This window comes from Pseudoalteromonas luteoviolacea (assembly GCF_000814765.1).
GTDB lineage: Bacteria > Pseudomonadota > Gammaproteobacteria > Enterobacterales > Alteromonadaceae > Pseudoalteromonas > Pseudoalteromonas luteoviolacea_H.
The window spans coordinates 576,715-634,385 of sequence record NZ_JWIC01000005.1 but is presented as its reverse complement, the minus strand read 5'-3'; the positions used below and the strand labels follow the sequence as shown (position 1 = coordinate 634,385).

The following is a 57,671-nucleotide window of genomic DNA, read 5'->3' as shown; positions in this document are numbered from 1 at the left end:
GACAAACTTTTATCAGTATTGAGACGCTAAGATGACATTTTCTGCAAAGGTAGCCGGTAAAAACAAAAAACGCGCCATGTAGGCGCGTTTTTAAAGTAGGGGAGAGTTAAGCCATGAGCTTAGTGATTTCAGCAACTGCTGAATCAATGTCTAACATGACTTTTTCACCAGTACGGCGGTTTTTCAGCTCAACCTGATTGTTATCAAGGTTACGCTCACCAATGACTAAGGTGAATGGTACACCCACGAGTTCCATATCGTTGAACATGACACCTGGGCGCTCTTTACGATCGTCAAACAATACTTCAAGACCTGCTGCTTTTAAATCCGCATAGAACTTTTCTGCGATATCAGGAATACGGTGAGACTTATGCATGTTCATCGGAACGATTGCGATGTCGAATGGTGCTAGGGCTTGTGGCCACTTAATACCAAACTTATCGTGGTTTTGTTCAATCGCCGCAGCCACGATACGTGATACACCAATACCGTAACAACCCATGGTCATGACTTGGTTTTTACCACTTTCGCCGAGTACACCTGCATTCATTGCTTCTGAATACTTGCTACCAAGTTGGAAGATATGACCAACTTCAATACCGCGTTTGATTTGCAAAGTACCTTGTCCACAAGGGCTTGGATCGCCTTCAACCACGTTGCGAATGTCAGCAGTGGTGAACTCAGCGACATCGCGGCCCCAGTTAATACCACTGTAGTGCACACCGTCTTTATTTGCACCGGCAACAAAGTCAGACATAACAGCAGCGCTGTGGTCAACAATCACTGGTATATCAAGGCCTACTGGGCCAAGTGAACCAGGTTTTGCACCAATTGCAGCAACGATGTCTTCTTCTTTTGCCATTTCAAGCGGAGAGTCAACAAGCGGCAGCTTTTCAGCTTTTAGCTCGTTTAATTCGTGATCGCCACGAACGATTAATGCAACCAGACCACGCTCACCGTCTTCGTTTTCAGCGCCGTATACAATCAGTGTTTTAACGCCTTTGCGCGCTTTAACACCGTGTTGTTCAGCAAGCTCTGCGATGGTTTTTGCGTTTGGTGTATCGAATGTATTCAGTTCTTTGCTTGGCTCTGCGCGCTCAGTTGCAGGCGCTAGGGCTTCAGCTTTTTCGATGTTTGCCGCGTAATCACTTTCTGTGCTAAATGCGATTGCATCTTCACCAGACTCAGCAAGTACGTGGAATTCGTGTGATACGCTACCACCAATTGAACCTGTGTCAGCAATAACTGGACGGTAATCTAGACCTAGGCGCTCAAAAATATTGCAGTATGCTTGGTGCATCACTTGATATGTTTTTTCAAGGCAAGCGTCATCTAGGTGGAAAGAGTAAGCATCTTTCATGGTGAATTCACGTGCACGCATTACACCAAAACGCGGACGCACTTCATCACGTACTTTAGTTTGTACTTGATAAAGTGTTAAAGGCAATTGCTTATAGCTGCTTACTTCTTTACGTACAAAGTCAGTGATCACTTCTTCGTGCGTTGGGCCAAGTGCAAATGGACGATTGTGGCGATCGGTAATTCTTAGTAGTTCAGGACCAAACTGTTCCCAGCGGCCAGACTCTTCCCACAGATCAGCAGGCTGAATGACAGGCATCAACATTTCGATTGCGCCAGCTTTTTCCATTTCCTCGCGTACAATAGTTTCTACGTTACGAAGTACTTTTAAACCTGACGGCAACCAAGTGTATAAACCTGAAGCGAGTTTGCGGATCATACCCGCACGTAGCATTAGCTGGTGGCTGACCACCTCGGCATCAGAAGGCGTCTCTTTAAGAGTCGCTAAAATATATTGACTGGTACGCATGCTTGTTCCGTTCAATGTTATGTGTTTTTAATTAGGCACGTAGTTTAACAGTGCCTAAGGTGCTAAAAAAGAGTTATTTTCGCTGTAAAGATATTTAATCTTGTGGTTTTTTGGCAGTTTGCGGTTTCTCAGCGCTCACTTCGATGACATGGTTATGCTCATCTTCAACTTGCCAGCGAATATTGAATTCGTACAGACTCATGCCATAGCTTTGTGTTTGCTGTTTTTTCTTTTTATAGGCAGGTCTTGGATCTTGTTTTAAGACGTTGCTGATAAAGCTCATTAGCTCGGGATATTGTCGCTGCTTTTCGATAAAGTCTTGGGCTTGCTCACTAAATGACACCGTCATTTCGGTTTCAGGGCGCGTATCGGCAAATCCCGCCGAGGCATTTTGCAGTGCATCTGAATAGGGCAGATAAGGTTTGATATCCACAATTGGCGTGCCGTCGAGTAAATCTATGCCAGAGAGCAACAGTGCCAATTGGCCATTTTTATATTCAACACCTTCTAGCTTGACTGCGCTCATGCCAATGCCATTTGGCCTAAAAGTTGCGCGGGTAGCAAATACGCCTTTGCGCTCATTACCGCCCAGCCTTGGTGGGCGTACCAGCGCCGAATAGCCTTTGTCAGCGGTTTCGTGGAATCTAAATAGCAGCCAAAGATGGGTGAACTCTTCAATGCCTCGTACAAATTCTTCACGGTTAAATGCATCGCTGAATATCAGCTTTGCGGTGGCCTCTGGTACCAGTCTTGGTTGTCTTGGAATGGCAAATTTTTGCTTATAAGGAGATTCTATATGGCCAATGGCTTCAACTTCAAATTGCACGATAGCAGGCTCTGTGGATTAAAAGCCGTATTGTATCGCTTTGTATATGGCGCAACAAATTTAAATTTTATAACAGGGCGTGTAATAAAGTGTAATGTACACTCGAAAAATTACCCGCATAATTATCCTAAAAAACGAAACGGATAAAGCGATGTACTTTGCGCGATTTGGCGAGCTGATGTTGACGAGTGATGAAATGGAACTAATTGGTGAAAGAGCCCTTGGTTTTAAAAACAGCATTACCCCTATCTCGAGTGAACGGGGTAAGCGTACAAGCTTAAATAAGCCAACTCACAGTAATGAAGAAATTTCTGCGTTTATGGAAATAGCAATCCGCGCATGCAAAAAGCACCTGTGCCAAAATAGCCCGATCCGCAGCGCGGTCATTTTGGAGCTACAAAAAAACAGGCAAGTCTTGATGAGCACCTTTAGCGGTATCAAAGAAGGCAGTATAAGCCCATGTAAACTTAGCCCTGTATTGCAATCCTACACAGAGTCTATTTCTGCCAAGCTGCTTCCTGACACCTTGTTGCCAGCCAGTGATTTAAAGACTGCGATCAGTACAATCTTATTTGAAGTAGCCAGAGAGAGTGTGTAACACGCTCTCTGTTTTTACTTTTTATAGTTTTATTTGACACGGCTTTTCGCAAGCTATTTTTTACTTAACTGATCGGCATTACGTTTAATTAAAGCGCTCTTTTTGTTTTTAGTCTCGTAACTGGTTTAATTCGCGTGTTTCAAAAAGTCGTAGATAAAGCGCTGGGCGTTGCTGGCGCTTAAGTCTTCGCTGTATTGGTTGCCGCGTTTGCCAAATAGGTAAACTACTGGCCAGAAGGCGACGGTGGCGGTAACGTCGTATTCGTAGTCAAAACTTTTACGTCTACCGTCGGGGTAGGTAACGTCGAAGCTAAGGCGATAGGTGCTTGAGGTAAAACCTGGGACTATGCCTAAAGTAAGGCCAGTGATAAAATAACTAAAGGTGCCACTGCTGTCGATTTTGCGACCATAAATTTTGATGGTGGTGTTGGCGTTGTCGTTTTGATTAAAGTAACCTGTGCCTAATAGATCTCGTTTGGTACCATCTAAGTCGGTGACTATATTGACGTCGGTGGCCAGTACATTACTGTATGCTTGCAGTTGCTGGGAGTCTATCTGGTCATAGTCGGCTGAGAAGTCGCGGGCGACACAGCCTGTGCCTACTATTACTGAAAGTGCTAGTAAAATGAGTAAACGCATTGATTTTCCTCGTGTTTATTTTAACTATTTAAAGTGTATTGTTACTGGGCGCAAACCTTCCAGCCTGTGGTGTCTATGTCTAATAAATGGGCGCAATGGCAAGAGTTTAACTTGACGACATCTATTTTTCGGCACGCTTGTCGCTGCTTTTCCAGCATGGCTTCACGTTTGGCGATACGCTCGGCGGCTTCGCGTTTACGCTGCTCTGCTATCTGCTTTTGTTTGGCGGTCACTTCGGCCTGATAGTGGCGCTTTTGTTCGGCACGTTTGGCTGCTTCCATGGCTTTTTTTTCCTGTTTTTTTTGCCTACGCTCCTGGTTTATTTTATCTACTTTTTGCTGGTCGGATTTGGCCTGTTTGGCGATGGCAACTACGTCACTATACTCTGAGTTACTAAAGCTTTTGCCTTCGCTTTCTAATTTGCGCATGGCGCGGTTTAAGCAGTATTCCCAGTCGCCTTTTTTACTGTAATAGGGTTGATAGCAGGCGGTGCTTTTGCCTGACGGGCTGTCGCGCTCTATTTCTTTTAAGTCTTGCTCGCTGGTTCTGTCATTCACAAACATTTGACCAATGATACCAAGCTCGACAAATTGCCAGCACAGAGGATATTGTGGGGTGTCCCATTGGGTCAGGCAATAACCACCATAACCGCCGTCGTTATTAGCGCGGCACTCATGGCAGCGGCGACCGAGCAGCTCTTTGTAATGGCTTAACTGTCCCATGGCGGAGGCGTTACCGGTTACTTTTTGTTGTTCCTGTTCCAGTGTTTGTATTTGCTGATCGATATTGCGGGTGATTTGTGCTAACTGTTGCTGTTGCTGTTGCCTGACCAGACGTTTTGCTCTGTTGTGATCGTCACTCCAGCTGGTGTCTTTGCCATAGCTGTAGTTGGTCAAGGAACTTTGGCCTGAGGCGTTTAACTGGTAGCTCTCGCCATGACGCTGGCCACTTTTATACTGGCTGATGGTGAGTTGATTATTGCCGCTACGAGTGCTCATTTCGCCGTCGGGCTTGCCATTGCTCCAGCTGCCATAAGCGCTGGCGTAATCGTTAAAGCTTAAGCCTTTACCGTGGAGTTTGCCATTTTGGAACTGGCCTACAAAGTAGCTGCCGTCGGTGTTGTCGAGCCGCCCTTGCCCTGTCATTTCGCCGTGCTTAAACTCGCCTTCGTAGCGAAAACCTGCTCCTTGTAATATACCTTTGCCGTGTGGCTTGCCATTGTGTACCTGCCCCTTATATTTACTGCCGTCAAGCTGGGTATAAAAGCCCTGAGCGTCGGCCTGAGTCTGGCGCTTGCCTTGCAATATTGAAGTGTCGGGGTTTTTAAAGGCACAGCCTGAGTGTAGGGTCAGGCTTAGTAGCAAGCAGAGAATACGACACATAGTGAGCAAAGCTTCGTTGAGTTTTTAAGCAAATAATTATAGTTGAATTTTCCTACTAGTGTGAATGGCTGTTAAGTATAGTGATGATAGTGCTTAGCTATGCTATTAATTTACACGTTTGTTCAAATTTTATTTATGTTAATGAACTTCTGTTAAATTTATCCCCTAACCCTGGGTACAGAAAACCGCAAGTTTGTCACTTGCTTCGTCTATTCTTTTTAAAATTACCAGAGTAGTAGGTGATTTAGCCGTCCGCTTATTGTGTTTATTGCCTTGCTTTGGGGAGGTTGTGGGATGCGTATAAATTTTAATCATATCAGCGAGTTAAAAGGCTTCTCTGCTAAGAATAAATCAGCTGTAACAGGCACCATGGTGCTGTCTGTATCTTTCCCAAAGCCTGCCAAGTTATACATCCTCCTCATGCCCACTCACTAAATTACTCATAAATTTCACGCTTAATACAGTACAAAGCGCATTCCATGCATAATCCAGTTTGGGATAAATTTTTAATTAGCCCTACGATAGCTCTGCCATATGGCATTTATTCAAATTAAATAGTGAGGTGTTGTTTGAAAAAAACAATAACGATTGAAACAATCTTAGTGATAATAACTGGCGTACTACTGACACTGATGCGATACAGTGAAGGTGGTATTAATTCTATAAATAAAATGGCCGAAGGCATAGAAACAAACCCTACGGTTATTTATATGCTTTTCGCGCTTCTTGGGCTTGCTATTATCAGTCGGTTGCTAAGAAAATTTTATGGTATCAATACCTATAATTATAATGCAAAAATGCAGTTTGTAGAGGAGGTATGTGAAGGTGTTGGGTCGGGCCTTTTGGGTATATATCGCTTAATAAGCGGCATGGCGATCACAGTTCCTTTTATCTGGTATTTCACCGATAGAGATGCATTTTTGTGGCAAAAAGGCTTAGGCATATTATTGATTGGTATAATATTTTTTGCTGGTCTGCTTATGTTTTCGTGGGCTAATAACAAGTCTAAAGGCGATTAAAAGTCATTCATGCAATGTTGCAAAGCTCCGTGTTTACGGGGCTTTTTTCATGCTCGGGTTGTGATAGCAATAATAAGTTGAATAAGTTGGGACATGAATAAGTTGGGACAGGCACTTTTTAAACATCAAAACTAAATAAAGGACAGGCACTTTTTAATCAGCCAATATCATCATAGGCATGAGTTTAGAAAGTACATCTTCTAGGGTTAGGTGACCTAGTCACATTGAGGTTTGTTGAAAGCAACTCATTTGAATAGGAATATTTTCATTTTTATAAACAAGCAATGCTTAAAATGGCAGACGTAAAATCGCGTTAAATACTATCCAACACCTTTGTACCAGTTCGCATCATTTTTGGCTGCATGCGCTTGCAGCGCAGTTTTAGAACCAACAAAATTCCCATACTGTGTCCCATAATTTTGTATTTTATCTAACCAAGCTTTCTCATCAATATTGAGTAAAGTAAGTATTTTGGGAGTATTTTTTGGGATGTAACCTTTCTTTTTGGGGTGAACATGTCGGCCTGTCCAGTCAACTAGGTCAAAGTAATCCAATAATGAAAATGGCAATGTGTGCGCTTGCTCCCTTGTACCAAAAGGTTGTAGTGATATAGGTTGCACAGAACCTTGTAATTTTTCATTTTGTTTTGACTCTTTTGATTTTGCGTTTTGGAACTGTTTCAATCGCTCTTGAATCGAAGTAAAGTCACTGTCTTCTAGCTGATTTGCCATATTCGCACGTATAGGGTTTAAATCCACATATGCCATGCAGTTTAGTAGAGCATTTTCATCTAACAACGCTTGAGATTTATATCTTCCTTCCCAGTACTTTCCTGTGCAGCTATCCTCTTTGTTTGCTTCTTTTGCGATAAACTCATTAAGGTTTTTCATATACCAACTAATGTCATAAAGTCTTGTTCGCCATTTTGCGATCAGTTCAGATACTAGTAGTTGCTCCGTCTCGCTCAGGATTTCTCCTTGTAAATATCTATCAATGATAGGGCGACCTTTATAAAGCTGATACCACCTCGAAATTACTTCATCATCTGACCATTCGAGTGCCTGAAGTCGATTCACTTTAACAACGAGATGATAATGGTTGCTCATGATGGCATAAGCCGCGACTTCAATAGCAAATATACTGCTTAATAGCTTTACGCGCTCCACTAACCAAGTACGTCTATGGTCAAAGTTTTTACCAGAATATTTATCATCACCACATAAAAATGCGCGGCGAACGCAGCGTGCAATTAGGTGATAATATGGTGTAGCCGACAAGTCTATCAACGCCTTCCTTGCTCTTGTCATTTTTGAACCCTTCTTTTTTACTGGATATGTAAACAGTAGTTGAGATGCGTAATTTAAGCAAAGAATTTATGTCTGTCCCAAACTTATCCAAAAGTTGGGACAGGCATTTTTTAATCCCCACAAATTTGTGCCTGTCCAAAACTTATTCCATCAGTCAGGATTTAATTATATGTATTAATACCTGTATGGGGTACAATGTGCTTTATAAGGACAATTAATTATTTTGAAAAGCAAATTAATGAAAAAAAATATCTTCCTGTTGGTCTCGCTAGCTATGTCTAGTGGTGCCATTGCTGCATCAAGTGTTGAGCAACTAGAGGTGTATGGTGATACGGTCACATTTACTTTATCAGCGCCTAAACAGCATACACCGCCAAGCTGTGTGAGTGTTGACAATCACAACAAATGGGCAATCAACTTAAACTCCTTACAGGGACAAGCTATGTATAGCTTACTGGCGTCTGCTGTCTCCAAAGGGCAGTTAGTGTCGGTACGTTCTGCAAATCGCTGTGAGTCTTCCCCAGATATAGAGCAAGCTGCGGGGGTGTCATTGTCGACTAATTACCAAAGCCCACTTACAACCCAACAGCCCTCTATTTATAAAGGGGACGGAGTAACAAAGTTAGGTACAGTGATAGGTTTTGACGGCGGGAGAGCTTACTTCATCCCCAACGGTGGCTCAAATAAAGTTTGGTCATACATAAAGTATCAAACGAATAATGCTAACCCAATATTTTTAAACCCGCAGTGCAATGGGGATGCGTATCATGATTGGATCCCAGGGACTCCAAGCTATATTCCGGAACTTGATAAATATGTGGCAAAGTCAAACAACAACCTTGCTGAAAACCGTTTGAATACAAAAGGTAATACACCTGTTTATGCTTTAGTGTATAAAGATAAATGGCAAAATCTCGAGTATAAATATGAGTGTGTAGCTCAAAACAAGGTAGCCAGTGAATACAGTAGCTCATATTCAAAACTTGAACCTATGCCTCACCCACTATGTGGTGACAGTGCCTGTTTTCTTAAATAATAAAAAATATCTATGAAATATACATGCTTAACTTTGCTGGCGGCAATTATGTCGGCCAGTACAATTGCTGCGTCTTCTATTAGCCATCTTGAGGTGGCTGGACAGACGGCTATTTTTACTCTTTCTAACCCTAAAACCCATCAGATTCCAAATTGCGTTAGTGCGCAAAATCATGAAAAGTGGGCCGTTAATCTTAACTCTTTACAAGGGCAAGCGACTTATAGTTTGTTAGTGACAGCCCTATCAAAAGGGCAATTTGTTACGGTTACCTCAGCCAATTATTGTGATACTGATTTAGCAATTGAGATAGCAAATGGTGTCTCACTTACTGCGAATACTGATCGTGATGTAACCCATGCATTAGCGCTTTATAAAGGCGATGGTACAACAAAAATAGGTAAGGTGATTGGGTGGAGTGATAAACATCATGGGTATTTATATACTCCCCTCACAGGTAGTATTAAACCGGATTCATATTGGCATTATTCTAAAAGACTTCCAGACTATGCTGTATTTATTACACCTGATTGCTCAGGTGATATGTATAAGAGGTACTACGAAAACAACCATTACCCTCTTCATTTTTACGAGGCTGTAAATTCATACTTAACGTATGCAGATGGAACTCAACACGGAGATAAGCTTTCTGATCATGGGGAGTCACGAATGTACCATCTGCTTGATGGTATCACCTGTCAGGTTATTACAGAAAATTTTGCCCACATTTATTCGCAGTACCGCAAAATGGTAAAAACTACCCACCCTCTGTGCGGTGAAAAGCCGTGCGTTATCAAATAAACTCATTGGAAGAACCTTGTTAGTATGAAATACCTATTTTTGCCCATGTTCGCTTTGAGCATTAACAGCGCCGTGGCTGCATCATCCATCAAACAACTCGATGTATTGGGCCAAACTGTGACATTCACATTGGCTGAGCCCAAGTCACATCAAGTCCCAAATTGTGTTAGTGCGCAAAATCATGAAAAGTGGGCTGTTAATTTAAACTCATTGCAAGGCCAGGCTATGTATAGCTTGTTGGTCACTGCGGTATCTAAAGAGCAGTTGGTCTCTGTACAGTCTGCACAATCCTGTGAGTCAATTTCGGATATTGAGCAAGCAAAAGCGCTCTCATTAATGGTTAATAGCACGATTGCCTCTGGTGAACATGCGGCTTTGTACGATGGCACTGGGGTAAAGAAAGTCGGTAAAATCATCCTCACAAATGGCAATAATACATTTTATTATGTGCCTGTATCTGGCGCTACAGAAGGTAAAACCTATACAAAGTTCAATGAAATCGATATGTATTTCATCGACAGTGCATGCCAAGGTGATGCATTCCTGTCAATAAGGTATCACAGTCAAGTTTACTATTCAGAGCGTCTTGCTACACACCTTGTAATTCCTGAGGGCGATAACCGGGAAAACTCTCTCTCATCTCAAGGGGCAAAGCCAGTTTACCTATATTCAGTATCTCAAGGTAAATGCATCGATCAAAACAGAATTGCCAGTAGCTATACACGTTGGGGGGAAACGAAACTGCAACGGGTTGCACACCCTGTATGCGGCGACAAACCCTGCATTATTAAATAACTCAAGCACAAATAAGAGAATAAGGAGCGCCAGTGAAAAAGGCTGTATCAATTATAATTACGTGCTGGGTCTGTTTATTGAGTATGACGGCAGGTGCATCGGGATTAGAGTTTCCGATCCATTTGCAATTTACACTTAAAAACTTGCATGACCAAGCCAGTAAAAATACAAAACCCGTGGTCACAAGCGACTATGTGACGTTACAAGAAGATGGCACAGGAGAGTTTGATTTTCTCAGTAATGACTCTGATAAAGATAAGGATCTGCTTAAAATTGTCGCGGCATCGGCATTACATGGTGAAGTCCGCCTATTACCTAACGGGCGTGTGCAATATATTCCTGCCGCGCATTTTAATGGCCAAGATGAAATAACCTATTTATTGTCAGATGGGCGTTCAGTGCCTATCGAAGGTACCGCCTTTATTACCGTTAATTCGGTGAATGATGCGCCTTTGACGACAAATGATGAGGTGACCCTAATCGCCAACACACAAGTGAATATTGATGTGTTGGCAAATGACAGTGATATAGACGGCGATGCATTAACGCTCTCAGAGGTATCTGCTAAGCAAGGGTACGTATTGATTTCAAATAATTTGGTGCAATATACCCCTTACTTTGATTATGACGGTCCTGATGTGATCACCTATTCGGTTAGCGATTCTAATGGTGGTGTTTCAGTGGGCTCAGTTAGCGTCACCGTGTTGAAAGAGAACAAGCTTCCGCCTATTATCACAGCTCAGCAAGCATTGCATATGGACGAAGACACTCAATTTGAATTGAAGTTGTCTCATTTTGTTTATAGTGATGTGGACTCATTGCCAAAAGACATTCGCCTAGAAGTTGGCAGTGGAACAAATTATCAAGTCAAAGACTTAACGGTGATACCTAATAAACACTACTATGGTGAATTGAGCGTGCCAGTCACTTTATTTGATGGAAAGCATCGCTCAGAGGTATTCAACGCGACACTGACGGTAGCGCCGATTAATGATCATCCAGACGCAGGCAGGATCATTTTGGATATTGTAAAGGGCGAGAAACTAACTTTGCATATGTCAGGTATGATGCATGATCCTGATATTAACTACCGTCATGAGAGCGGTCTCGACCCGAGGCTTGAGCAATTTAGGTATATTTTTAACAAAGATGCAACAGGGGCTGATGACAAGGGCTGGACAAGGCAAGGCGGGCGCTTTTTGCAGATACCCGGTGAGCGTAATGGACATGTTGAGTATATCCCTCCAAGCGACCCGAGTATAACTAGAGATAGTGTTTTCTTTTTTGTATACGACGATATGGGAGCTCGCTCTGGGCGAGGAGATATTGTCATAGAAATAAAAGAGTCAAAGTCATCTCCGGTGATAAGGTCCCATTACAATATTCCTGCTGTTTTAGAGGATCAGCCGTTTAGCCTAGATATGAATGCATTTAGAATTCTTTATCAAGGTTCTTTGAGCAACAATCATCAACTCAATTGGGTGATACCAAATGAGCTGGGTCGTTATACCTATGATGCAGCGACCAACTTGATCACCATTGATCCGTTGTTTGAAGGCACGGACCTTAACGTATTTGTTCAAGTCAGTGATGGTGCATCCAACTCAAATAAATATCGTGTGCCAGTGCGACTTATTCAAGTGAACGAGGCCCCTATAGTATTTGATGCTGAGTTTACACTCATAGGGCAACAGTCCGGTGAAATTCATTTTAGGACGGGCATGTTAATTGATCCTGAAGCGCAAGCCGCGCCCGGATTGCTCGACCGCTTTACTTATCAATTTATGACCCCGTCAGGCAGTGCCGATAACAAAACTAAGCTTGGCAAAATTGTGCGTGTCCCAGGTCAGCCTCATGGGGTATTTAGATATGTTGCCGACTCGGGTAGTACAGGCAAAGAAGTAGTACCCTATTGGGTCACTGATGAGCAGGGTTTGCAATCACAGAAAGGGTTTATACTTTTTAATCTGGAAAATAACGAACCAGATCCTGGATTGGAAGAATTTGCGCTAAACATTGACAAAGCGACTGCCAAAGCGGGTGATTCGGTAACATTAAGTTGGCCAGTGCAAGCACATGCGACAACCTATCGAGTATGGCATAAAGTCGATGCTGGCCAGTGGCAAGTGCTGAAATCAAACGCACAGGCTGGGCAACATCAATTTGTATTGGGTCAATTTAATGTCAGTACATATTATGTTGAGGCTTGTACCGCCACAAATCAGTGCTGGCGCTCTAAATCGACCTCGCTAACTCAAACCAAAGGCAAAGGAGGTAAAAAGCAGGTGATTTTTATCCACACCGATTTGCTTGGTAGCCCAGTAGCTGAGTCAACTAATTGATAAAATAGGGCCTTGCAGCTGCAAGGCCAATAAAAATAGAAGTGAATACATGAGAGCATTTGTTTTTTTAAGTGCACTATTGCTGAGTTTTAAGGGTCTTACCGCAGAGCAGCAGTATTTAGTGACACAAGTGGACATTCAAGGTGAAGTCGTTTTGTTTAAGACGCACCCACAAAAGCAGGTAACGCAATTAAGCTGTGTTGAGCCAAGTTTACAAGCGCATTGGGGAGTGGACTTAAATGTCCCGGGAAATGTAAACATTTATAGCTTGGTACTTGGCGCATTTGATAGTCAAACACCCGTGACAATTACAAGTAAACAAGCTTGCATTGCAGGCGTGGAAGCTGTTAAGGCCATTGGTGTAATTAAGTAAATTCCTGTCAACGCGCGCAAGCACAGTATGACCTGTGCTTGTGTGCGTTTATGTTATCAATCGTGACAGGCAGAAAATTAGGACAGGCACAACCCATTCCTTTACACTGTTTGGTACCCCTCAAAGTTAACTTAGTAAGATGACATCAGAACATACACCGGTTTTAAAAACCTTGCGCTACAACGCTCAAGTCGTGATGGGATTGAGGCAGTTTTCTGCGCCTTTGACTTATCAAGATGGCTTAGTCAATGAAGCTCGGTTGATCCATATCTTCAAAGGGCAATCATCTTTAATTTGCGCCGGTAAAACCATCTCTTTAGAGCCGGGAGATACGTTACTGATGAAGGCGGATAACTTCATTAATCGCTGGTTGGACAGCCCACAAGGTAACGCAGTGGAATTTGTGGGAGTGAGGTTAACGCAGTCATTAATTCAATCAATATACGAGAAATCATTACCTGAAAAGTTTGTAAGTAATTACTCATACATGGGTGGTTCACGATGTGATTCAGCCGCGGTGATCCCAAAACACACGTTACTTAATGGATATTTTACACTGCTAAAACAGTACATTGCTCAGCCAGATGGCATCACAGACACTTTAATCGCATTAAAGATACAAGAACTGATAGAACTCATTATACAAGTTGATGTTAACGGTCAATTCACGCCATTATTGAGCGAACTCTTTTTACCTAAACAACCTAAGTTACAGAAGGTTGTACAGGCACATTTATATTCTCCGTTAAAGGTCGAAGAGATGGCATTTTTATGCCATATGAGCACATCGACATTTAATCGAAAATTCAAACAAGTGTATGGTACGAGTGCCAATAAGTACCTTGTATTAAAGCGTTTAGAAAAAGCGGAGCAATTAATTAACACCACCAATGAGCGTGTCACTGATATCGCGCTTGAGTGTGGCTTTGAAGAACTGAGTTACTTTTCAAGGGCGTTTAAAAAGCACTTTAATATCACGCCTAGTGAACTGAGAAAAACACGGTCTGACTGAATAGTGCAAATCAGTGACCGAATAGTGCAAGTTACACTGAATCAGCTCAAATAATATGTTTGCTATTAATTCGCAGATATATAGGCATATTATTATGATCAAATTCGCACAATTGCTATGTGGCATATTTGTACTTATTTTAGGCTCAGCGGCATTAACGGCGATGTTGTTTCCTTCCGTGATTAATGAACCCAGTGGTTTTAACGCTGTGACAGAGTATGGGTTTACTAATCTACGTACACTGGGGGCGCCCACGTTAAGTTTGGCGATAATTACTGCCATAGGCATTTATAAAAAATCATGGTTACTGATTTTACCCGCATCGATGTACTTCTTTTTTAACTTTTCAGCGAGAGTCATTTCAACGATGGTTGAAGGGTATGAACCTGTGATGCTCTTTGGGCTTGTATTTACATTTTCACTCTTTATCACTTCACAAGTTGCGTTACACCTATTTAGAAAAGCCAATTAGCTTAAGTTGCTTGCATTGCTTTATTTTTATAAAAGAGTGGTTTTTTCAGCTGCTTAGCGTGTTATTGCATCATCATCTTACGGTGAGTTATCGGTATTATCGGTGGGCCAACCGCTGGGTTAGTCTTGATTTAACGGATAAAATAAAGCCGAAGTACAATGACTTCGGCTTTGGCGTTAAGACTTAATCTAGGCCTCTGTTACGCAGTAGTGCGTCAGTGGTTGGCTTTCTGCCTCTGAAGCCTTCATATGCTTCGAAGTAGTCCAACGTATCACCACGGCTGTAGATGAACTGGTATAGACGTTCAGCAGTTTCTTTGTCGAAGATGTCTTTCTTCTCAAGGAAAGCGTCAAAACCATCGGCATCTAAGATTTCAGACCACATGTATGCGTAGTATGCTGAAGAGTAACCACCTGCGAAGATGTGACCGAAGTGTGTACTGCGGTGACGCATAATGATTTCTTCAGGCTTGCCATAGCCAGTTAGGATCTTGTTTTCAAATGCGCGAACATCTAGATCTTTGACATCAGTTAGCTGGTGGTATGCCATATCAACCAGTGCAGATGCTGTAAATTCAACAGTTGCAAACCCTTGGTTGAATGTACCTGCTTGCTTGATTTTCTCAAGTAATTCTTCAGGCATAGGCTTGTTCGTTTTGTAATGCAATGCGAATTTCTTCAGCATTTCAGGCTGAGCAATGAAGTGCTCAAATAACTGTGCAGGGAACTCAACCCAGTCGCGAGGTACGCTAGTACCTGCAAGTGTTGGGTAAGTTACGTTAGACAGTAAGCCGTGAAGCGCGTGGCCAAATTCGTGGAACAGTGTCACTGCGTCTGAGTAACTCATTAACGTTGGCTCGCCCTCAGCAGGCTTGTTAAGGTTCATGTTATTAAGAATAAGCGGCTTAACGTCGCCAGCAAGCTTTTGCTGAGAACGGAATGAACTCATCCAAGCACCAGAACGCTTAGTTGAACGTGCGTAGTAGTCACCATAGAATAGGCCAATTGCTTTACCTGCTTTGTCTTGCACTTCCCAAACACGCACAACTGGGTTGTATACAGGAATGTCAGTACGCTCAACGAACTTAAGACCGAATAAGCGCTCAGCTGTATAGAACTGTGCTTCGATCATGTTGTTTAATTCGAAGTATTCAGCGATTTGACCTTGGTCTAGGTCAAATTTTGCTTTACGTACTTTCTCTGCGTAGTAGCGCCAATCCCATGCTTCAAGCTCATGAGTTACGCCTTCAGCTGCCATTAGCTCTTTGATCCACTGACGCTCTTGTTCTGCTTTTTCAACCGCAGGTTCCCATACTTTTAATAGTAGGTCCATTGCCGTCTCTGGCTTGCTCGCCATTGAATTAGTTAGTACATACTCTGAGTGATGTTTGTAACCTAATAGCTGAGCACGTTTTGCACGAAGTTCAACGATTTCTGCAATGATGGCTTTGTTATCAAATTCATTGTCGTTGTCACCACGGTTCGCCCAACCTTTAAACGCTTTTTCACGTAGGTCACGTCGGTCAGAAAACTGTAGGAAAGGCTGAACGCTAGAGCGGTTAAGGGTAATGACATATTTGCCTGGTAAGTCTCTTGCCGCTGCTGCCGCTGCTGCTGCATCACGTTGTGCCTGAGGTAAGCCTGCTAAATCAGACTCTTCTAGTACTAGAGTGAAAGCACGTGAGTCATTAAGAGAGTTTTGGCCAAACTCAGTGGTTAGCGCTGAAAGACGTTCATTGATCTTTGCAAATTCTGCGCGCTCTTCACCTGTTAGCTTTGCGCCTGAACGTACAAAACTATTGTAAATACGCTCAAGTAGACGTGTTTGTTCCGCATTTAATAGTGCAGCTTTGCGGTTGTCATAGACCGTTGCTACACGTTTGAAAAGTGCTTCATTCATACGAATGTCACTATAGTGACGTGTTAGCATTGGTGAGATTTCACGCTGTAGAGACTGCATTTCATCGTTTGATTCAGTATTGGCAAGGTTACCAAATACCATTGAAACGCGGTTTAGTGTAGAGCCTGCTAACTCCATTGCTGCGATGGTGTTATCAAAATCAGCAGGGCGCTCGTTTTCAGTGATCGCATCAATCTCTTTTTTGTGCTCAACAATTGCTTGATTAAACGCAGGTAAGAAATGCTCAGTTTTGATGTCACCCAGTGGCGGTGCACCAAATGGTGTGTTCCACTCTTGGAAGAATGGGTTTTGTGCAATATTGCTTGCAGCGGCTTTTGCAGAAGCTGTATCAGTTGCTTCTACTTGTGCAGTTTGCTGCTCTGGTGCGTCTGAACAACCGTTCAGTAACATGGCTGCTGATATAGCTAGCGCCAAATGAGTTTTTCTTAACACTGGATTTCCCCTAGTAAAGGTAGTGAAATTTAATATTTTTAGTTGTTCCTAGATGATACATAATAACAATACCGCATTGTTGGACTTTATCGCATAAAACGAACAGTTGAACCGAAAATACACTTATAAGGTACAATTTGTACTGATTGTTGCGAATTTTCGGTCATTAAAACGGACGAATAACGATGCAATTTTCTTTGCCTAGCATTGCTATTTTTGCTCCTAAAGCCAATTATTTGACTAATTTGGTCTCGTTATTGAGCAAATGTTTTTATCTGTCTCGGACACAATTGAAAAATACTTGTTGTCAATTCAAGTGGATTATAATGTTATTTTATAACATAACGCAATTCAGCTGCTTTGTTGTACAGCTGGTCGCATGTTTCTTACAACGGTAATTTAGCGTTGGTATATTTTTGCGGCCATTAATTTATTGAACGAACAGATCAAAATGCAAAAACGCTTTAAGCTAACTCTCATCGCGGCCATGCTGCTATCAACCTCCTGCACCATATTGCCAGATCCAACCTCAAAGGTTACGCAACCCAGTGGCCCTAAGAATATTATTTTGATGGTGTCTGATGGTATTGGGTTTAATGGTTGGCTTGCCGCGGATTATTATCAAGGACTTGCCGGTCAGCAAACATATCAAGTTCGACGTCCAGATGGCACCAAGCCACTGGTATTTGGCCTTGCGCACAGTGCGTTAAATTTAATCGATGAAAATGGCAATACTTTGGCCAGAGGCACCGATTTATCAAAAGCCGCTGGGGCAGTGGACCAAGGTTATGACCCACAAACACGTTGGGATCGATTTGAAAATGCCATGCTCAATGATTATTTAGACTCGGGCAGCTATACCTCCTACACGGATAGTGCCGCAGCAGGTACTGCGTTGATGAGTGGCCGAAAAACTGCTGTAGGTCGCATTAATATGGATTGGAGCAATAGCGAGCAGTTTGACACGATTGCACAAATTGCGATGAAACAGGGCTTATCAGCTGGCACTGTGACATCTGTGATGGTGTCGCATGCGACGCCTGCAGCGGCGGTTGCACACAATGTGTCTCGCAACAACTACGTCGAAATATTTAATGAAATGCATGACTCAGGTCTGTCGGTCATAATGGGGGCGGGCCATCCTATGTATGACTCAAGTGGCGCGTTGAAAGTGACAGAAAAGCAGACTTTTAAATACGTTGGTGGGGAGCAAACTTATAATGCAATCCGCGCAGGCTCTAATGAAAAAAACGCTCTGTATATCGACTCTAAATCTGAGTTTGAAGCGCTGGCGCAAGGTGAAGTGCTGCCTGAGCGTGTAATAGGGATTGTGCGTTCAGGATCAACTTTACAAGCGAGTCGAACAGGTTTAAATGACGCAGACACCCCTTCAGGTATGGCGTTTAATACCAGTGTACCAAGTTTGGCGACCATGAGCGTCGGCGCATTGAATGTACTAAATCAAGATCAAGATGGCTTTTTTGCGATGATTGAAGGGGGCGCTGTTGATTGGATGGGACACGCCAATAACATGCCGCGCTTTATTGAAGAGCAAATTGATTTTAACCAAGCGGTTGATGCAGTAGTCAAATGGGTTGAAACCAATTCAAATTGGGACGAAACCTTGCTGATTATCACCTCAGATCATGAGTGCGGTGGCATATGGGGAGAGGGCACTTGGACAAACGGTCAAGGTGGTGCAGTTGCAATCGACCGAAATAAAGATTCTTTGGAAGCAGCGCGATTTAACCCTGCTGAAGATCAGTTTAATGCTTTTTTAGCGGTACAAAATCGTGGTAAAGGCAACATACCGGGATACCAATGGGCATCACGAAATCATACCAATGAGTTAGTACCACTTTGGGTAATTGGTAAAGGCGCTGACCGTTTTAATGAGTTCACACGCACAGATCCAAAAGCTGCGCAGCTTTGGGGGGAGCATTATAAATGGAATGGAAGCTATGTGGATAACACCAGTGTGTTTCAAGTAATGGAGGCAGCATTATTACGATCGTCTAATTAATAATAGCCCCATTCAGAACGACAGCATCCTGTGCTTGGATGCTCACGTTCTGTGTATTATGACAGTCTAACTGTTTGCTTTTTTTTATAATTCATTATTTAACTGTTTAAATATACAGTGCTTGTGGTATGGTGTATCAAAATTAAAAACAAACAACAAGGAAAAGCCATGCTTCAAGTACTCGAGCACAATGAACCAAAGGATTTTGATTTTATTATCGGCGATTGGCAGGTAAAACACCGTCGTTTAAAAGATATTCTCAGTGGCGCACAAGAGTGGATTGAATTTGAAGGGCAATCATCGACAGTAAAAACGCTTGGTGGGTTTGGTAATGTAGAAGATAACCATTTACATATGCCCAATGAGTCTGTGAGAGCAAAAGCGATCCGCTCTTATAACAGTCAGACAAAAGAGTGGTCAATTTGGTGGCTTGATGGGCGAAATCCAACGGCAATGGATACACCGGTCGTTGGTCAGTTTTCTGGTGGCGTCGGGCGTTTTTATGCTGATGAGGTATATAACGGTGTGCCAATTAAAGTCAGATTTGTATGGGACTCAACTAACCCAGATATGCCAACTTGGCAACAAGCATTTTCTAAAGATAATGGCGAAACATGGGAAGTGAATTGGAAGATGGAGTTTACCAGAGCACAGTAACGTATATATCATTGCGCTAGCCATATACAAAATAGCTGAAAAAGGGAAATAGTCGCGAATCTATTTCCCGATTTTTTTGACGAGTGGCGGCTAGCCAAACGTCATTCTAATCCCTGCATTGACGGTGAATCCATCATTTCGAGACCAAATATCAGTTGTCCAGCGTCCACTTTTTGCCTGTTGCGGCAGCAAGAGTGAGTAGTCTTTGGTTTGACGGATATTCAGTAAGTTTTCAGCGTTTAAAAACCAACTGACGTTGCCCAGTGTGATTTGGCCTAACAGTCCAAGGTGCCAATATGGGTCGCTGTTGTCCAGATAGGGATTGTTTTCTAGCTTTTGCGTGCCAGTATAATAGGCTTCAAATCCAACTAAATGACTACCATGTTCTTCCCACATGATCACTGCACCAGCGGAGTGTCTTGGTGTCAAAGCAAGAGGTTCGCGTCCAAAACCTGTCGATGTTGCTTTACTGGCATCTGTATATAAGTAGCTGGCGGTCAATTTAATGTCATGCCAACGATAACGCAGTAGCAATTCAGTGCCGCGAATTTCACTTTGCCCAGATGCATTGACGATACGTACTGTTTTATCTGAGCGCGTATCTGCACCATCTAGCATTTCAAGCTCTGTGACGTTATCCACATCAGAAGCAAATAAGGTCATGCTGGCTTCAATGCCATTGAACGTATAGCCAATATCAATGGATGCGGTCGTTGCGCGCTCAGCGTCTAAATCTGTCAGAGGTGCGAGTCGTGAAAGGCCTGTATCATCAATATCTTCGATAAAGGGCGTGGGTGCATAGAATCCTTTGCCGTATGAGCCACGTACCGTCCAATCACTTGGGTTGTAGAGTACAGAAATGCGTGGACTGAATTGCGTGCCATATTCACTGTGCCAATCCGCTCGGGCACTGAGTGACATCGCGACATCTTGGGTGATGTCGTAGTCTAATTGTGAAAATAAGCCCGGAACTTCAAATGTATAGTTAAACTCAGGGTTACTTTCTGATGAAAACTCATCGCTTTGATGCGCTATACCCACAAGCCATGCTGCATCGTCCGTATAGCCAGATAAACTCGTTTCAAGCAGGTAGCTTTCATGCGTGTCGTTTTCTAGTACTTGGCCATATTGATGGTCGTGATCTTGATGCATTACAGAGCCTCGGACATTGAGGTTGAGCACGTCGTCTAGTGGTTGCTCAAAGATAAAACCGCCGTCGAGCCTCGTCGTGTCTTGTGCTTGGACATAAGGTTGCCCATCAGGCATAACGGCCCCTTCCAGTGTCCCCGCTGAACGTTGCTCTGTCATGGCACCAAAGGTGGCATACAAATTTGCTCCGCTGTCACTGGACCAATATATACGAGGTCGCATAGTTGCTCTGTTATATGCTGCCATGTCTATCCAGCCATCATTATCCAGATCTTTCGCTGCTTGATGATGGGCACCGGCGGTAATGGAGGTGCTTATATTATCTGTTATGGGTGAGGCAAGATAGGCGGTAATATCTTGACCATCTTTAGATGTGGTATTAAACAGGGCTTCTCCTTCAAACTCGTCAGAAGGCGTTCGCGATATCAAATTGATAACCCCGCCCAGTGCCGAGCCGCCATATAACGATGATGCAGAGCCTTTAATGATTTCAACATTAGCCAGATCGGTAGGAGGGATCTGAAGTAATCCGATAGAGGCGGTTTGACCACCGTACAAAGGTAAACCGTCACTTAAGAGCTGTGTATAGCGACCGTATAATCCTTGCAATCTAATATTTGCACTGCCCAGCGCAGGGGAGGTATTTTGTACTCTAACGCCGCCAGTTTCGGCGACCAACATCGAGATATTACCCGGCCTCATCAGTGCTTTTTCTTGCACCTCTTCAGCGTTGATGACTTCGGTTCGTGTGGCTGACTCTGTCACGATACGGCCAAGCCTAGATGCAGTAACTTGGATTTTTTCAACTTGTTTATTGTTATGTTCGTGGTGATGATCACCATGGTTTTCTTCATGATGGTGATGTTCACCCGCATAAGAAGCATAGGGTAGCAGCATCGCCGAGATGGCGATTGTAGAATAGGTGTTTAGCATTTTTACCTCTAAGCATGCGAAAATTGCTCGCATATTAAGCATAAATATTTAAAAGTGATTTAAATGTGTGAATTGCGGGCGCACTAACCCTTAAGAGGCAAAAATAGGGGGACGAAAAAGTGAATCTTGTACTTTGATTGGGTGTTCACGGGAGATATTGAACAACATGTGGTGATATTTAGAGAACGATACAGAGTGATTGTCTGGTTTTACATAGGCAAAAGTCATACACGCATTGGATGGACAGATGCACTCGTCCTCACAACAATCGACCTCACAGCAATCGTCTTGATTTTGAGTGGCGCTTTCTAACGTGTGTTGCGCGTCTGACGCCGTAAGGTGAAGATCCACGACAAGTGTTGAGCCTTGCTCAAAGGACATGGCAAAGTTATATGCAAGCGACTGGCCGATAAAGGCGACTAACACAGCAGTAATAATCAATACGTGTGATAAGGGCTTAAGCATAGGGCTCTCAATAACTAAGTTGCGCGTACTGTAAAATATTTTATCTAACTTGTGAATAGGTATGCGATTAATGGATTTTAACGCTATGTGTGAATGTAGTTTGTAAGTGCAACAATACTTCTTTATTCGATATGTTTTACTCTTTTTATGGAAAGCAAATTGAGGCCTATTTGTGTCGGATTTTCAAAAGAGAGAATGGAGCAATAAGTCCATTTCATCATGAGCGGGTTCAGTCATAGACATATTGGTTGAGTATGTAGCCTAGCTTTTAAGAAAAAATGTCAGCTTAGCGCGGTGCTCAACAGCTTGGCAACGAGTTGGTTAAGTTGCTGTGGTTGGTTTTTTGTCTTCGTTGTACATTGAGCTAGATATACCCTCCAAACGCATGGGGTTTGTGTTTTAAGCTTAACGAACAGGCCTTGGAAATGTAATTTTTTAAAGGGTACTTTTAGATTGATTTTTGATCAATTTATGTTTGGTAAATTAATGAGTGGTTAATTTTTGATCTACCCGTTGTTTTACAATATCCCATGACCTAGCTTTAAGCATTGCACCTATGGATTTCTTTGTTATGTTATTTGCTTAGTTGTTAATTATTAATAAATTTATTATTTTACAATAGTTCTTAACGATTTCTTACAAATAATTGCATTAGTCCCCGATTTAGTATATTTTCCCGCCTTTATTTTATCGGGAAGAGAGATGAAAGGTAATATTTTAGCCACTTTAACTGTGCTTTCACTGTTGCTTTTGCAAGGGTGTGCACACACGTCAAACTACGCCGCAAAATCTACATTAAATAGTAGTAGCGAAGCAGGAGAAAAATTAGAAAAATCAAAAATCCTGTTGATGCCAATTGATGTTGAATTAGCTGAATTAACAGCACTAGGCGCATTAGAAACGAAAGCAGACTGGACTGAAAGTGCTAAAAAGCACATGAATGTTGCAGCGGCAAGAGTGATGGAAAAGCATAACGCGGATATCGTGCCTTTCGAATCAGACAATACTGATCCAAACGCTATCAGCTATCAATTAGCTAAATTACACGAAGCGGTTGGTTATTCAGTGCTAGTACACCACCTTGGTCCTCAAAAACTGCCATCTAAAGGCAAGAATTTTGACTGGACATTAGGTAATGACGCGCAAACACTTCGTCAAGAAACAGGCGCAGATTATGCGTTGTTTTTATTTATGCGTGATAGCTATGCGTCAGCAGGCCGAGTTGCAATGCAGGTGCTTTTAGGTGCGCCAGGTGGAAGCCAAATTGGTTTTGCATCGCTGGTAGATCTTGAGTCTGGAGATGTTGTGTGGTTTAACCGTTTGTTTAGCACCACAGGCGACTTAAGAAAAGAAAAGTCAGCACAAAGATCTGTACAGAATTTATTAGACGGATTTCCTAGCGCGGAATAACACATGAAAAATACGCTTTTACTTGTTTTTCTTGTTGTAGTCATCGTACCGATTTGTAATGCACATTCTCAGCTGACATATTCGCCTACTATTGACGTGAACTATGAACCGGATTGGTCTTCAGATGAGGGCGGGTTTTGGTACAAGGTTAATCAACTTGAGGCAGATGTCAAAAGCTCTCCTTATCTTATTCGTGACGAGGAGTTAAATAACTATGTCTCGAATATGGTATGTAAGATAGCTGGAGAATATTGTTCATCAATTCGTGTTTATATTATTGATAACCCTCACTTCAATGCTGCAATGTATCCAAACGGCATGATGCATGTTTGGACTGGTTTGTTGTTACGTGTAGAGAATGAAAGCCAGCTCGCTGCCATACTGGGTCACGAGGTCGCACACTTCTTACGTACGCACCAAATTGAGCAATGGCGACAAGCGCAAAGCACAGCCGCAGCCAATATCATTCTTGATATAGGTATTGCAGCCGTCACGGGCGTATACGGTTTGGCTACCCTGGCTAATTCAGGTTCTGGTGCGGCATTTAGCCGTAAGCATGAAAAAGAAGCTGATATTATGGGCGCAGAGCTGATGCACAAGGCTGGATTTGACCCGCTTGAGGCGAGTTTGTTGTGGGGCAATATTCTTGAAGAAAGAAACTCGGACAAATCGAAAGAGTCGCGTTCTACATTTTTTGCAAGCCACCCAGCTTCAGAAGAGCGCAATAAATACCTTAAATCTCACGCATTAACACTGCCTAAAGTGAAGAGTGAAGACAATAAGGGATCAGGTTTACATGCCGTAGTCAGCGTTCATTATGAGCGTTTGATGAAAAACCATATTGCGCTTCAAGAGCAAGAGCAGACAGAAGTGTTGCTAGAGCGTCATAAAGAGATGGGTTACCCGTTATCTTTGATTCACTATTTTTATGGTGAATTATCAAGAAAACGCGGAAAAGAGCAAGATATAAAAGAGGCGATCACTCATTATAAGGCTGCTCTGACTCACGCAGGTTATCCGAATACAACACATAAACATCTAGCTTACCTGTACTTAAAAGTTAAGGAAAACAGTACGGCTAAAGCACATTTTGAAAAATATTTAGAATTGGTACCGGATGCTAAGGATAAAGCAATGGTAGCTTATTACATTAAAACTTTGGGATAGTAAAATGAAACACATTGCATTAGCACTGTTCTTACTGACACTAACTTCATGCGCTGCGTTTAAGCTTGTTAAGCCGCAGTCTGCAACTGTTCATGGTATAACGCTGACACCAACTTCAAGTTGGAATAAAGTCAATGGTAACCCACATAAAAAGTCTCAGCTATGGACTAAAGATGGCTTAGCATTAAATGAGCTATACATCATTGGTAATATTGCGAATGGAGAAACTATATTTAAGTCTTCTAACAAAGAGTTACCATTACCTTCTTTTAAAGCGGGTATGTTGCCAAATGAACTTGAAGAGTTTGTAAAAACGTCACTGAAAAATAGCCATGGTGGCTCAATCAACGTGAATACTGAGAGCATGGCACCGCAAATGATTGGTGAAGATGTTGGTTTCAGAATGGAACTCTCTTATTTCCTTGAAGGTGGTTTGAAGAAGTCAGTTGACGCACTTGTTGCTGTTAAAAATGATAAGTTATACATGGTTATGTATATTTCACCATCTCTACACTATGCAGAGCGTTATAAAGCTGAAGTAAATAGTATCTTCGGTTCGGTTTCTGTACTATAAAGTGTCCGATAACCCAGCAGCACACTTATCGTATGCTTGCTGCTGGGTTTTTAATTTTTGATGTTCCTCTCTTCTTTATTCAATATTATTCACTTCAACCACGCCTAAATTACACACTTTGTAGCGTTTGCATTTTGAACAATCGTACGGCGGGTTAAGCTTTGACCCCTCTCTGTATAGTTTGAAAACTGGTCAGTTTTGTTCTGTTCTCTTATTCAAAATTAAAATAATAAATATTAGTTTTATTCTTAGGATTGTCTGGGTTATTGGTTTGTAACTTATGTGGCTTTAGCTTTTGTTTATAAAATACTTTTTATAATTATTTAGTGGTATTACAAGATTAAAATAAAATTTTATTTTAAATTTAACATCAATGTAAAAGCTTATTATTGTAAAAGTTATATCAATCAATGTTGAGATACGTATTTATTTGAGGTTTTCTGGTTATTTTTAAATCTTTATTTATCTATAAAAGGTAAAAATGAAAGTAAAGTGTAAAGAAAGTGTGTTATTGTGGTTTTGTTGCGCAACATATATACATTTGAACATTTAAAAATATGAGGATAACCATGAAATTTAAATACGCTGCATTGTTAGGCGTTATCTCTGCGATTACATTGTCACCTGTTGCAAATGCCTACTTATATAAAGATCCGGGTTATGTAGAGCGCAATGTAAGAACGATTGAAAAAAATAATGTGATTGGTCAATCGCACCAATATCGTGATCAGCAGGGGTGGATGTATGTTGATCAGGTGAGCAATGGCGCAACGCAAGGGGCGTATCAAGCTGGTAACTGGGTGAAGCTTCACAATCGAAACTTTAAAATGTCTATTGGTGAACTTGAGTTTTCGTTTAATCCTAGCAAGCTCGACTGCACGCAGGGAATGAGCTTTAACTTTACTGTTGGTGATGACACCGTCGCGAGTTTTAAGCCTAATTGTGATGATTTGCTTAACGCGTCTGTTACCTATCCAGTTGAGTACTATTTTGATCTTATTCCAGAGCCAATAAAGCCTAAAGTTGAGCTACCACTAGACCCGCTTGGGCTATTAAAAGTGGGGGTTAAATTTGGTGCTGGTGTTGAGGCGGGTGCTGAATTTACCGTGGGGGGAGTAATTGGCGGCTACGGTAATGAAGAGCCTTTCGAAGTCGATGGAGTAAGACGTCCAGACTATATATATGCCTCTGTTGAGCCATATGTTGGTGGTTTGGTATCGAGCTCAGCTTACGGTTCATTTGGTCACGGCATCTCTGAAGCGGGTGTGAAGGGAAAACTAAACCTGTTGAAAGTAAAAGGGAAAGGCTATGTCGAGGCGGGAATTCGTCGTGTAGTGCAAGACTCGCAAGTCCTTGAACAAGGCTTCTTAGAGTTAAAAATTAGCACAAAACTTACTGGTGGAGACGGCAAAATTCAAGCTTACTGCAAGAAGTTGTGGGGTTTACTGCAGTTCAATGTGGACGTCATGAAATGGGATCCACTGTATACACGTGAAACCGTGCTATACGAATATGCAAGCCCTGTTTGGGAAAATCTATAACAACAGAAGTAGTGGTGGCTTTAGCCACCACTTTTGAGAAGATTTCATGAATAAAACAATTTTTATGTGTGTCGCGGCGGCGTTGTTTGCTGGCTTGATCATTATAAACTTTTCCTCGAGTCAAGCACCGCACCAAGCACAATCGACTGAAAGCACGTCAATGGCCGAAGATAAGCCGGTGTCAAAAACATATTTCTTCGCTTATCAAGTGGATATTCACTCTGCAGTATTGAGCGACAGCGGCAGTGCCATGACATTTTCTGAGCTGAGTTGGCAAATGCACTTTCAACCACATGCCGCCGCTTCGACAAAGTCGGCTGCGATGCTCAGTGACATCGTGTTTATGACAGACAATAAGCTACAAACGATGCCTGCCCAATTACCATTTTTGGTGAAGTATCAGTCACGGCAATTCTCTGAACTCGACATGCTTGGCTTGAATGAGCAGCATCCACTATTTGTGGTATCAAAAGTACTTGATTTAATGAGTTACTCATTGGACACCCCCCTGACATTCGAAGATGCTTTGGGTATAAAGACTTTTCAATATGTTCAACAAGATAATGTCATTGAACGCGTGATAACAGCACAGCAAAAATATGCAGACAATCAAGAACAAGAGCTGTGGAAAATGACTGTGAATAAGGATGTTTCTGGGGATACACTGACACTAGAGTATGATAACAAGCAAATTTGGCAACGCAGCGGACAGCGTTATGAAGTTGTGCAAACAGTGACGGTAAAGCCAATAAAGCATGTGCCATTTGCTCCCGTTGATTGGGTTGCTAATCACAACCATACTATTCAACCCGCGACATCCTCAAAGCAAGTCGAAGTACAAGTGACGAGTGATAACTTCATGACTCTTATACAGTCACTACAGAGCAATTTAGATCCCAACTTGGCCAAAGCAATCGGTCTGTATATGCTAAAAAGTTTTGATCAGAGCGAACTGAAAGCCCTTCTTGATACGCATGATAGTTTGTCCTCAGCTTTTATTTACGCATTGCAAAAAGCCCAAACCCTGCAAGCGGAGCAGATGATTTCAGATCTGCTAACTGATAATGATGTAGGTATCCAAGTTCAACAAAAACTTGTTATGGCACTAGGGCGGTTTGAAAATGCATCTGATGTTGGCTTTTCTAGTTTAAGAAGCCTTGTTGAGCATAGGGGAAACACGGTGCTTTCTGACATGGCCATGCTGAGTATGGGAACAATGAGTAAGTTTTCACCGGCACAGTCAACACATGTGGCTGATTATTTATCTAAGCAGATGGATGACCCCAAACAGCTATCAACAGCGGTGTTAGCGATGGCAAATACGAAAAACCCAGCGTTAATTGCGAAGCTTCCTGAGTTACTTCAACACTCTGATATACAGGTGCGCAAAAATACGATTAAATCGTTAGGACCACTTGCTGATTATCAAGATCAAGTAGTATCAAGTTTGTTGGCGTCGCCACAAATGGCGGCAATTGATGCGTTTGCACGTGTTTATCAGCAAGCGAACTACAAGTTATCTGCAATGAATATCGAACGTTTAGATAAGCTGTATCAATCGCAAACCAACCCAGTGATTAAAAAGCGGTTAAGTACGATTATAAAAATGTGATTTTTACGTTCTATAAGTGGGTCTTAATTTATTAAGGTGTAGGGCTCACTCCTTCTGCATTCTCGCTTAAGATATCTCGTTAGGAGACTTGTCTACTTGGCAGGTGTGTTTTTATTGTGATCTGCCAAATAGACAATAATTTATATCTCTATTGTTTTATCCAATCAACGATATAACCAGCGCAAATAAAGTGCATCGGTTGATCAGTAAAGTCTGGTCTACAACCTCCAATTTCTGTTGCACCGCGTTGCCTTAAAAAGCCTTTTGCTTGCTCTGGTGAAATACCACGTGCCTCAACCAGCACTTTGTCTTTACAATATTTGACGCGAATAATTTGTGTATCAGAGTGTGAAAAGGGCACATTCGCAAAGCAGGTTGCATATTCTCGACGATGAGTTGTCGGGTTTGGTATCCAATCACCAATATAAATGCGAGATTGAGTCGTTTGTGGAATATATTTTTCTACGCGATGGAACGTCCCGTTCACATATGCATGGCAGCTTGCGATGCCTCTATAATATTTGGTGGTAACGGTTTCAACCTCTGTTTTACACGCTTGAGAAAATGTAGCAAAAGAGGATAACCCCAAAATTAGGCTCGCAACTAGCTGTTTTTTCATTGTTAGAATTTCCTTCTTACATGTTATGGAGATTTATCGGGCTCGATAGATAAATACCAAAAATATCAATATGGGAACTGGGTTTAATTTAGCATCGCAGTGCTATTAGAGGTAAGCTGGTAAATCTGCCAGCTTCGAAGTTTATTTTTTTGGTGTAGGGGCTGCATAAAAATTGCGAATTAAATCGATTCTGTATACTAAATATATGATTTATAAACTTTCATTTTTAAAAATTAATCGGTAGGACACCTAAACTAAGAGGGGGTCATGTACATAAAATGACTTGGCTTTGTCTATAATTTACACTTTTTAATTTATCTCACCCCTTGAAATTAACTTTATAATAACATAAGTTTCATAAGCTTTTTATTAAAAAGCACAATAATTACAATTAAAGGATTTTATACTTATGACATCATGTAAAGTAATCAAGTCACTACTCCCTGCTTGCGCACTTGTCGTTGCCTGTGGCACACAAGCGAATATTCAAGATACTGGCGTTGCGCAAAAAACAGAAGTTGCTCAAGCGGTTTCTTATCAGCTTAATTTAGGTATCAATAGCGTGTCTGATTCAGATAAAAATGAGTTTGAACATGTGATTAATTACCCGAACGCGAACTTTATTAAAGTTAACTTTGCTAAATTCTCACTGCCAAAAGGCGCTTACCTCGAAGTGAGTGATTTAAAAGGCAAAGAAGTCTATCGTTACGATCAAAATGACAACGGTGTCTTTTCGTCAATGTCTGTATCAGCAGATGCAATTAAGCTTAAGTTAGTCGTCTCTGAGCCAAGCTTGTGGGCGCAAGGTCATGGCATTGAGGTTGCGGATTTTTATGCGGGCTACTCTGACACAGAGCTTGCCTCGAACGAGATTATGTCGGGTCTTGATATGATTGAGCCAAACTCAACTTGCGGCATTAATGAACGCAGAGATGTCGCATGTTGGGAAACATCTCACCCAGTCGAGTATGAGCGCAGTCGTCCTGTTGCCCGTTTGCTGATCGGGGGGCGCAGTTTATGTACCGCTTGGCGTGTCGGTGCAGGTAACCATATGTTTACCAACAACCACTGTTTTGATTCGGCGGCTGATGCGAAAAACGTAGAAGTGTGGTTTAACTATCAACGTTCAGCCTGTGGTACTGGTAGTACGAATGGCACAGTGAAAGTCATGGCAGATCAACTGCTTGCTACTGACTATAGATTGGATTATACGCTATTTACAGTAAGTAATTTTGAGAAAATCAGACAGTTCGGCCATTTTGGTTTAGATGTGTCTGCACAGCAAAAAGGGCAGCGTATTTTCATTCCTCAGCACGGTAGCGGTAATCCGAAAGAGTTGGCGATTGAAAGCGATCAAAATACGGGCGGTTATTGTCAAATCGATCAAACAGTGACAGCTGGTCGTGGTTCTGACACTGACATGGGGTATAAATGTGACACTATAGGTGGTTCTTCTGGTTCGCCAGTCGTATCTGCGTATGACAATAATGTCATAGCACTGCACCACTATGGTAATAGCACGCAATGTACTACCAAATTGAACCGTGGTACACGAATTGAGCTAATTTGGCCTGAAGTCGCAACGCATTTTGGTGGAGTGATCCCTAAAGGAGATACTGATCCTGTTGATAATACGCCGCCAGTTGCGAACTTCTCATTTACGAAGAACGCATTGACGGTGGCATTCTCCGACACCTCTTTTGATGACAAAGGGGTTGTGAGTTATGACTGGCAGTTTGGTGACGGCACAACAAGCCAGCTTAAAAACCCAACACATACCTATGGTGCTGCTGGCACTTACAGTGTGTCTTTGACTGTAAAAGATGTCGAAGGGCTGCAATCTACTAAGACTCAACAAGTGACAGTATCTGTCGGTGGTGGTTGTGCTGTAGATGCATGGTCAAGTAGCAAAGTATATTTGCAAGGTGACCAGGTTTCACAAAATGGCAGTATTTATGAAGCACAGTGGTGGAACAAAGGCGACTCACCAGCAGATCACTCATCTAAATGGGAAGTATGGCAGTGGGTACGTGATTGTAACTAATCGCACTCAAAGCTGATTTAAAAAGCCACGATTGAAATTCAGCGTGGCTTTTATCTAAGTTAAAGAGATGAGCGCTATGTAATAAAATGTTCAATGGGGAGTGTGAGCTCGGTTCTGAGCAAAGAGCGGGTGTATTTAGCATTGTTCATTGAAGCGTGGTTACCGCTGTAAATATAACCGCACACAAAGTCATATTGTGCGCGAATTTTGTCAATCATGGCTGCTTGTATTTTAGGTCCAAAGCCTTGGCCTCGAAACGCCTTTGAAATTATAAATTCATTGATTAATAGCCCTTTATAACCAAGCTCTGTACAAGGGTCCAGCAGTATAACACCGACCTTTTGTGTTGGTTGATCACCGTGATAGGCAACAAATGCCAAATTTTTTTCTACCAGCTCAGCGACTGATTCTTTATCTTCGATTTCGAGACGATCTTTTAAGTGCGGTACATCGTGATGAAAAGCTTTATACTCCTGTTCATACCAATGCCAGTCAGCGGCCATATCAAAAGGGAGTAGCGTGATTTCCTCGTTTGTGGGTATATTGATATTGGCAGTTTCAGCGCCCCAAAAACAGTCTTCAATTTCAACGCCACGTAAATTTGCAAGTAGCTTAAAGTGATCGCTATGTGGCTTAGACCATACGGATACGATTTCAGGTTGGCACCAACTAAAAAAGCGCAATATATCTGGTAAGTAGTGTTGAAGATCAGAGTATTCAACTGTGTGTTCTCCGATAATCTCGATGAAGGTTAGGTCTTGATGATTGCGGTAGATCCCAGCTAACCACAACGCGCCACAAGGTAAAGTCACTATTTGATCGTGGATGTGTTCGTCTGGCACAGTATCAGAGATTTGTCTTCGGGCTCTGACTTCAGCAAAGCCATTTTTATAGTCATCACAGCGTGCCATAAGATCTTTACTCTCTGCATCCATCGCGCCGTTTAGATCAAAGTGCAATAAAGGTGAAATTTCACAGGTATTAATAACGCCTTGAGTAAGTCGGTGAAGTTCTGATTTCGTTGCGTTGGCCAGTGATTTAAACACCAGGGGGTTGTCCGTGTTGTTCATCTTTAAATATCAGCCATTTTAAGGCTGCACTCCATTTAACATTATTGTTCTTGTCACTTGTATATGAGGCTAACTATATATATTTCAAAGTACTAAACTTGAATTAAATCCATTTAAACAGAATTTTCACAACCAGCTAAACTTAATGCCATGGAGTCGCTCGGCATATAAAAAGTGAATGAGATATGTGTGAGCACAAATAAAGGTTGTTGAGATGTTCGAATTAGCCTTGAAAAAATCGGTGGTTTTAATTTGCATAACCATGTTACTTGCAAGCTTTATAACCGCTGCGAATTTATCTAATGAGCAAATACTTAAACGAATCGAAAGTAGCCAAAACGGTGAAAAAATCGAAGCCATTATTGAATATGTAGCACTTAATTTTCATTACAAAACGAAGCAAGCACTGACGTATGCAGAGCAGGGCCTCGCACTTTTGGCACACAACCCTAATGATGACCAATCGGCAAGGTTACTCAGTTACCAGGCTCGAGCATATATTTCATATGGGGATTTAGACAAAGCCAATGCAACCGCTTTAGCGGCGCAACAGTACGCCAAAAAGAGTGCTTTGAAGGCGAATGAAATACGCGTTCAACTTGTCCTTGCAGATGTTGCGATACGCCAGCGAAAGTATGATCTGGCCAGAGCGCGGTTAATTGATGTGATGGAACAAACAACGTCAACTGAAGATGAGCGCTTTTTAGCAAGTGCTAAGCGACTTTCTGGGCACCTATACAGCAAAATTCGAGATTATGAAGCGGCGCTTGGTAGTTATTTGCATAGCTTGAGCTTATATCGGAAGCTTGGTGAAACGCAGCATTCTGCATCAATTCATCAAAGCTTAGCCTCACTATATCGCAGAATGAATTTGTACGAAAAAGTCTTATTTCACCAAAATAGAGCGATACAGCTTTCTCTCACACTCGATAATTTAAATCAACAATCCATATTTTACAGTAATATGGGCACGTATTTTGATGAGGTTGGTAAGTTTGAGAAAGCCATCGAAATGCACTTAAAGTCTTTATCCATTAAAAAAGAGCTCGGTTATAAATTGGGTATGATCCATACCTATAATCGACTTGGTAGTGTGTATCGAGAGGCTGGTAAGTACAAAGAAGCAGAAGACGTTTTAATGCAGGCGATTGCGTTAAAAAAAGAAATTAATCGACCGGACCCCAATATCTCTACTTTTCTCGACCTAGGACGTTTGTACATTGACACTGGACAGCTTGATTTGGCGCAAAGCTATTTAGAGCAAAGTATACCGCTTTACCAAGGCTCTCCTTGGGAAGATAGAATCGCTGAGATATATCAGGCATTGGCGAAGCTTTATGTGCAGAGAGAGCAGCCTCGAAAAGCGATAGATGCGTATATGGTCGCGATAAACATCGCCCGAGAGCATCAGAGAGAACCTTTGCTCATGGACTGCCAGCTAGAAGTAGCTCAAATTTTTGAAAGTTTGGGTATGCATCAACAAGCTTTGAACTATACGAAAGGGCATTTGGTTTTAAAAAATAAGTGGGAAGAAAAAAATAACCGGTATCGGATAAGTGCCTTGGCGATTGAATTTGGGGTGAGTGAAAAAGAGCGTGAAATCGCAAGTTTAGTACAACAAAATCGCATTAAAGATCTGGAAATAGAAAAGCAGGCTGTGCAACAGTCGGTCTTTTTAATAGGCATGCTGTTTTTATTCTGCTTTTTCTCATTTAGTTATTTTTGGCGCACTAAAAACAAGCAACTCAAAATTGAGCAAGCGGCGCTAAAGCAGGTGAGTGAAGTTAAAGAGCGGCTTAGTCATGCGCTTTGGGGTAGTGGCGATGAATTGTGGGATTGGGATCTGCAAACAGGGATGATCACAAGAGATAATCAAATGAATAAGCTCTGTTTACCCTGTGAGCATATTGGTTTTGATTTGAGTGCAATAAAAACGAGTGTTCACCCTGATGACTATGAGCAGCTTTATGCTAAGTTTAATCGACATTTGCAAGGAGACAGTGATTTTTACCAAGTAAATTATCGCGTTATGACTAAAAGTGGCAGATGGTTGTGGGTGCTAGATAGAGGCAAAGTGACTGCGAGATCGCAAGATGGTACACCCTTGAGAGTCAGTGGTACGATAAAAGATATATCAGACATCAAAGCGTCAGAATTGGCGCTGGCTGAGCTCAATGCAACGCTTGAAAAGCGAGTTGAAGAGCGGACCCTGAGTTTAAAGCGATCCAGAGATGAGCTCGCTGAAATATTAGATGAGTTGACATCCACCCAAGCCAACTTAGTTGAAGCGCAAAAAATGGCGTCTTTAGGCCGTTTGGTCGCAGGAGTCTCTCATGAATTAAACACACCACTTGGCACAACAGTGACCGCAAGCTCTATATTACTGAAAGAGTTGTATGAATTTAAATCTAAATTAGAAGGCAGTACATTAACGCTTAGCGATACAAAAGCGTTTATTGATGTGTCTTTGTCGAGTATTGAGTTGATAGACAGCAATACGGAGCGAGCGGCTCAACTCATTAAGCGTTTCAAACAAGCATCAGCTCACGAATATGTCAGCAGTGAAAGTCGTGTTGACCTCAAAGCCTGTATTGAAGGCTTTATTGGCTTTCATGGCAAAGATACAGATGTCATGGTGAACATTGATTGTCCGGACAAGTGTTATGTCCAGTGTGACTCACAAGCTCTAGCAAAGATATTTGAAGACCTGTACTTAAATGCTTATTTGCATGGTTTTGAAGGGAAAAAAGGACAAATATCTGTCAAAGTGACAGTTGATCATGAGCAGGTAACATTACGATTTTCCGATAATGGCAAAGGCGTGGAGCAGCAAGCTGTGGCGCATATGTTCGAGCCATTTTATACAACAGCACGACATCAAGGGAAAGTAGGGCTGGGTTTATATATGGTGTTTAATCTGGTCACATATGTGTTGCAAGGGAGTATTCGTTATTGTCCAGACTACGAATCTGGTGCTTGTTTTGAAATCATGTTCTCAACCGGTGGCGCACATTAACGGGCCTCTCCCGAGGCCACAATATGTCGAGTTATTGGGGGAGTACTGCTGTCAAAAAGTCATTTGTTAATTGCTTACCTTTTTCAGTGCAAGTGTCACCACCTTCTTGGGCTGCAGTTATGATGTTATAACTATGACTATCAATCACGCCGTGTTGATACATCAAGTCATAGTCTTCTTTAAAGAATTGAGCACCAATAAGAAGAACAGGGCCGTACAACTCTGTTAATAGATGAGTAGGCTGCAATGCAAGGCATTCATAAGATTTAAATAGCGCCGCAACGCCACCAATGGAAACGCCTGAATCATTTTGAGCTTGAGCCATTAACTTGCCCATCATTGCATAAAGAGGCCCCTTATCTTTGTCATCTTTCAATTTTTGGGGGGGAGCAAGGAATTTCATACGGTCATGCATAGACTTTGCTAGGAATTCTATATCCGCTTCAGTTACCATTGCTACGGTATACGGGTTGGGAAGTTCGCCTAAAGTGCCAGAATAAGCGCCGTTGGTTGGTATGAATGAGGTACCTATTTTTTCTCCAACAGGAGTAAAGCCAATTACAAGAGCAAGCAAAAGAGTTTGCATCGTAAATGCGGCTGCAAACAATGGCCATCTAAAAGGCACCTGTTTGACGGGCAATTCTTTATTGGCTTTAAAGCCTGTGTATATGGCGAGGAACATGCCTATTGCGGGGATGAGTCCGGTTGCAGCTGCTATCGCAGCCCCTTTTTTGATATTTCCATAACCGCAGTAATAGGGACCACTACCAAAAAAAGCGACCCAATTAAACTTACTTTTGTTGGTGGTTTGCTCCCCCTCAAAAGGTGGCTCTGGTTGGTGATTATCGTCCATTTTTATCTGATCTAGCTTCGCTTGACTTGCGTCCTTTAGAGAACTGGCCAGTGAAGAGGCTTTACTAAGTCCATCTTTAAAGTGGTTACCTAAAGAGTCAATGCTTTCACCCACGGCTAAGCTAGGGCGTTGCTCAGATTGTTTCATGAGGTGATCAACTTTTTCCTCAACAGCGATAAGCTTTTCATACAGGTCCGCCAGTTGGGCTTTAGACGGGTCCAGTTTTGGTGTCGTTCTGTTAACTTTTATCCCTGACTTTTCTAAAAAGGTTTCAAGCAGCTGCACTTTATCTTCTGAGCTTTTGACAACAGGTTTGCCTTCAAAAAATGCATTGATAATTTCAGGGTTCAGTTTTAATCGACTCGTGAGGATTTTTTCAGCGTCGTCTAAAGAGGTATCACCAAGCAGATCTTCATAAACTAAATAATAGTACTTCATAGCAACTAACTAGCTGTCCTTATCTATATGAGTTTAATAATTATTTTTGTAATAAGTATATTTTTCATTAATCAATATAATTAATCAAGTTAATTCTATTTTTTCTAATTGACTAGGTTTGATTTGAGTAAAATTTATTGAGAATTAGAGAGGCTTATATAAATAGATATATCAGGAAATAATCAAGGGGTGAGTAATTTAATGCCCATTCGATTAAGGAATAGGCATTTAGTATGACTAAGTTATTGTTTTATTAAGTGTCAGGTGGTGTGCCACAATTTCGGCATTGAGAGGCGCTTCCAAATACCCCATCTTTTGGCAGATTAGCATGGGGTGCTAAACACTGAGCGCCACCGACCACTTTTAAAATCATTTTCTTATTTAATTTTAACATTATATTAACCCTTCAAATTATGAGCACAACTTTGTGCAAAGTAATAAAAGTATAGGTATTATTTTTTTTCAATTGTTTATTTTTAATATTAGTTTTTTTATAAATTAACGCCGAAATAGAGCTGCTTTAAGGGTGCTTGTGATGAATGAGCTTAAAAACAGAAAAAGGAAGCCGTATTTAGCTTCCTTGGTGGGTTTTATTAATTAAGATTGGACTTTTGGCTTAGCGCTCAAATCAAAACCTTTGAAAATCATCCAAAGAGGGAGGATTAATTCGTATAGGCCGCCTGGGATATACATCCAAGCACCTGAGAAATTTAAACCAAAGTAGTCAAAAGCGACTTTTAGCAGTAACACAGCGTAGCCAATCATGCCAAGCACTGAGATGACTCTTGGAATTAAGCGATATTGGTATAAAGTGATGTTCAGTAAAAAACCACACAAGCCTAAAGAAAACATGCCCATTAAAAAGCCAAACCAACGCTCAGATTTTAATGCACTGCCCATCATGTAAAGGTATTCGCTCGATACATCAGGGTTTTCAATGACTTGTTTACCCATGGCAATCAGCGTCATCAGTGTTACCGCACCGGTGATTAAGGTTGCGCCTTCGATCAAACGACCACTGACGTACCCGATGGCAACGCGTTCGCTATATTGTCTGATGGTCGGATAAATCAGAATTGACATACCAATAACCGCAGCGCAGTTAATAAACTCTAACAATGCTGCAAACGCCAGTGAAGATCTGTTGAGAGCAGCTTGCTCTAAAAAATCTGGCTTAGTGAGTAGTTCATAGATGATGGAATCGGCGTACATAAATGAGCTGGTAGAGATGAGGATAAGTAATCCGGCAATGCGTGTCGCAAGTAAAGTAGACATAAATAAAACCCTTTTTATTTTTGGCGTGCCGACATGCTTTTATTTAAGTGCGCATGTCGACAGTGCGTTGTTAAGATGGGTCTATTGTTGTCGTAAATTGTGTTCAGATCGTCCTAATGGGCCCGTTCGGTCTTTTTATTCGTATATTTTTTAGTGAGTTACTATAGTAGCTTGCTTCCTATATAGCGAAGGGGTTAATCCTGTTGCTTTTTTAAACGCCGTGTTAAAGGTCGACTTTGAATTAAAGCCCACTTCATATTGAATCGTGGACACGCGTTTATCGGTTTCTTGCAATAACTTTTCAGCCGCAGCAATCCGATACCCGTTAACAAACTGGAAAAAGTTGGTTTTTAGTTGCTGCGATAAGGTCTCAGAAATATGGTTTTCACTGACATTGATGGCTTTTGAGAGTTTGTTTAAAGATAGCTCTTCATCCATAAATATCTGCTGATTAAGCATAATATTCTTTAGCGCTTCTGATATTGTATCCATTTTATCTTGGCTCAATATAGCAATTCTGGATTGCACCGATATGGGCTGCCCTTTGTCTTCTTTAGTTAAAATAGGCTGATTAAGCGCTAACTGTGCAAAAGCCAGTAAGACGGCTGCTTCAAAAAATGGTAACAGTTTTAACCATGGCAATTTCCATCCTGTTAATGTTGGAACATAAGATAGGGAGTAGCAAAGCCAAACAATACCCCATAGCACCAGCATGACTCTGAACCAATCCAGCGACCTTGACTCTATTTCAGCAAAACGTTCCAGCAACTGCTGGCGGTGACTTGCATGTACTTGCAGTGCTTTGATGAAATAAAAGGCATTAAACACCATAAATACCACCATATTTGCGATACAAGTGTATAGGGCAACTTTAAAATGTTCTGGGTTGCGTGTTGCAGGATCTGCCAAAGCGAGCTTTTCCGCAGATGTAAACCCAAGGGCAAAAGGCAACATCACAGCGATAGCGACCACAGGACCAATCATGGCTAACGCATAGCTTTTCTTGGAAATAGAAAGGTTTGGTGACATGGTTGCACAGGCATAAAAAAATAAGGCAGGGCCCAGCAAAATACGCACAGGCATCTGCATACCTACTAATGCAGGGAAGTATTGATATGCACCAGTATAAATCACGAGTTCTCCGCTGACATGTATTAGTAGCAGGAATAAAAGCGCAATGAGATACGTTGTTTGCGGCTGTTTCGGTTTGTTCACAGCTTGTACAAGCGCAAGTAAGATCACGCCCCACATACTGGAATAGATGACGGTGTCTAGAACATCCATAATTTCCCTAATACTAGATATAGTAGATTAAACTCGCTGTATATTAAGTATGTGTAACGCTGGTGTAAAGTTTTACGGAGTAGGTTTTAAGGTCTTTATTAATTATTTAATGACTTTAATAATCTGATTTTATTGGTTATTTTTTATTGGTTCACTTTGTCACTACTCGCAAAGTAAAATAAAGGTACTTCCTGTTTGGGTAATAAAAGTGACTTGTTACGTCGCTGCAAGCGAAGTAATTAACTTTGCACTCAAGTTTATCCCTTTGATTTAAAATTGTAATTTGGTGTCTAAAAAAACCTTACATATTCGCTTTTACCATAACTGTATGCGTATATTGATTGGCATAGCGCGTTTGTACCACTCAATATACGCGTAAGATATAACTAATCAGGTATGTTTTTAGCTGTTTACGTAATTGGGTAAAAGTAAGCTTGGCTGACACTACTTCTTCATAAGCTCGAATAGTTTCATTTGCATTTCTTTGTAGATTGGCATAGTCGTCGCTTTCGCTCTTCCAGTCGCGTCAGGGATTAGCTTCGATGTATTATAGACAAAAAGGTGTCCTGTTTTCGCTTCTGGATTTATAAACATTGAGCTGTAAAAGTTTTTTTGGCTGCCCGTGTGTCCAATATAAGTTTGATTAAAATGCTGTCGGATAAAAAATGTGAGACCGATATGTCTACTTTTGTTAACTCCAGTATTCAGTTTAGGTTGCCACATTTCTAATAAACTCGCGCGCTTTAGTATTCGCTCATATGTGGGGTTACTTTGATCGCCTATTAAAAATAATACATACTTGGCCATGTCGATGATTGATGCGTTAATCCCACCATTTGCGCTTGTGACGCCGGTATTAAATTCGGGCCCGCCCGCAATAAACTCACCATTCTCAAAAGCATAATTGTTAGAGCGATATTCACGTAAATGGTATGGCGTTGCATTAAAATAAGCATGGTGCATCTCTAGCGGTTTAAAAATATTTTTATCAATGTAACTTTCTATACTATCGCCCGTGATCCGCTTAATTATTTCTCCTAAGAAATTTATACCAAGATTAGAATAACTGTATTGGCTACCTGGATTAAACTTGATTTCGGAATAGGGCATCATGGCGACAAGCTGTGAAAACTCAGTGGGCTCATGTGGTTGCCATGATTGTGTTTTAAACGGAAAACTAGACATACGCAAACCCGCACTGTGAGTGAGTAGATGCTCAATTGTTATGTCTGCTGTATTGTCATATGGATTATGGAGTTTTGCTATTTCAGGTAAATACTGAATAATCGGGTCTGATAACTTAAGTTTTTTTCTGTCCCGGAGCTGCATAATTGCGATACCGGTAAAGGTTTTTGTGATTGAAGCCCAGTGAAATAACGTTCTTTCATTAATCGTGTAACCCTTTTCCTTGTCAGCCAAGCCAAAATAGAGAGAGTCAGTAACTTTACCATCCGCAATAAACATAGCACTACCGCCGACAACCCCCAGTTCTGAGAGTTCTGATTGGAAGTAATGACTCGTAGCCTGCCAACTTTGTGCTTTAGCGATAGAATGATTAAACAATGACAGCAGCATAATGAGCAATACTAGGGTCGATTTAGTCACTTTACGTCCTTATTTTTATTATTTTTAATAAGTGTACATGTTTCTGGGACTTATTTCGCCTATCACTAGGCTGTTTACATACTGGCGTTACATTAATAATGAGCTAGGTTGTGTGGTGTTTAACTGAATTTCCAGTGCTTTAGCGTATTTATATCTACAATTGTATGGAATGTGTTATTTATCATAAGTCGTGCGTTGATATTGATCCCCCAAATGACATTGTCGGTATAATTTTTAAAGCCCAGTTTAAGGAGTACCAATGCGTTTTTTGTCTTCAAAAGTGAATTTAGTGATGCAATGCAGCATAGTGTTAAGTGGTTTATTTATAAGCAATGCATGGGCGAGTCAAAATGCCACAGAAAATGATCGTTACACTTGGCAAGAAGCGCCTCGTTTACCCATCGCTTTTCAAGAAATTTATCCTTCGGTATTTAAAGAACGCATCATTGTTGGAGGAGGGTTTACACCATCCCAGTCACCTTCTTTTTTTGGGCTTGGGCCCAGTAAAGAGGTTTATCTTCTTAATCCCCCCACAGGCCGTTGGCAAAAAGCCCCGTCTTTACCAGAGTCACGACATCACATTGGTATGGTGAGCAATCGACATTATGTGTATGGTATTGGTGGCTACACTGGACCAAAAAGTGATGCTTGGCAAATACAAAGATCCGTATTTAGATTGGATGGTAAATTTCAACAGTGGCGATCAGGGCCGTCTTTACCTATTCCTTTAGCCGAGTCAGTATATGCGAATGTGGGGAAGTACATTCATGTTATCGGTGGAAAAACAATCTCATCTAAAACCGGTGAAAAAGTTGATTCGAATGCGCATTATGTATTAGTTAATAATGCTTACTGGCGTAAAGCAAAACCCCCCTCAATTGAGAGAAGCGCTGCTGCAAGTGCTGTGATAGGCAATAAAATTTATGTTTTTGGCGGACGTACTTTGGATGAGGGGAGTAAAAATCTGAGTTATGCTGAGGTATATGACACAAAAATGGACACTTGGACTGAGATAAGTCCTTTACCTGTTGCTTCCGCAGGGCTTTCAGCCAGTGTACTGGATGGTAAAGTTATCGTAACGGGCGGTGAGGTGTTCGGCCCGAATCATCAATGGGAAAAGGGAGAGGCATTCGACTCAGCTTGGAGTTATGACCCTAAAACAGATAAGTGGTCAGCGCTTCCTGACATGCCGCAAGCGCGTCATGGACACGGATCCGTCACGCTGAATAACACTTTATTTTTGATTGGCGGAGCTGCAAAAGTTGGCCCACAACATACGTTACAAACGACACTGTCGTTGCAAAGTAGCAGTAAATAGTCGAGTTCATTAAAAAGCGTGTGGGTTTTCTCATAGGGAAATATAGAATTGAGCGTCGGTTTACACAAAGTAAATAGGCTCAACTCCACCTTAATGTGTTATCTATATCTTCTTATTTGCCTCATAGTGGCTTTGCCGCCCTCAACTCGTTCGCAATATGCCGCAGCTCGATAAGCAAAATCATCATCGAAGGTATAGAACTGCTCGTGCCACAGTAATACGCCATTTTTGTGGCAAAATACCTCTAACCCGCCAGGTCCAGCAAGCGCTTTGGCTGGTATCGTTGAAACAACGGCTGTGGTTAGTGCAAAAATGAGTGTTTTTATCATCATATTATCCTTATTGAAAATGATTATCATTATTGTTTGTAGGTTTATCTTAACCAAAATTGGTGGATTGTAAATAGGAAATGATGGCATTATTTTGTCGGCGTATAACGTTATGACGTAGGCTGGAGGAGTTTTTTAGGTTTGAAGCATATGTGGATAACGGTATTTTAAATATAAAAAAATCTAGATGGGCATCGAGTTTTACGTTTTAAATTTAATTTAACTAGCTGTTTTTTATTCTTATAATTTTATTTTAATTGCCAGTTTACCCCCTCCGTACTCTTAAACTTAACTGATCACATAAAATTATTTTATCTATGCTATTGGCAATTAGCAGTGGTTTAATCTGGTTGGTAACAATAGAAACCCAATGCAAATATTGACTGGTGTATCGTCACTCATCTTTACTCGACAACATTGTCCGACTCTGGCACAAGTGTACTGATTTTGCGCTCAGAGTCGTGACACTAATTTATAAATCCGTGGTTGTGTATTTATCAAACGTCATATCTGTTAAGGGAGCACTTTGTCTTATTGCCACAGTATTGGCTGGTGTATTCGCTAAAAATACGGTTTGTGCGCCGTCGGTAAAGCTATCGTTATGAATACACTGAGGGCGGATAGCAAGTGCGCTTCCATCATTGGGTACTTCAAACACGGTAAAGTGAAAATGTTGAGTAGTCACGGTGCGATAATAACCATCTTCGTGGTTTATGTCCCGACGTCGGCCAAGTAAAATACGGGATTTAGTGGTTCGCTTAAAAACAGTATCTTGCCCTGTTGCAGGTAGCCAAATATGCGGGAATGGGTGATGTTCGACGAATAAACCGCCCCCTTTGTGGGCACCAAATTGATATTCGGTTACGTACTCAGGAAGCTTTTGATCATATTGGATCCCCCACAAGTCTTGTGTAAATCCTAATGCAAATTCCTCTTTGGGTTTCAATAAAGTACCGCCATAGTATGCAAGTGTTTGCAAATAAACTTGTTGTGACTGCGGATCGTCGTTATAGCTTAGGACAGGGAATTCTAGATTATCACTATCGCAAATTAACTGCCCTGTACTACCAAACACATTAGAGGCACCGTCCAGTTCTGGGATCCCTGCGCCACTTGTCGCAGAAGCCCAAAAGCCAGAAACGGCGAGGGCATGACAGCTTCCAGGTGGGTTAAGTGTCGCTTCATCGTGCAGTTTGTTTAAACGCGTAATCAGGTCAGCTTCTGGATTTAATGGTGCACGATCGCTTTGAACAATTAAATTCTTGGCTTCTGGGTCTAAATGTACAAGGGTACCTGTCCTGATTGGGCCGAATAACCCTGTGGTGGTCAAAAGTAATTGACCATCTGCACAGCGATTCAGTACAGCACCATTCAAAAATTCAAAGTTATTGTCTAAATCAGTTTTACTAACGCCGACATCTACATTTTTCCACCGTTCTTCGTGTCGCTGATTTTCTCGATATTGTGCTAATGTTTCTCCCCCAACAATAGGGTGAGGTTTTTCGCAGGCCGATAAAGTTAGGGATTGGTCACTGGTTTTTTTAGGGATGACATGAGACATGATCTTGCTCCTTCAGTTTGACGGTTACTTACATACAGTGCTTTATTTTCAGCCATAGAAAGCAAAGCACTGTATGTAAGTTAGAGCAAGTTCAAGATAAAAAACCATTACGCTTGATTACACCATAAACGTGTAATGACACGCTTAATATTGAATATAGCTACGCAATGATAAATATGGTTTTAATGTTTTAATAAATAAAGTGGTTGAGTACTGGTTGCATGTGATTTTTAAAATTTATCTCCAGTGATAATAAGTGGGTTAAATCAGTAATTAAGGGGGAAGTTAAGTTTTTAATATGGATAATCAATTTTATCTTTGATTAACGTGGTTATTAATTGGGTTTCCCCATTATTTATGGCTATTAAATTTATTATATTTTTATTAAATGTATTTAATATAGCACAGCTTAAGCAGAGAAATCATAGACTTACATTGTTAGATTGTCAGTACGTTGTTGCGAATAGATCTTAACAGCGACAGGAACACATGTTAAAGTACCTAAAAACGTTATAACATATCAAATAAAGGATTTGTAATGAAACCCCTTAACTATGCTTGTCGTTTAAGCGTACTTTCTCTTTCACTTGCCGCTATTTTCTCTGCTCAAGCTCAAAATAGTATTGAAACAATCGAGGTTAAAGGTGAGCGCCAAGCTTATCGTGGTGAGTTTGTGCACCTTGAAACACCTGAATCTATTTTTGAATTTGATGCGGATCTAATTGAAAATACCGGACTGACCGATCTGACTGATGTACTGGATATGTCAGCGTCAGTGAGTCGCCAAAACAGTCTAGGAGGCTTATGGGATAGCTATGCTATTCGAGGGTTCTTTGGTGACGAAAATGTACCAAGTGGTTACCTTGTTAATGGCTTTAATGCTGGCCGCGGTTTTTCTGGTCCGCGTGATGTATCAGGTATTGAGCGTGTTGAAGTGTTAAAAGGGCCTAAAGCGGCTCTGTATGGTCGAGGTGAACCAGGCGGCTCTATCAACTTAGTGACTAAAAAAGCCACATTTGAAGACGCAAGTTCTGTGCAACTTACCGCTGGTAATCGTGCGCACCGCCGCTTTGAAGCAGATATCAATACCGTGATCTCTGATGACGTTGCCGGTCGTTTTATTGGGTTTTATCAAGAAGAAGACAGTTTCCGTGACACCATAGAAACACAAAAGCAGGGCTTGATGGCTTCTTTAGTGTTTGAGCAAAGTGAACGTTCACGTATTTCCTATGATTTAGAGTATGCTGAGCAAGAGATCCCATTTGACCGCGGTATTATTGCCATTGGCGGTAACTTCGATTTCATGCCGATTGAGCGCTTCTTGGGTGAGCCAGGAGACGGTCCTACAACTACGAGTGTATTGGGGCATCAATTACAATGGACTTATGACCTTAACGATACATGGGAACTGAGCTCTGCTGTGGCATATCGCCAAACTGAGCTAGATAGTATTTCCAGTGATGCGGAAATTGCGCCTCAATTCCAGAAGTTTTACCTTGATGGTCAAACCTTAGCAAGACAGCATCGAGAGCGCCGTTATGATACGGACCAATATGTGGTGCGCTTTGAAGTGGCTGGTGAGTTTGAAACAGGGTCAATTACTCATAATATTATTGCTGGTATTGACTATGACAGGTTTGAATACGATAGAGCATACTTGGTTGCCAGAGGCGCGCCGTTAGCAACTAATCCATCAGATCAGGATATGTATGCCATCAATGTTCATAATCCAGTATATGGTCAAGTAACAGCTGGCAAACGTTTACCAGCGATTGTTCGTCAACAAAACCAATGGGCGACAGGTATTTATATTCAAAATCAAATCGAGCTGACAGATGCACTGCAAGTGCGCCTTGGTGGTCGTTTTGACTCTATGACGCAAACTTTAGATGATAAAGTTAGGAACTTTGAGACGGATCAGTCTGAAACGCGCTTCAGCCCGCAGCTAGGTGTCGTGTATCAAGTAGCAAGCAACTGGTCTGTATATTCTACCTACGGTGAAGGGTATCGTTTAAATTTTGGTGCTGATGTCAAAGGCAATACATTCGATCCAAATGAAACAGACTCTCTAGAATTTGGTAGTAAATGGTCGTTATTAGACAATAATCTAGATATCACACTTGCATACTTTGACAGTGAGCAAAAAAATATCATCGTTGTTGACACTGTATCAGGTGGTCAAAGTGCGATTGGTAAAGCGAGTAGTACAGGCTATGAATTAGATATTGCCGGTCAGTTGCCTGCTGATATCGAAGTGAGATTCTCCTACATGTACCTAGATGCACAGGTAGAAGAAGATTATGTGGATACAGGGATCTATGCACCTATTAAAAAAGGGGACGACCTGTTAAACATTCCTGAAAACTCAGCAAGCTTGCAAGTTAGCCAAGATTATTTGATCAGTGGTAATGCTTTGACGATTGGCGCAGGTCTTCAGTATGTGGATGAGCGACTAGGTCAGCGTGGTGCTGATTTTTACCTTCCTTCTTACGTGACCGCTAACTTATTCGCTAACTATGACATTAACGATCAGTGGACGGTGAAAGCACAAGTCCATAATGCCTTTGACCGTACACATTTCACTAACTCGTACACTCAGTTCTGGGTACAACCTGGTGAACCTCGTAAGGTCCTGCTGTCAACCTCTTATAAATTCTAAAACAAACAGTTATTTATTATAAGTCGTACTAAAATGCCTTGGCTAGTCTCCCAGCCAAGGCATTTTTTTATGCGTTTTGTGATTGAAACTGTCGTCTCACTCCATTCATTGTGCTTTTAATGTCTTCCAATACCACGTATAAGCATGGCACCATAATTAAAGTGACAATGGTTGCGAAGAGGACCGAGAAACTCAGCGATATCGCCGTTGGAATAACAAATTGTGCCTGAAGACTCGATTCAAACATGATTGGCACTAAACCTAAGAACGTAGTGAGCGACGTTAATAAGATGGCTCTGAAGCGAGACATTCCGGCTTGCACAACAGCAGCTTTAATATCATGGCCAGATGTTCGATTTTTATTGATCACATGTGTCATGACCAATGAATCGTTTATGACCACACCGGCAGCGGCGATGATGCCAAAAATAGACATCATGCTTAAGCTGTAGCCTAAAATGAAATGCCCCCACAACGCACCGACAAAAGCAAATGGGATCACCGACATCACAATAATAGGTTGGATATAGCTTTGTAGCGGCAATGCGAGTAATAAATAGACAACCAATAGTCCAACAATCGCGAAGCTGACCACTTGGCTTTGCTCTTTGCGTTGTTCAAGTAACGCGCCACCAAGTTGTGTCATCAGTCCAGGGTGCGTGGCTTTAAGCGTCGGCAATATGGAGTCTTCAATCAGTGTCGATATATCACGAATGGCTGCTTGCTGCTGGTCAACGTTGGCGCTAATGGTGATCACTTGATGTCCTTGCTCACGCGTGATCACAGAGATCCCAGGTACCTCTGTGGTTGTCGCTATGTCGCCAAAGAATACTTGCTCACCATTTTGTAAGGTGATGAGAGTCTGGTCAATTGTACTGACTTGCTCGCGATCAGCTTGTGTGCCTTTGACCATGAAAGTGACTTCTTGGCCTTCGCGCATGACACGCTGTACTTCAATGCCATAGTATCGAGCGGACAGCTGTGCAATGACCTCTTTAGCTGTAAGTTGTAGTTGATGCGCTAACGGTTTTAGATGCACTTGATACTCCGTCTGTGCGCCATCCAGTGAAGAGAAGACACTATGAACACCTTCAATTTCATTGAGCCTATCAATAAAATCTTTGCTGGCTAATTGTAAGGTTGTGATGTCATGTGCAAAGAGTTGGTATTGTAAGTCACCCTTTTCAGCAATATCGATGACGTCAGACTCAATGGTAAATTTTTTAACGCCGGGGATAATGGGTAAAGCTGCTCGCCAGCGTCGTGCGAGCTCAAACGTGTCAAATGGTCTATCTTCCTCAGCCACTAAGGGCGTAACGACCTCCGCCTCGGTGAGATGATCAACTCGTGTATACATGGCATCGACCATACTTTTACCGGTTTCAGCTTGAATTTCCTGCTCGACGCGTTTAATCACGTTTTCAATTTGCGCTACGGCATCGAGTGTTTGTGCCTCTGAGACATTGTGATTCATTTGAATATTGATTGATGGGTAGTCGTGGGGAACCTTGGGTACGGGTGTAAAGCGTACTTGCCCACTTAGCAATAAACTGACTGCAAGAAATAACACACAGACAAACGCAGAAATCACCGCGTAGCGATGATGAATACACTGGTTCAGAAACGGCGCATATCTCTTTTTGAGGCCTAGCTGAAGTGCGTGGTTAAAGCGCATTCGCCAGTGTGTTTGTGGTAACTCTGACATCGGGGTAGAGGCTAAGTGCGCCGGTAAAATGAGTTTTGATTCAATAAGGCTGAAAAGCAAGCACAAGATACATACGCCCGCAATGGCGATAAACTGTCCAGAATTCGGGCCGGTACTAAACATAAACGGCATAAATACCGCGATTGTTGTTAGTACGCCAAATGTGGCTGGCATGGCAACCTTTTGGGTGCCCATGATTACTTGCTGATTAGAGTGACCGTGTTTTTCTATTTGATCGCAAACACTTTCACCAATAACGATTGCGTCATCGACGACAATACCTAATACCATGATAAAGGCAAACAGTGACACCAAATTCATGGTGACCCCAAAAAATGGCATTAGCCAAAACGCGCCAAGCATGGCCACAGGTAAGCCGAGCATCACCCAGATAGCTAAGCGTGTTCGCAAAAACACAGCCAACACAATGAAGACCAAAATTGCACCTTGGGTGAGGTTGTTGAGCATCATGTTTAAACGCCCGTCCAAGTAATAGGTCACATCCACAAATTCGTAAATACCAACTTCGTTTGGCAGCGTTTGACGCTTGCGTTCAATGTAGGGTTTTACGGTATCAACCACATCTGTCAGTGACTGCTCTTTTGCCGCCAGCACCATAATATAAAGCGCGCGTTGACCATTAAATCGGCCTTGATTCAGTGACTCTTTAAAACCATCTTTGATGGTAGCAATATCTTTAAGGTACACTTTTTCACCTAAAAGCCCGGTGATAATTGGCACATTAGCGATACCTAGCCCGTTATATTGACGCTCTTCTAACCTCAGGTAAATGTTGCCGCTGGCTGTTTTAATTTGTCCAGCAGATAGATTGTCCGATTGGGCTTGCAGTGCCGTGACCACTTGCGCCAGTGTTAAGTTGTACGCTCTTAATTTATTAGGCTCTATTTCTATTGCTACTTCGTAATCAGGCATGGCAGATAAATCGACATGTGAAATCCCTTTTAGCTGCAATAACTCGTCTCTCATTTCATCACCGAGCTTTTTCAATGCAAGTGGATCGTCTAAACCTGACACCACAACGCTAATAGCGCGTTGCCTTTGCACATTTTCGTAAACAAGGAGGGGTTCCATATTGACTGGAAACGTCGCGATACTGTCGAGTTTTAATTTGATTTCATCGAGTCGAGAAGCAACATGTTCATTATTGTGAAGTTGAATCTCGATGTGACCTCGAGAGGGAGAAGCGGTGCTGATCACACGCTTTATACCTACTTGAGGTTTAAGTGCTTGCTCGATTTTGATGAGAATATTTTCTTCGATCTCTTTTGCTGATGCACCAAGTTGCACAGCTCTAATGGTGACTTTATTACTATCTGAAATCGGAAAAGTTTGCCGTTGAATACTGTTGTAACCCAATAAGCCCATGCACACAATCAGTAATAACATTAAGTTAGCGGCAACAGGGTGATTTACAAAATAGCCTATCAGACCTTGTCGCTGGCTCATTGTTTAGCTCCTTTGTCTGCCAATTGCACTGTGACAGCTTGCAGATTTACTCGCATACCCTGTTGCGGGTATTCAGGTAACTGAGTGACTAGCTGGTAATGTGGTTCAAGCGGCGCTGGAAGCAGCACAAAGTCTTGTTCTTTACGAATAATAGGCGCTGAATGTTTTGCTAAAGTTTGGTTTGCATCTAGCAGCCATACTGCGTTATTTCTGAGTTGAGCCTGTGGGACTTTAAGGACATTGTTCAGTGTGACACCGTTTACTTTTGCTTCCACAAACTGTCCAAAATATAAAGGGCTCTGCGCTGTGTACAATGCATAGGGGTCATGTATTTTAATCACGTAATATGCCATACGTGTTTGTTCACTGAAGCGACCAAGATGTCGTGTTAAAGTGCCTGTGCGAAGCGTATCATTGGCACTTACTTGAACATTTTCAAGGGGGAGGGCAGGTAAGAATGCGCGGTCAAAACCTGCTATTGGCACATGGATCTCTCCATAATTTAAATTAATTAGCTGACCGAGTGCCTGTGTTTTAGAGACTACTTGTCCGAGACCGGTTGTGCGACTGGCGATCAACGCATCAAATGGTGCATAGTACTGTGTTCTAGACAAGTTTTTGTTGGCTCTCTCTAGACTTGCTTGTGCCGCTTTTAAACGGGCCTTCGCACTTTCAACTTGTGGTTTTCTCAGCGCTAATGCAGTGCTGTTAGGGTTGTGCGCCCATTCTTTTTTGGCAACAGCGGCTTTTGCCAGTTCTTCTGAGAGGTTCGCTTGTGCAAGTGCGAGGCTAGCTTGTTTATCTTTCACTTCGGTTTCGTAGTCAAACGGATCAAGCTTTGCCAAGATATCTCCTTTTTTAACTATACCCCCTTCAATAAATTTGTCGTTTAGCCATGCTATTTTTCCATTGAGCTCAAATGCGACATCGGTCTTTTCAGCGGGCTGCAAAACGCCAGACAGTGAAATTTTTGTTTGATAATTAACAATAGTAAGTGGCTGTGCAACGACCTTGGGTCGAGTGTCTAAAGGCTGGGTTAACGTGACTTCTTTTTTACCAAAAATGATCAGGGCTGCACATGCAGAACCGCCTAAAATTAATACAGCAAGCAAGACGAGTATGCGCCCTGTATGTGTATGATAATAAGACTTATTTTTATTTGTTGCCATGAAAAAAGACTCTGTCTGTATTTATTTTAATCGTAAACGTTGTGTTGCTGAATAACCTAAGTTACTAAGCTTAATGAAATTATTCAACGTAATTGGTTTACATCAAGGTTACTTGTGCGATATGTTATAACATAAAACAGGGACAATATAGTAAATTCTTAGTTATGAATATTTCAAATCAGGCACTCATTCACGCAACGCAAATTGTGGATGGGTTTCAACATATCAAGTCAATGTCTGCACTTGAAATCACGCCAGACAATATGGCAACTTTCCACCAGTTTTTAGACTTGCTGTCGAACGAGCATGGCAGTGAGTTTGCGAATAATGTGTTAGCCCAACCGGAGATCCAAGCGATTAAGCCAGGGATCCAACAGCTATTCAGCCAAGCATCTAGCTTGTATGAGCGACATTGGGCACAGCGTATGGTCGACAGTGATGATGCCAAGCACACTTTGAGCGAAGAATATCCATATTACAAACATTACCAACGTGCCACTGGTATGGAGATCAATGCCATTCATTCATTGGCAGAGTCACCGGTCAACAAAGTACTGATGGTGGGCTCTGGTGCATTACCATTGACCACTTTGGCATTACACAAAGATGGGTTACAGGTTGATAACCTTGACATCAATGGCCCTGATTTATCACTTGGTCAGCAGGTGTGTGACGCGCTTTCTCCTAACCATCAGATGACGTTCATTCACAATGATATTTGTGCGCAAGATAACTTAGCGCAATATGATGTAATTTGGCTTGCCGCCCTAGTTGGTGATGAAACACTGAAAGAAAAAATTATTAGCCACCTATTTTCAAAGATGAAACCTGGTGCGCTATTAGTGGTTCGCACAGCATATAATTTGCGAACGTTACTTTATCCAAGCATTGATGAACAAGGACTGGCTCCTTTTCAGCTTAAGTTAAAAATTCAAACATACGCGGATAATTTCCACTCGATTTTAATAGCGCAAAAGCCTCAATAAAAACTATGTCAATTTTTACTTCTTACTTTAAGTTAACGGCAGAATATCGGTGGATGCTGATTGCTGCATTTGTCTTTAACCTTGGCTTTTATATGCTGATCCCGTTTTTAGCGGGTTACTTAAAACAAGACCTATTATTGAGCGCAACCTTAGTTGGTGTGGTATTGGGTGTACGTTCATTTTGTCAACAAGGGTTATTTCTTGTTGGTGGCTTGCTTGCCGATTTATTTGGTGAGAAAAAACTGATTGTTATTGGCTGCTTGCTGCGTTCAGTAGGCTTTTGTCTGTTTTTGTTCTCTGACATAACGGCATTGCTGTTTCTCGCTGCGTTTTTAACTGGGTTTGCTGGTGCGCTGTTTACACCCGCGGCGCAAGCTTATTTTTCAAAACAGAACGTGCTCAGCCGAGCGCAAATGTTTTCATTAGTTGGTGTTGCACGCAATGGGGGAGAACTGCTAGGCCCTGTTTGTGGCGTACTCTTATTGAGTATTAGTTTTGATATTTTATGTATTATTTCAGCGCTACCATTTGCATTGTTTGCGCTGGTATTCACCGTTTTGATCCCTGAACGTCAGCCAAAAGAAAAACCAGACAGTGATGCAAAACCATCAGCAACCGCTCAAGGTGGTGGTGTAAAAGCCATGGTGGCTGGGGTATTGAGCAATCGTGCATTTTTAAAGTTTTCTGCGGTGATGGCGGGATATTTTATGCTGATCAACCAGATCTCCTTTGCTATTCCGATGCATATTGTTGAACAGCAGGGAACGGCGAAAGAAGTGGCATGGGTATTAACCTTGTGTGCTTTGATCTCTATTTTTTTACAATTTCCTGTCACCAAGTTATGTGAGCGTTGGTTATCGCCCACTAAGTGGATAAGTATTGGTATTGCATTGATGGGATTGTCTTTTGTAACACTTATACCTCATTGGCCCTATGAGCAAGGTGTACTGTATTACTTACCGCTGAGCTTACTGGCCGTCGTATTCACAGTCGGTACCATGGTGAGTTTTCCGTTCATCATGAGTCAGATCTCTGAATTGGCAAAAGACAAATCAGTTGCCACTCATTATGGCTTTTTTTATCTATTTGCTGGGGTTGGTTTGATAGCAGGTAGTAGTGTTGTTGGTGTTGCATTTGACCTATCAAATATCAGCGAACATTTAGCATGGTATTGCTTAATTTTAATTGGCCTGATCACGGCGCTATTAAATTGGGCATTAAGCACTTCATCGACCCAAGTAGACGAAAGTCAATCAACCAGCCCTTCTACCCATTAAGTAAGGAACATCAAATGATTCACCTCACCCCACAACAACAGCGTGCGTATATGTCTGACTATTTAGAGAATGGTTGGCGTGAAGAGCGTATGTCGTTTAGTTCAGTATCTTTGGAGCCCGGTTATATCGATGGCAGAATTAACGTTGAGCATTTTCAAATGCCTGGAGACGGGCAGTTTCACTTCAGTGCGCAAAGCGCGATGATTTGGATTTCGCAGCTCGGGATCATTTACGGTTGTTGGGATAACCAACTCACTGAAAAAGCGGGCGAAGTGTATTTACGAGATTTAGACATTAAATTTAAGCGAACAATTAATACCACCGAAGAAGTACGCTTTGAAGGCTTTTTCCCGAAACACTGCAAAAAGCAGTTATCAAAAGATCTTATGTACTACAAAAATGCACAAATTCATGTTGAAGGCGGAGCATTTACTGGGACTGCTAGTTTCCTAGTTCCATTGGGTTAAATGATAAATGTTTCTATTTAATCAACAAATGTTATGTTATAACTAATCAATATTGTTAGAGTTACCTATTTTAAGTTCCGCTTAAGCGATGCGTGTGGTATCTGAGGATTAGATACAAATTGACATGCTCGCTAGCGGAATTTTTTAGTATAAGGAGTGTTTTGTGTTAGAAGCCATAAATTTAAAAAAGTCCTTTTCAGATAAACAGGTTATCAATGACCTAAGCTTTAAAGTTGAAACTGGCCAAATCATGTGTCTTTTGGGGGCAAATGGTGCAGGTAAAAGTACTACGCTGAATATTTTTCTTAATTTTTTACAGCCAGATAGCGGACAGGCTTTAATTGACGGTATTGATGTCCACAGCAGCGCGGGCTCAAAAGAAAAGCTTGTATATTTACCTGAACAAGTGAACTTATACCAAGAATTTAATGCCATTGATAACTTGAAGTATTTAGCGAGTTTGTCAGATTTATCAGTCACAGAATCGCAAATCAATGCGGCATTAGACGAAACCGGCCTGGAGCCAAGTGCACGGACCCAATCTTTAAAGAATTATTCTAAAGGTATGAGACAAAAAGTCGGCATTGCGTTTGCGATTATTCGTCAAGCTAAGGTGCTCTTGCTGGATGAGCCTACTTCGGGTCTTGATCCCAGTGCGACTTTAGAGTTTATTCGTATTATCGAGCAACTTGCGCAAAAAGGTGCTGCGATTTTAATGGTAACACATGACTTTTATTGTGCTCACACTTTGGCAGATAAAATCGGGATCATGGATAAAGGTAAATTATTAACGTTACTTGATAATCAGCAACTACCACTCAACGCGCTTGAAAATACTTACCATGAGTTGATCTCAGGAAAAAGCGTGATCCGTGAGGCAAGCTAAGTAGTTGTCGTGATAGTAGGTTAAAAACGACTGTGTTTATACAGGAAATATAATTACATGATTAATCAAAAAGTAATGAAGATATTTCGCCACGAATTAGCCAGTAAGCGTAAAAGCCCTAGCTTGTGGTTGGTCTTCATCATGATCCAATTATTGCTTGCAATCGCCTTATTTACTGGTTGGCAGCAATATCAACATAATGCGCAAACGCAGGCCAAAGCACAGGCACTTGTCGAAGCACAATGGGAAGCGCAACCGGATCGACACCCACACCGAGTAGCACACTTTGGTCATTTTGCATTTCGTACGCCCAGCGCGTTGAGCTTTTTTGACCTAGGGGTGAATTCTTGGGTTGGTAACAGTATTTTTCTTGAGGCACATAAGCAAAACAGTGCCAATTTTGCCAACGATCAAGACGGTGGTACTTTACTGCGATTTTCTGAACTAAGCAGTGCAAACATCTTACTGACGATTTGGCCATTGCTCATTATTGCGCTGGGTTTTGCCAGCATCAGTGGAGAGCAAAAAAGTGGTACTTTACGTCAGTTGATGTCCATGGGGGTATCGTTTAGAGATTTGATCACGGGAAAAAGCCTAAGTTATTTATTGTTGTCTGTGGTCTTTATTTTACCTGTATTTGTCCTAGCGCTGGTATTGGCGGCAAGTACAGGCGCTGCATTTTCATCTGAAGCGCCATTGAGGCTCTTGTTATTATTTACGGTTTATGTGCTTTATTGTCTCTTCTGGATCGGCTTAACCTTGTTTGTATCCAGCTTAGTAAAAGCGCCAAAACAAGCCTTGGTGTTATTGACTTCGATTTGGTTTATATTGACTATCTTAATGCCACGTATGCTGGCTGAATTTGCCCACAATCAATATCCTCATCAAAAGCGCAATGACTTTGAATTGGCAATTAAACTGGATAATCGCAAAGTCGGAGACAGTCATAACCCTAATGATCCTTATTTTAATAAATTCCGTGAAGATACACTGAAAAAGTATGGCGTAAACACGGTAGAAGAGCTGCCAGTCAACTATAAAGGGTTGGTGATGCAAGAAGGCGAGAAGCTTAATGCCGAGATTTATAAAAAGCATTATGAAAAACAGCTTGAACAGTTTTCGGCGCAGCAGCGTTTTGTGAGTCAATTTTATTGGCTCAACCCATATTTGTTTGTCCGCGACTTTTCAATGGCACTGACACGTACAGACACGAGGCACTTTTTAGATTTTGAGCAGCAAGCAGAAGCACATCGTTATGCGCGTATTCAAAAACTCAATAAATTACACACTGAAGAAATAGATCATCATAACGACAGAGATCAGCGTATCGATAAATCATACTGGCAGGAGTTTGAGGCCTTTACTTATCAATCTCCGGTACTTGGTTGGTCATTAAGTCCATTTTCATTGGCTTGGTTGTTACCGCTGCTGGTGGTTGTCGTCATGTTTGGTTCTTTAAACTCTAAAGGCATGCAAAGGAGAGTTTATGCTACTGTTTAAGCTTGAGTGTAAGCGACTGTTTTCAGGGGCGATTAATAAACTGGTATTATTACTTTTTGTGATAGCTGGCGTATTTGCGATTTATCAAGGCGTACAAGGGTATAAAACGCTGCGTATCGACCAATACAAATCAAAAATAGTATTTCAAAAAGAGCGAGAACATGTCAATAAAAGGGAAACACTGCCAGCGCCTGGATCATTGGCTTATTATGCCAGTGCGCCGACTGAGTGGAAGTTAAGCCCTTGGGCTGCATTATTTGTGGGTGAAAGCCATTCGTCTATGGTCGCCACTAAGGTGCGTGCAACTGCATTGCAAAGTCAGATTTTTAATCGAGAAATAGTGAACCCTGCGCAACAGCGCACCGGAGGCTTAGATCTGGGTTTTGTCTTGGTGTACTTATTGCCTTTGGTGATAGGGATCCTCACTGTCACCTTGATCTCTGATGAGCAGCATGCAGGACGTTGGCGTATGTTAAATGCACTGCCTAAAAGTGCGTTTAGTCAGGTCGCCAAGCAGCTTATATTACGTTTTTCGGTGATTTGGTTGCTGGTCGTTTTACTGCTCGTCAGTGCAGCAATGTTGTTGTCGCTGCCATTTAACGGGGTATTTTGGACGGTGTTGCTTGCAAGTACTTTATACATGATATTTTGGTTTGCCATTGCAACATTGATTATGAGTTTTGGTAAGAGTAGTGTGTTTAACAGCTTAGCCTATTTAAGCAGTTGGGTTGTTTTAGCTATGTTGATACCCAGTACTGTCCATTTATACCTATCCAATCAATATCAAACAGATGCGCCGCTTGAAATTAGCTTAACACAGCGAGTCACGCTCAATGATGGTTGGGATAAAGATAAGCAACAAACCTTAGACACGTTTTTACAACACGAGCCCAATTGGCAAGATACTGCACCTCTGGGCGAGGCATTTGACTGGAAATGGTATTATGCCCAGCAGCATTTGAGTGATGTAGAGGTAGCTCAGTTATGGCAAGCGTATCGCGACAATAATCAAGCTCGTCAGCAAACGTTACAAACTTTGAGTGCACTGTCTCCGGCTTTGTTCTTTCAGCTCAAATTAAATCAGCTGGCAAATACCAGCAGTGCTGATCAAGCTGACTATCGTTTGCAGGTGGTTGAATATCATCAACAGATCCGTCATTTCTTTTATGACTTTATGTTTTTTGATAAACCAGTCACTAAAACAGATGTTGAAAATTTCCCACTGTTTGAGGCTAAGCCACTCAATAAAGAAATGAGTATTTGGCAAATTTTGATAAGTGCCATAGTCATTTTTGCATTGGCATTCTTTGCGGCTATTCGTCTGAAGCAGTTGCGTCCTATCTAAATTTATAGGTCCAAAGGCAGCTATGGCTGCCTTTGTTTTTTTCACCTTATTAGACCCCAACTTTTCATCTACTGAAGATGTGTACATTATTGGCGTTAATGACAGCCTGTATTAACGGGAGAAACGTCAATCATGCATATACAGATAGCGTGTGAGACAATACGTTTATCAAGCAAGTTGTTAGCGACGATTCCACTAACAAGTTAAGGTCTGTCATGGAAACTGCTTTGCATCGTCTAATCTGCGTTTTTATGTGACTTTAAATTCGCATTAAGCTCAGCAATGTTATTCTAAATCGAGTAGCATGAGTTCTTTCTTTATGTTTACAAATCTAGAAAAATAAACTGTTTTGTCAGGTACGTTGATATCACTGATATTATCAATTTTGCTATCCAAGTTGGCGAGGTGGGTTAACTGCTCTAACCTAGGGTGATACAGCCAAAGGTCATTGGTCGATGTGGTGATATAGAGCTGCCCCTGATAGGTAAA

General features: G+C 41.7%; 46 protein-coding genes (1 of these 46 running past the window's edge). 27 read left to right on the top strand and 19 right to left on the bottom strand.

Going from position 1 to position 57,671, the window contains the following annotated elements; all coding sequences use genetic code 11:
• Positions 1-106: 106 nt before the first annotated feature.
• The gene (locus JF50_RS10210) at positions 107-1,828 is read right to left on the bottom strand and encodes a proline--tRNA ligase (protein WP_039609322.1); all 1,722 of its coding nucleotides are present in this window, start codon (positions 1,826-1,828) and stop codon (positions 107-109) included.
• 94 nt (positions 1,829-1,922) lie between these two features.
• Complete coding sequence (gene tsaA / locus JF50_RS10205; RefSeq protein WP_419177504.1) at positions 1,923-2,654, bottom strand: tRNA (N6-threonylcarbamoyladenosine(37)-N6)-methyltransferase TrmO; 732 nt, start codon at positions 2,652-2,654, stop codon at positions 1,923-1,925.
• A 151-nt stretch (positions 2,655-2,805) separates the two neighbouring features.
• Between tsaA and JF50_RS10200 the strand changes: the two genes are divergently transcribed.
• A complete protein-coding gene (locus JF50_RS10200) occupies positions 2,806-3,252 on the top strand; it encodes a hypothetical protein (RefSeq protein WP_039609320.1) in 447 nt (148 codons plus the stop codon).
• Between the two features lie 125 nt (positions 3,253-3,377).
• Here JF50_RS10200 and JF50_RS10195 read toward each other — a convergent pair whose 3' ends face one another.
• Together JF50_RS10195 and JF50_RS26040 are read right to left on the bottom strand one after the other, a co-directional pair.
• Positions 3,378-3,890, bottom strand: coding sequence for a hypothetical protein (locus JF50_RS10195; protein ID WP_039609319.1), 513 nt, complete (start codon positions 3,888-3,890; stop codon positions 3,378-3,380).
• A gap of 41 nt (positions 3,891-3,931) precedes the next feature.
• Positions 3,932-5,272, bottom strand: a complete 1,341-nt coding sequence (locus tag JF50_RS26040) for a hypothetical protein (RefSeq protein ID WP_080760206.1) — start codon at positions 5,270-5,272, stop codon at positions 3,932-3,934.
• 294 nt (positions 5,273-5,566) lie between these two features.
• Here JF50_RS26040 and JF50_RS27145 point away from each other — a divergent pair, with 294 nt between their 5' ends.
• Entirely contained in the window at positions 5,567-5,707 is a 141-nt protein-coding gene (locus tag JF50_RS27145; RefSeq protein ID WP_160290464.1) for a hypothetical protein, read from the top strand.
• A 134-nt stretch (positions 5,708-5,841) separates the two neighbouring features.
• Positions 5,842-6,291: a hypothetical protein gene (locus JF50_RS10185; RefSeq protein WP_039609318.1), complete on the top strand. Its 450-nt coding sequence runs from the start codon at positions 5,842-5,844 to the stop codon at positions 6,289-6,291.
• 320 nt (positions 6,292-6,611) lie between these two features.
• Here JF50_RS10185 and JF50_RS10180 read toward each other — a convergent pair whose 3' ends face one another.
• The gene (locus tag JF50_RS10180) at positions 6,612-7,598 is read right to left on the bottom strand and encodes a transposase (RefSeq protein WP_039609317.1); all 987 of its coding nucleotides are present in this window, start codon (positions 7,596-7,598) and stop codon (positions 6,612-6,614) included.
• Positions 7,599-7,836: 238 nt separating this feature from the next.
• Between JF50_RS10180 and JF50_RS10175 the strand changes: the two genes are divergently transcribed.
• The 7 genes from JF50_RS10175 to JF50_RS10145 all read left to right on the top strand — a co-directional run bounded on the left by JF50_RS10175 (position 7,837) and on the right by JF50_RS10145 (position 14,426).
• The gene (locus JF50_RS10175; protein WP_039609316.1) at positions 7,837-8,634 is read left to right on the top strand and encodes a hypothetical protein; all 798 of its coding nucleotides are present in this window, start codon (positions 7,837-7,839) and stop codon (positions 8,632-8,634) included.
• A gap of 12 nt (positions 8,635-8,646) precedes the next feature.
• A complete protein-coding gene (locus JF50_RS10170) occupies positions 8,647-9,432 on the top strand; it encodes a hypothetical protein (RefSeq protein ID WP_152614505.1) in 786 nt (261 codons plus the stop codon).
• 24 nt (positions 9,433-9,456) lie between these two features.
• Entirely contained in the window at positions 9,457-10,227 is a 771-nt protein-coding gene (locus tag JF50_RS10165) for a hypothetical protein (RefSeq protein WP_039609314.1), read from the top strand.
• A gap of 32 nt (positions 10,228-10,259) precedes the next feature.
• Positions 10,260-12,569, top strand: a complete 2,310-nt coding sequence (locus JF50_RS10160) for a cadherin-like domain-containing protein (protein ID WP_039609313.1) — start codon at positions 10,260-10,262, stop codon at positions 12,567-12,569.
• Between the two features lie 49 nt (positions 12,570-12,618).
• The gene (locus JF50_RS10155; RefSeq protein WP_039609312.1) at positions 12,619-12,942 is read left to right on the top strand and encodes a hypothetical protein; all 324 of its coding nucleotides are present in this window, start codon (positions 12,619-12,621) and stop codon (positions 12,940-12,942) included.
• 139 nt (positions 12,943-13,081) lie between these two features.
• Positions 13,082-13,954 carry a helix-turn-helix domain-containing protein gene (locus tag JF50_RS10150; protein WP_039609311.1) on the top strand — a complete coding sequence of 291 codons (873 nt, stop codon included), beginning with the start codon at positions 13,082-13,084 and terminating at the stop codon, positions 13,952-13,954.
• A gap of 94 nt (positions 13,955-14,048) precedes the next feature.
• Entirely contained in the window at positions 14,049-14,426 is a 378-nt protein-coding gene (locus JF50_RS10145; protein ID WP_039609310.1) for a hypothetical protein, read from the top strand.
• 183 nt (positions 14,427-14,609) lie between these two features.
• Here the strand turns inward: JF50_RS10145 and JF50_RS10140 are convergent, their stop codons facing one another.
• A complete protein-coding gene (locus tag JF50_RS10140; RefSeq protein WP_152614504.1) occupies positions 14,610-16,778 on the bottom strand; it encodes a M3 family metallopeptidase in 2,169 nt (722 codons plus the stop codon).
• 451 nt (positions 16,779-17,229) lie between these two features.
• On the opposite strand from JF50_RS10140, the gene JF50_RS10135 reads away from it, so the two are divergent.
• Both JF50_RS10135 and JF50_RS10130 read left to right on the top strand, forming a co-directional pair.
• Entirely contained in the window at positions 17,230-18,801 is a 1,572-nt protein-coding gene (locus tag JF50_RS10135; protein WP_052262229.1) for an alkaline phosphatase, read from the top strand.
• A gap of 168 nt (positions 18,802-18,969) precedes the next feature.
• The gene (locus JF50_RS10130; RefSeq protein ID WP_039609309.1) at positions 18,970-19,458 is read left to right on the top strand and encodes a hypothetical protein; all 489 of its coding nucleotides are present in this window, start codon (positions 18,970-18,972) and stop codon (positions 19,456-19,458) included.
• A 90-nt stretch (positions 19,459-19,548) separates the two neighbouring features.
• Here JF50_RS10130 and JF50_RS10125 read toward each other — a convergent pair whose 3' ends face one another.
• Positions 19,549-21,540 (bottom strand): TonB-dependent receptor plug domain-containing protein, encoded by a 1,992-nt coding sequence (locus JF50_RS10125; protein ID WP_039609308.1) that lies wholly within the window; start codon positions 21,538-21,540, stop codon positions 19,549-19,551.
• A 90-nt stretch (positions 21,541-21,630) separates the two neighbouring features.
• On the bottom strand, positions 21,631-22,005 hold the full coding sequence (locus JF50_RS10120) for a hypothetical protein (protein WP_039609307.1): 375 nt from the start codon (positions 22,003-22,005) through the stop codon (positions 21,631-21,633).
• Between the two features lie 702 nt (positions 22,006-22,707).
• On the opposite strand from JF50_RS10120, the gene JF50_RS10115 reads away from it, so the two are divergent.
• The 5 genes from JF50_RS10115 to JF50_RS10095 all read left to right on the top strand — a co-directional run bounded on the left by JF50_RS10115 (position 22,708) and on the right by JF50_RS10095 (position 28,309).
• Complete coding sequence (locus JF50_RS10115; protein WP_052262228.1) at positions 22,708-23,415, top strand: hypothetical protein; 708 nt, start codon at positions 22,708-22,710, stop codon at positions 23,413-23,415.
• A 3-nt stretch (positions 23,416-23,418) separates the two neighbouring features.
• Positions 23,419-24,582, top strand: a complete 1,164-nt coding sequence (locus tag JF50_RS10110) for a M48 family metallopeptidase (RefSeq protein ID WP_039609306.1) — start codon at positions 23,419-23,421, stop codon at positions 24,580-24,582.
• Positions 24,583-24,586: 4 nt separating this feature from the next.
• Positions 24,587-25,156: a hypothetical protein gene (locus JF50_RS10105; protein WP_039609305.1), complete on the top strand. Its 570-nt coding sequence runs from the start codon at positions 24,587-24,589 to the stop codon at positions 25,154-25,156.
• 569 nt (positions 25,157-25,725) lie between these two features.
• Positions 25,726-26,697, top strand: a complete 972-nt coding sequence (locus JF50_RS10100) for a hypothetical protein (RefSeq protein WP_039609304.1) — start codon at positions 25,726-25,728, stop codon at positions 26,695-26,697.
• Between the two features lie 46 nt (positions 26,698-26,743).
• Entirely contained in the window at positions 26,744-28,309 is a 1,566-nt protein-coding gene (locus JF50_RS10095; RefSeq protein ID WP_039609303.1) for a HEAT repeat domain-containing protein, read from the top strand.
• A gap of 148 nt (positions 28,310-28,457) precedes the next feature.
• Here JF50_RS10095 and JF50_RS10090 read toward each other — a convergent pair whose 3' ends face one another.
• Entirely contained in the window at positions 28,458-28,928 is a 471-nt protein-coding gene (locus tag JF50_RS10090; protein ID WP_039609302.1) for a hypothetical protein, read from the bottom strand.
• Between the two features lie 409 nt (positions 28,929-29,337).
• On the opposite strand from JF50_RS10090, the gene JF50_RS27525 reads away from it, so the two are divergent.
• A complete protein-coding gene (locus JF50_RS27525) occupies positions 29,338-30,972 on the top strand; it encodes a PKD domain-containing protein (RefSeq protein ID WP_052262227.1) in 1,635 nt (544 codons plus the stop codon).
• 74 nt (positions 30,973-31,046) lie between these two features.
• On the opposite strand, the gene JF50_RS10080 is transcribed toward JF50_RS27525, so the two are convergent.
• A complete protein-coding gene (locus JF50_RS10080) occupies positions 31,047-32,042 on the bottom strand; it encodes a GNAT family N-acetyltransferase (RefSeq protein ID WP_039609301.1) in 996 nt (331 codons plus the stop codon).
• A 214-nt stretch (positions 32,043-32,256) separates the two neighbouring features.
• Here JF50_RS10080 and JF50_RS10075 point away from each other — a divergent pair, with 214 nt between their 5' ends.
• A complete protein-coding gene (locus JF50_RS10075) occupies positions 32,257-35,058 on the top strand; it encodes a tetratricopeptide repeat protein (RefSeq protein WP_039609300.1) in 2,802 nt (933 codons plus the stop codon).
• Between the two features lie 31 nt (positions 35,059-35,089).
• On the opposite strand, the gene JF50_RS10070 is transcribed toward JF50_RS10075, so the two are convergent.
• The 4 genes from JF50_RS10070 to JF50_RS10055 all read right to left on the bottom strand — a co-directional run bounded on the left by JF50_RS10070 (position 35,090) and on the right by JF50_RS10055 (position 40,513).
• Complete coding sequence (locus JF50_RS10070) at positions 35,090-36,349, bottom strand: hypothetical protein (protein ID WP_039609299.1); 1,260 nt, start codon at positions 36,347-36,349, stop codon at positions 35,090-35,092.
• Positions 36,350-36,946: 597 nt separating this feature from the next.
• Complete coding sequence (locus tag JF50_RS10065) at positions 36,947-37,624, bottom strand: DUF4386 domain-containing protein (RefSeq protein WP_039609298.1); 678 nt, start codon at positions 37,622-37,624, stop codon at positions 36,947-36,949.
• A gap of 150 nt (positions 37,625-37,774) precedes the next feature.
• Positions 37,775-38,908: a helix-turn-helix domain-containing protein gene (locus tag JF50_RS10060; RefSeq protein ID WP_039609297.1), complete on the bottom strand. Its 1,134-nt coding sequence runs from the start codon at positions 38,906-38,908 to the stop codon at positions 37,775-37,777.
• A 444-nt stretch (positions 38,909-39,352) separates the two neighbouring features.
• Positions 39,353-40,513: a serine hydrolase domain-containing protein gene (locus tag JF50_RS10055; RefSeq protein WP_152614502.1), complete on the bottom strand. Its 1,161-nt coding sequence runs from the start codon at positions 40,511-40,513 to the stop codon at positions 39,353-39,355.
• 259 nt (positions 40,514-40,772) lie between these two features.
• Between JF50_RS10055 and JF50_RS10050 the strand changes: the two genes are divergently transcribed.
• Positions 40,773-41,831, top strand: a complete 1,059-nt coding sequence (locus tag JF50_RS10050) for a Kelch repeat-containing protein (protein ID WP_039609296.1) — start codon at positions 40,773-40,775, stop codon at positions 41,829-41,831.
• Positions 41,832-41,929: 98 nt separating this feature from the next.
• Here JF50_RS10050 and JF50_RS10045 read toward each other — a convergent pair whose 3' ends face one another.
• Together JF50_RS10045 and JF50_RS10040 are read right to left on the bottom strand one after the other, a co-directional pair.
• Positions 41,930-42,163, bottom strand: coding sequence for a hypothetical protein (locus JF50_RS10045; RefSeq protein ID WP_152614501.1), 234 nt, complete (start codon positions 42,161-42,163; stop codon positions 41,930-41,932).
• Between the two features lie 469 nt (positions 42,164-42,632).
• Positions 42,633-43,721: a hypothetical protein gene (locus JF50_RS10040; RefSeq protein ID WP_039609294.1), complete on the bottom strand. Its 1,089-nt coding sequence runs from the start codon at positions 43,719-43,721 to the stop codon at positions 42,633-42,635.
• Positions 43,722-44,259: 538 nt separating this feature from the next.
• On the opposite strand from JF50_RS10040, the gene JF50_RS10035 reads away from it, so the two are divergent.
• Positions 44,260-46,380, top strand: a complete 2,121-nt coding sequence (locus JF50_RS10035; protein ID WP_039609293.1) for a TonB-dependent siderophore receptor — start codon at positions 44,260-44,262, stop codon at positions 46,378-46,380.
• A gap of 67 nt (positions 46,381-46,447) precedes the next feature.
• Here JF50_RS10035 and JF50_RS10030 read toward each other — a convergent pair whose 3' ends face one another.
• Positions 46,448-49,552, bottom strand: a complete 3,105-nt coding sequence (locus tag JF50_RS10030; protein WP_039609292.1) for an efflux RND transporter permease subunit — start codon at positions 49,550-49,552, stop codon at positions 46,448-46,450.
• Positions 49,549-50,721: an efflux RND transporter periplasmic adaptor subunit gene (locus JF50_RS10025; RefSeq protein WP_039609291.1), complete on the bottom strand. Its 1,173-nt coding sequence runs from the start codon at positions 50,719-50,721 to the stop codon at positions 49,549-49,551. Before JF50_RS10025 ends, JF50_RS10030 begins: the two co-directional genes overlap by 4 nt.
• Positions 50,722-50,885: 164 nt before the next feature.
• Between JF50_RS10025 and JF50_RS10020 the strand changes: the two genes are divergently transcribed.
• The 6 genes from JF50_RS10020 to JF50_RS09995 all read left to right on the top strand — a co-directional run bounded on the left by JF50_RS10020 (position 50,886) and on the right by JF50_RS09995 (position 57,182).
• Complete coding sequence (locus JF50_RS10020) at positions 50,886-51,707, top strand: nicotianamine synthase family protein (RefSeq protein ID WP_039609290.1); 822 nt, start codon at positions 50,886-50,888, stop codon at positions 51,705-51,707.
• A gap of 5 nt (positions 51,708-51,712) precedes the next feature.
• The gene (locus tag JF50_RS10015; RefSeq protein WP_052262225.1) at positions 51,713-52,984 is read left to right on the top strand and encodes an MDR family MFS transporter; all 1,272 of its coding nucleotides are present in this window, start codon (positions 51,713-51,715) and stop codon (positions 52,982-52,984) included.
• 14 nt (positions 52,985-52,998) lie between these two features.
• A complete protein-coding gene (locus JF50_RS10010) occupies positions 52,999-53,451 on the top strand; it encodes a hypothetical protein (RefSeq protein ID WP_039609289.1) in 453 nt (150 codons plus the stop codon).
• Positions 53,452-53,614: 163 nt separating this feature from the next.
• On the top strand, positions 53,615-54,337 hold the full coding sequence (locus JF50_RS10005; RefSeq protein WP_039609288.1) for an ABC transporter ATP-binding protein: 723 nt from the start codon (positions 53,615-53,617) through the stop codon (positions 54,335-54,337).
• Positions 54,338-54,394: 57 nt separating this feature from the next.
• On the top strand, positions 54,395-55,837 hold the full coding sequence (locus JF50_RS10000; protein WP_039609287.1) for an ABC transporter permease: 1,443 nt from the start codon (positions 54,395-54,397) through the stop codon (positions 55,835-55,837).
• Complete coding sequence (locus tag JF50_RS09995; protein ID WP_039609286.1) at positions 55,824-57,182, top strand: DUF3526 domain-containing protein; 1,359 nt, start codon at positions 55,824-55,826, stop codon at positions 57,180-57,182. The genes JF50_RS10000 and JF50_RS09995 overlap by 14 nt, the downstream gene beginning before the upstream one ends.
• 285 nt (positions 57,183-57,467) lie before the next feature.
• Here JF50_RS09995 and JF50_RS09990 read toward each other — a convergent pair whose 3' ends face one another.
• Positions 57,468-57,671, bottom strand: the 3' end of a protein-coding gene (locus JF50_RS09990) for a winged helix-turn-helix domain-containing protein (protein WP_039609285.1). 1,911 nt of this gene lie beyond the right edge of the window; the window shows 204 of its 2,115 coding nt (coding positions 1,912-2,115); its start codon lies beyond the right edge, outside the window; its stop codon occupies positions 57,468-57,470.

Coding starts and splice junctions, on each gene's coding strand:
- JF50_RS09995 (WP_039609286.1), top strand. CDS start 55,824: ATGCTACTGTTTAAGCTTGAGTGTAAGCGACTGTTTTCAGGGGCGATT.
- JF50_RS10035 (WP_039609293.1), top strand. CDS start 44,260: ATGAAACCCCTTAACTATGCTTGTCGTTTAAGCGTACTTTCTCTTTCA.
- JF50_RS10045 (WP_152614501.1), bottom strand. CDS start 42,163: ATGATGATAAAAACACTCATTTTTGCACTAACCACAGCCGTTGTTTCA.
- JF50_RS10150 (WP_039609311.1), top strand. CDS start 13,082: ATGACATCAGAACATACACCGGTTTTAAAAACCTTGCGCTACAACGCT.
- JF50_RS10020 (WP_039609290.1), top strand. CDS start 50,886: ATGAATATTTCAAATCAGGCACTCATTCACGCAACGCAAATTGTGGAT.
- JF50_RS10025 (WP_039609291.1), bottom strand. CDS start 50,721: ATGGCAACAAATAAAAATAAGTCTTATTATCATACACATACAGGGCGC.
- JF50_RS10050 (WP_039609296.1), top strand. CDS start 40,773: ATGCGTTTTTTGTCTTCAAAAGTGAATTTAGTGATGCAATGCAGCATA.
- JF50_RS10165 (WP_039609314.1), top strand. CDS start 9,457: ATGAAATACCTATTTTTGCCCATGTTCGCTTTGAGCATTAACAGCGCC.
- JF50_RS10030 (WP_039609292.1), bottom strand. CDS start 49,552: ATGAGCCAGCGACAAGGTCTGATAGGCTATTTTGTAAATCACCCTGTT.
- JF50_RS10120 (WP_039609307.1), bottom strand. CDS start 22,005: ATGCTTAAGCCCTTATCACACGTATTGATTATTACTGCTGTGTTAGTC.
- JF50_RS26040 (WP_080760206.1), bottom strand. CDS start 5,272: ATGTGTCGTATTCTCTGCTTGCTACTAAGCCTGACCCTACACTCAGGC.
- JF50_RS10210 (WP_039609322.1), bottom strand. CDS start 1,828: ATGCGTACCAGTCAATATATTTTAGCGACTCTTAAAGAGACGCCTTCT.
- JF50_RS10095 (WP_039609303.1), top strand. CDS start 26,744: ATGAATAAAACAATTTTTATGTGTGTCGCGGCGGCGTTGTTTGCTGGC.
- JF50_RS10195 (WP_039609319.1), bottom strand. CDS start 3,890: ATGCGTTTACTCATTTTACTAGCACTTTCAGTAATAGTAGGCACAGGC.
- JF50_RS10080 (WP_039609301.1), bottom strand. CDS start 32,042: ATGAACAACACGGACAACCCCCTGGTGTTTAAATCACTGGCCAACGCA.
- JF50_RS10115 (WP_052262228.1), top strand. CDS start 22,708: ATGAAAGGTAATATTTTAGCCACTTTAACTGTGCTTTCACTGTTGCTT.
- JF50_RS10010 (WP_039609289.1), top strand. CDS start 52,999: ATGATTCACCTCACCCCACAACAACAGCGTGCGTATATGTCTGACTAT.
- JF50_RS10175 (WP_039609316.1), top strand. CDS start 7,837: ATGAAAAAAAATATCTTCCTGTTGGTCTCGCTAGCTATGTCTAGTGGT.
- JF50_RS10135 (WP_052262229.1), top strand. CDS start 17,230: ATGCAAAAACGCTTTAAGCTAACTCTCATCGCGGCCATGCTGCTATCA.
- JF50_RS10000 (WP_039609287.1), top strand. CDS start 54,395: ATGATTAATCAAAAAGTAATGAAGATATTTCGCCACGAATTAGCCAGT.
- JF50_RS10200 (WP_039609320.1), top strand. CDS start 2,806: ATGTACTTTGCGCGATTTGGCGAGCTGATGTTGACGAGTGATGAAATG.
- JF50_RS10075 (WP_039609300.1), top strand. CDS start 32,257: ATGTTCGAATTAGCCTTGAAAAAATCGGTGGTTTTAATTTGCATAACC.
- JF50_RS10105 (WP_039609305.1), top strand. CDS start 24,587: ATGAAACACATTGCATTAGCACTGTTCTTACTGACACTAACTTCATGC.
- JF50_RS10145 (WP_039609310.1), top strand. CDS start 14,049: ATGATCAAATTCGCACAATTGCTATGTGGCATATTTGTACTTATTTTA.
- JF50_RS10040 (WP_039609294.1), bottom strand. CDS start 43,721: ATGTCTCATGTCATCCCTAAAAAAACCAGTGACCAATCCCTAACTTTA.
- JF50_RS10100 (WP_039609304.1), top strand. CDS start 25,726: ATGAAATTTAAATACGCTGCATTGTTAGGCGTTATCTCTGCGATTACA.
- JF50_RS10155 (WP_039609312.1), top strand. CDS start 12,619: ATGAGAGCATTTGTTTTTTTAAGTGCACTATTGCTGAGTTTTAAGGGT.
- JF50_RS10065 (WP_039609298.1), bottom strand. CDS start 37,624: ATGTCTACTTTACTTGCGACACGCATTGCCGGATTACTTATCCTCATC.
- JF50_RS10015 (WP_052262225.1), top strand. CDS start 51,713: ATGTCAATTTTTACTTCTTACTTTAAGTTAACGGCAGAATATCGGTGG.
- JF50_RS10170 (WP_152614505.1), top strand. CDS start 8,647: ATGAAATATACATGCTTAACTTTGCTGGCGGCAATTATGTCGGCCAGT.
- JF50_RS10125 (WP_039609308.1), bottom strand. CDS start 21,540: ATGCTAAACACCTATTCTACAATCGCCATCTCGGCGATGCTGCTACCC.
- JF50_RS10130 (WP_039609309.1), top strand. CDS start 18,970: ATGCTTCAAGTACTCGAGCACAATGAACCAAAGGATTTTGATTTTATT.
- JF50_RS10090 (WP_039609302.1), bottom strand. CDS start 28,928: ATGAAAAAACAGCTAGTTGCGAGCCTAATTTTGGGGTTATCCTCTTTT.
- JF50_RS10070 (WP_039609299.1), bottom strand. CDS start 36,349: ATGAAGTACTATTATTTAGTTTATGAAGATCTGCTTGGTGATACCTCT.
- JF50_RS10060 (WP_039609297.1), bottom strand. CDS start 38,908: ATGGATGTTCTAGACACCGTCATCTATTCCAGTATGTGGGGCGTGATC.
- JF50_RS10110 (WP_039609306.1), top strand. CDS start 23,419: ATGAAAAATACGCTTTTACTTGTTTTTCTTGTTGTAGTCATCGTACCG.
- JF50_RS10180 (WP_039609317.1), bottom strand. CDS start 7,598: ATGACAAGAGCAAGGAAGGCGTTGATAGACTTGTCGGCTACACCATAT.
- JF50_RS27145 (WP_160290464.1), top strand. CDS start 5,567: ATGCGTATAAATTTTAATCATATCAGCGAGTTAAAAGGCTTCTCTGCT.
- JF50_RS27525 (WP_052262227.1), top strand. CDS start 29,338: ATGACATCATGTAAAGTAATCAAGTCACTACTCCCTGCTTGCGCACTT.